This is a genomic window from Pectobacterium zantedeschiae, assembly GCF_004137795.1.
Taxonomy (GTDB): domain Bacteria; phylum Pseudomonadota; class Gammaproteobacteria; order Enterobacterales; family Enterobacteriaceae; genus Pectobacterium; species Pectobacterium zantedeschiae.
In genome coordinates this window covers 2,820,919-2,878,589 of record NZ_NWTM01000001.1, presented here as the reverse complement: position 1 = coordinate 2,878,589, position 57,671 = coordinate 2,820,919, and the positions used below count along the sequence as shown (strand labels likewise).

General features: G+C 48.6%; 44 protein-coding genes, 4 tRNA genes and 1 pseudogene (1 of these 49 running past the window's edge). 25 read left to right on the top strand and 24 right to left on the bottom strand.

Annotated features, from left to right (window positions below; translation table 11 throughout):
- Window positions 1–263: 263 nt before the first annotated feature.
- The 3 genes from CLR69_RS12980 to CLR69_RS12970 all read left to right on the top strand — a co-directional run bounded on the left by CLR69_RS12980 (window position 264) and on the right by CLR69_RS12970 (window position 4,402).
- Complete coding sequence (locus CLR69_RS12980; RefSeq protein ID WP_129712840.1) at window positions 264–1,733, top strand: GGDEF domain-containing protein; 1,470 nt, start codon at window positions 264–266, stop codon at window positions 1,731–1,733.
- 71 nt (window positions 1,734–1,804) lie between these two features.
- A complete protein-coding gene (copM, locus tag CLR69_RS12975) occupies window positions 1,805–2,167 on the top strand; it encodes a CopM family metallochaperone (protein ID WP_129702765.1) in 363 nt (120 codons plus the stop codon).
- A gap of 318 nt (window positions 2,168–2,485) precedes the next feature.
- Window positions 2,486–4,402 carry a beta-glucoside-specific PTS transporter subunit IIABC gene (locus CLR69_RS12970; protein WP_129712839.1) on the top strand — a complete coding sequence of 639 codons (1,917 nt, stop codon included), beginning with the start codon at window positions 2,486–2,488 and terminating at the stop codon, window positions 4,400–4,402.
- Window positions 4,403–4,457: 55 nt separating this feature from the next.
- Here the strand turns inward: CLR69_RS12970 and CLR69_RS12965 are convergent, their stop codons facing one another.
- Window positions 4,458–5,846 (bottom strand): glycoside hydrolase family 1 protein, encoded by a 1,389-nt coding sequence (locus CLR69_RS12965; RefSeq protein WP_129712838.1) that lies wholly within the window; start codon window positions 5,844–5,846, stop codon window positions 4,458–4,460.
- 385 nt (window positions 5,847–6,231) lie between these two features.
- On the opposite strand from CLR69_RS12965, the gene CLR69_RS12960 reads away from it, so the two are divergent.
- Window positions 6,232–6,735 carry a DUF1543 domain-containing protein gene (locus CLR69_RS12960; RefSeq protein WP_129712875.1) on the top strand — a complete coding sequence of 168 codons (504 nt, stop codon included), beginning with the start codon at window positions 6,232–6,234 and terminating at the stop codon, window positions 6,733–6,735.
- A gap of 422 nt (window positions 6,736–7,157) precedes the next feature.
- Window positions 7,158–11,381, top strand: coding sequence for a sulfite reductase subunit alpha (locus tag CLR69_RS12955; RefSeq protein ID WP_129712837.1), 4,224 nt, complete (start codon window positions 7,158–7,160; stop codon window positions 11,379–11,381).
- A 131-nt stretch (window positions 11,382–11,512) separates the two neighbouring features.
- On the opposite strand, the gene CLR69_RS22900 is transcribed toward CLR69_RS12955, so the two are convergent.
- From CLR69_RS22900 to CLR69_RS12940, 4 genes and pseudogenes are all read right to left on the bottom strand, one after another.
- Window positions 11,513–11,638 (bottom strand) — tRNA-OTHER (locus tag CLR69_RS22900).
- 41 nt (window positions 11,639–11,679) lie between these two features.
- A complete protein-coding gene (locus CLR69_RS12950; RefSeq protein WP_129712836.1) occupies window positions 11,680–13,044 on the bottom strand; it encodes a HEPN domain-containing protein in 1,365 nt (454 codons plus the stop codon).
- Window positions 13,044–13,457, bottom strand: a pseudogene (locus tag CLR69_RS12945) (tyrosine-type recombinase/integrase); the annotation flags it as partial. The pseudogene CLR69_RS12945 and the gene CLR69_RS12950, both read right to left, overlap by 1 nt.
- A 135-nt stretch (window positions 13,458–13,592) precedes the next feature.
- Window positions 13,593–13,668, bottom strand: a tRNA-Ile gene (locus tag CLR69_RS12940).
- Window positions 13,669–13,807: 139 nt separating this feature from the next.
- On the opposite strand from CLR69_RS12940, the gene mug reads away from it, so the two are divergent.
- A complete protein-coding gene (gene mug / locus CLR69_RS12935) occupies window positions 13,808–14,311 on the top strand; it encodes a G/U mismatch-specific DNA glycosylase (RefSeq protein ID WP_129712835.1) in 504 nt (167 codons plus the stop codon).
- Window positions 14,312–14,400: 89 nt separating this feature from the next.
- On the opposite strand, the gene rpoD is transcribed toward mug, so the two are convergent.
- The 3 genes from rpoD to rpsU form a co-directional block, all read right to left on the bottom strand.
- Window positions 14,401–16,236, bottom strand: a complete 1,836-nt coding sequence (gene rpoD / locus CLR69_RS12930; protein WP_129702771.1) for an RNA polymerase sigma factor RpoD — start codon at window positions 16,234–16,236, stop codon at window positions 14,401–14,403.
- A gap of 153 nt (window positions 16,237–16,389) precedes the next feature.
- Window positions 16,390–18,144: a DNA primase gene (dnaG, locus tag CLR69_RS12925; protein WP_129702772.1), complete on the bottom strand. Its 1,755-nt coding sequence runs from the start codon at window positions 18,142–18,144 to the stop codon at window positions 16,390–16,392.
- Window positions 18,145–18,297: 153 nt separating this feature from the next.
- A complete protein-coding gene (gene rpsU / locus CLR69_RS12920; protein ID WP_001144069.1) occupies window positions 18,298–18,513 on the bottom strand; it encodes a 30S ribosomal protein S21 in 216 nt (71 codons plus the stop codon).
- Window positions 18,514–18,740: 227 nt separating this feature from the next.
- On the opposite strand from rpsU, the gene tsaD reads away from it, so the two are divergent.
- On the top strand, window positions 18,741–19,754 hold the full coding sequence (tsaD, locus tag CLR69_RS12915; RefSeq protein ID WP_129712834.1) for a tRNA (adenosine(37)-N6)-threonylcarbamoyltransferase complex transferase subunit TsaD: 1,014 nt from the start codon (window positions 18,741–18,743) through the stop codon (window positions 19,752–19,754).
- A gap of 103 nt (window positions 19,755–19,857) precedes the next feature.
- Here the strand turns inward: tsaD and argR are convergent, their stop codons facing one another.
- Window positions 19,858–20,328 carry a transcriptional regulator ArgR gene (gene argR / locus CLR69_RS12910; protein ID WP_010283010.1) on the bottom strand — a complete coding sequence of 157 codons (471 nt, stop codon included), beginning with the start codon at window positions 20,326–20,328 and terminating at the stop codon, window positions 19,858–19,860.
- Window positions 20,329–20,796: 468 nt separating this feature from the next.
- Between argR and mdh the strand changes: the two genes are divergently transcribed.
- Window positions 20,797–21,732, top strand: a complete 936-nt coding sequence (mdh, locus tag CLR69_RS12905) for a malate dehydrogenase (RefSeq protein ID WP_129702774.1) — start codon at window positions 20,797–20,799, stop codon at window positions 21,730–21,732.
- A 265-nt stretch (window positions 21,733–21,997) separates the two neighbouring features.
- Here the strand turns inward: mdh and CLR69_RS12900 are convergent, their stop codons facing one another.
- Window positions 21,998–22,261 (bottom strand): helix-turn-helix domain-containing protein, encoded by a 264-nt coding sequence (locus CLR69_RS12900; protein WP_039303153.1) that lies wholly within the window; start codon window positions 22,259–22,261, stop codon window positions 21,998–22,000.
- A gap of 187 nt (window positions 22,262–22,448) precedes the next feature.
- Here CLR69_RS12900 and CLR69_RS12895 point away from each other — a divergent pair, with 187 nt between their 5' ends.
- Together CLR69_RS12895 and CLR69_RS12885 are read left to right on the top strand one after the other, a co-directional pair.
- A complete protein-coding gene (locus tag CLR69_RS12895; protein ID WP_129702775.1) occupies window positions 22,449–22,835 on the top strand; it encodes a DNA-binding protein in 387 nt (128 codons plus the stop codon).
- Between the two features lie 251 nt (window positions 22,836–23,086).
- Window positions 23,087–23,461, top strand: a complete 375-nt coding sequence (locus CLR69_RS12885; protein WP_129702777.1) for a DNA-binding protein — start codon at window positions 23,087–23,089, stop codon at window positions 23,459–23,461.
- A gap of 77 nt (window positions 23,462–23,538) precedes the next feature.
- On the opposite strand, the gene ispB is transcribed toward CLR69_RS12885, so the two are convergent.
- Window positions 23,539–24,510, bottom strand: coding sequence for an octaprenyl diphosphate synthase (ispB, locus tag CLR69_RS12880; RefSeq protein WP_129702778.1), 972 nt, complete (start codon window positions 24,508–24,510; stop codon window positions 23,539–23,541).
- 256 nt (window positions 24,511–24,766) lie between these two features.
- On the opposite strand from ispB, the gene rplU reads away from it, so the two are divergent.
- From rplU to cgtA, 4 genes are all read left to right on the top strand, one after another.
- On the top strand, window positions 24,767–25,078 hold the full coding sequence (gene rplU, locus CLR69_RS12875; RefSeq protein ID WP_010283026.1) for a 50S ribosomal protein L21: 312 nt from the start codon (window positions 24,767–24,769) through the stop codon (window positions 25,076–25,078).
- Between the two features lie 19 nt (window positions 25,079–25,097).
- Window positions 25,098–25,355, top strand: a complete 258-nt coding sequence (gene rpmA, locus CLR69_RS12870; protein WP_005971498.1) for a 50S ribosomal protein L27 — start codon at window positions 25,098–25,100, stop codon at window positions 25,353–25,355.
- Window positions 25,356–25,443: 88 nt separating this feature from the next.
- Window positions 25,444–26,406 carry a DMT family transporter gene (locus CLR69_RS12865; RefSeq protein WP_129702779.1) on the top strand — a complete coding sequence of 321 codons (963 nt, stop codon included), beginning with the start codon at window positions 25,444–25,446 and terminating at the stop codon, window positions 26,404–26,406.
- Between the two features lie 260 nt (window positions 26,407–26,666).
- The gene (gene cgtA / locus CLR69_RS12860) at window positions 26,667–27,839 is read left to right on the top strand and encodes an Obg family GTPase CgtA (RefSeq protein WP_129712833.1); all 1,173 of its coding nucleotides are present in this window, start codon (window positions 26,667–26,669) and stop codon (window positions 27,837–27,839) included.
- 70 nt (window positions 27,840–27,909) lie between these two features.
- Here cgtA and dacB read toward each other — a convergent pair whose 3' ends face one another.
- Entirely contained in the window at window positions 27,910–29,343 is a 1,434-nt protein-coding gene (gene dacB, locus CLR69_RS12855) for a serine-type D-Ala-D-Ala carboxypeptidase (RefSeq protein WP_129702781.1), read from the bottom strand.
- 268 nt (window positions 29,344–29,611) lie between these two features.
- Between dacB and greA the strand changes: the two genes are divergently transcribed.
- Complete coding sequence (gene greA / locus CLR69_RS12850; RefSeq protein ID WP_129702782.1) at window positions 29,612–30,091, top strand: transcription elongation factor GreA; 480 nt, start codon at window positions 29,612–29,614, stop codon at window positions 30,089–30,091.
- A 128-nt stretch (window positions 30,092–30,219) separates the two neighbouring features.
- Here the strand turns inward: greA and yhbY are convergent, their stop codons facing one another.
- Entirely contained in the window at window positions 30,220–30,513 is a 294-nt protein-coding gene (yhbY, locus tag CLR69_RS12845; protein WP_010283039.1) for a ribosome assembly RNA-binding protein YhbY, read from the bottom strand.
- Window positions 30,514–30,656: 143 nt separating this feature from the next.
- Between yhbY and rlmE the strand changes: the two genes are divergently transcribed.
- The 6 genes from rlmE to CLR69_RS12810 all read left to right on the top strand — a co-directional run bounded on the left by rlmE (window position 30,657) and on the right by CLR69_RS12810 (window position 36,272).
- Window positions 30,657–31,286 (top strand): 23S rRNA (uridine(2552)-2'-O)-methyltransferase RlmE, encoded by a 630-nt coding sequence (gene rlmE / locus CLR69_RS12840; RefSeq protein WP_005971510.1) that lies wholly within the window; start codon window positions 30,657–30,659, stop codon window positions 31,284–31,286.
- Window positions 31,287–31,333: 47 nt separating this feature from the next.
- Window positions 31,334–33,283, top strand: coding sequence for an ATP-dependent zinc metalloprotease FtsH (ftsH, locus tag CLR69_RS12835; RefSeq protein WP_165324926.1), 1,950 nt, complete (start codon window positions 31,334–31,336; stop codon window positions 33,281–33,283).
- A 117-nt stretch (window positions 33,284–33,400) separates the two neighbouring features.
- Complete coding sequence (gene folP, locus CLR69_RS12830; protein WP_129712832.1) at window positions 33,401–34,234, top strand: dihydropteroate synthase; 834 nt, start codon at window positions 33,401–33,403, stop codon at window positions 34,232–34,234.
- Window positions 34,235–34,241: 7 nt separating this feature from the next.
- Window positions 34,242–35,579 (top strand): phosphoglucosamine mutase, encoded by a 1,338-nt coding sequence (gene glmM, locus CLR69_RS12825; RefSeq protein WP_129702785.1) that lies wholly within the window; start codon window positions 34,242–34,244, stop codon window positions 35,577–35,579.
- Window positions 35,580–35,828: 249 nt separating this feature from the next.
- On the top strand, window positions 35,829–36,161 hold the full coding sequence (secG, locus tag CLR69_RS12815) for a preprotein translocase subunit SecG (protein WP_010279668.1): 333 nt from the start codon (window positions 35,829–35,831) through the stop codon (window positions 36,159–36,161).
- A 24-nt stretch (window positions 36,162–36,185) separates the two neighbouring features.
- A tRNA-Leu gene (locus CLR69_RS12810) sits at window positions 36,186–36,272 on the top strand.
- A 60-nt stretch (window positions 36,273–36,332) separates the two neighbouring features.
- Here the strand turns inward: CLR69_RS12810 and CLR69_RS12805 are convergent.
- The 8 genes from CLR69_RS12805 to CLR69_RS12770 form a co-directional block, all read right to left on the bottom strand.
- On the bottom strand, window positions 36,333–37,370 hold the full coding sequence (locus CLR69_RS12805) for an NADP-dependent oxidoreductase (protein WP_242451604.1): 1,038 nt from the start codon (window positions 37,368–37,370) through the stop codon (window positions 36,333–36,335).
- Between the two features lie 26 nt (window positions 37,371–37,396).
- Window positions 37,397–38,023: a hypothetical protein gene (locus CLR69_RS12800; RefSeq protein ID WP_129702789.1), complete on the bottom strand. Its 627-nt coding sequence runs from the start codon at window positions 38,021–38,023 to the stop codon at window positions 37,397–37,399.
- Window positions 38,024–38,076: 53 nt separating this feature from the next.
- The gene (locus tag CLR69_RS12795) at window positions 38,077–42,153 is read right to left on the bottom strand and encodes a non-ribosomal peptide synthetase (RefSeq protein ID WP_129712831.1); all 4,077 of its coding nucleotides are present in this window, start codon (window positions 42,151–42,153) and stop codon (window positions 38,077–38,079) included.
- 78 nt (window positions 42,154–42,231) lie between these two features.
- Window positions 42,232–47,733 (bottom strand): type I polyketide synthase, encoded by a 5,502-nt coding sequence (locus tag CLR69_RS12790; RefSeq protein WP_129712830.1) that lies wholly within the window; start codon window positions 47,731–47,733, stop codon window positions 42,232–42,234.
- A gap of 136 nt (window positions 47,734–47,869) precedes the next feature.
- Window positions 47,870–48,142 carry a hypothetical protein gene (locus CLR69_RS12785; protein WP_165324928.1) on the bottom strand — a complete coding sequence of 91 codons (273 nt, stop codon included), beginning with the start codon at window positions 48,140–48,142 and terminating at the stop codon, window positions 47,870–47,872.
- 98 nt (window positions 48,143–48,240) lie between these two features.
- Window positions 48,241–48,513, bottom strand: a complete 273-nt coding sequence (locus CLR69_RS12780) for a phosphopantetheine-binding protein (RefSeq protein ID WP_129712829.1) — start codon at window positions 48,511–48,513, stop codon at window positions 48,241–48,243.
- Window positions 48,514–48,523: 10 nt separating this feature from the next.
- Complete coding sequence (locus CLR69_RS12775) at window positions 48,524–50,029, bottom strand: amino acid adenylation domain-containing protein (RefSeq protein WP_129712828.1); 1,506 nt, start codon at window positions 50,027–50,029, stop codon at window positions 48,524–48,526.
- Between the two features lie 118 nt (window positions 50,030–50,147).
- The gene (locus tag CLR69_RS12770; RefSeq protein WP_129712827.1) at window positions 50,148–50,777 is read right to left on the bottom strand and encodes a DUF2589 domain-containing protein; all 630 of its coding nucleotides are present in this window, start codon (window positions 50,775–50,777) and stop codon (window positions 50,148–50,150) included.
- Window positions 50,778–51,100: 323 nt separating this feature from the next.
- Here CLR69_RS12770 and CLR69_RS12765 point away from each other — a divergent pair, with 323 nt between their 5' ends.
- Window positions 51,101–54,199: a non-ribosomal peptide synthetase gene (locus tag CLR69_RS12765; protein ID WP_242451602.1), complete on the top strand. Its 3,099-nt coding sequence runs from the start codon at window positions 51,101–51,103 to the stop codon at window positions 54,197–54,199.
- A 130-nt stretch (window positions 54,200–54,329) separates the two neighbouring features.
- Here the strand turns inward: CLR69_RS12765 and CLR69_RS12760 are convergent, their stop codons facing one another.
- The 3 genes from CLR69_RS12760 to CLR69_RS12750 are packed head-to-tail and all read right to left on the bottom strand — an operon-like array spanning window position 54,330 to window position 55,863.
- Entirely contained in the window at window positions 54,330–54,761 is a 432-nt protein-coding gene (locus tag CLR69_RS12760) for a hypothetical protein (protein WP_129702796.1), read from the bottom strand.
- A gap of 54 nt (window positions 54,762–54,815) precedes the next feature.
- Window positions 54,816–55,277 carry a lysozyme gene (locus CLR69_RS12755; RefSeq protein ID WP_129712826.1) on the bottom strand — a complete coding sequence of 154 codons (462 nt, stop codon included), beginning with the start codon at window positions 55,275–55,277 and terminating at the stop codon, window positions 54,816–54,818.
- Window positions 55,270–55,863 carry a DUF2589 domain-containing protein gene (locus CLR69_RS12750; protein ID WP_129712825.1) on the bottom strand — a complete coding sequence of 198 codons (594 nt, stop codon included), beginning with the start codon at window positions 55,861–55,863 and terminating at the stop codon, window positions 55,270–55,272. Before CLR69_RS12750 ends, CLR69_RS12755 begins: the two co-directional genes overlap by 8 nt.
- Before the next feature lie 427 nt (window positions 55,864–56,290).
- Here CLR69_RS12750 and CLR69_RS12745 point away from each other — a divergent pair, with 427 nt between their 5' ends.
- From CLR69_RS12745 to rimP, 3 genes are all read left to right on the top strand, one after another.
- A complete protein-coding gene (locus tag CLR69_RS12745; protein WP_129702799.1) occupies window positions 56,291–56,905 on the top strand; it encodes a response regulator transcription factor in 615 nt (204 codons plus the stop codon).
- A 316-nt stretch (window positions 56,906–57,221) separates the two neighbouring features.
- Window positions 57,222–57,298: transfer RNA gene (locus CLR69_RS12740), tRNA-Met, on the top strand.
- Between the two features lie 217 nt (window positions 57,299–57,515).
- Window positions 57,516–57,671: the 5' portion of a ribosome maturation factor RimP gene (gene rimP, locus CLR69_RS12735; protein ID WP_010279686.1), read on the top strand. Its footprint extends 297 nt past the window's final position; the window shows 156 of its 453 coding nt (coding positions 1–156); it begins with the start codon at window positions 57,516–57,518; the stop codon falls past the right edge of the window.

Genomic DNA, 57,671 nt, shown 5'->3' with positions numbered 1-57,671 from the left:
AGGCAGGTTTGAACGCTGCTTGCAGCGGCCCCTGCGGGGCAAGGTACACGTAAGTGTGCCGAGTAGCGCGGCCAACGCACATGCAACTTGAAGTATGACGAGTATAAGTCAGTAAGACCACCGGATTGACGTATTACCTCATAGGGAATGCATCAGTTCGGTGGTTTTTTTATTTATTTTCCCCTCAACCTTCACACTGTGAGTAGGGAAATGATTAATGTTATTCTCATGGAGGAAATCAGACAGCGGGCGGTAAAGGACAGATGAATAACGATTTGACGTTGAAAACTATAAAATTCATGCCGTTTCTGTTTCTGATCACCCTAATAGTGAGCTGTCTTGGATTTCGGTTTCGCGTGCTGGATGAACTATCTCTGTTTTGGCCGGCCAATATTCTGGTTTTCTGTCTCATGGTTAGTTTCAGAGCCAGAAAAGGGACGGTGAAAGGTAAAATACTCTCGATCGGTATGGGGTTTTTGGTGAGTTATGCGGCGATGCTGTCAGCTGCCTTACTGATGGATAATAATTCACCGTTAAAAACCAAGGTACTGTTATGTTTATGCAATATTATCTTTGTGGTGGCGGCCTGGTGTGCCTTTTGCCTGATGTGTCGGTTTACCAGCAAGTGGTCGACATTTGAAAAGTTCAGCAAATACTACGTCTATATTATTTTCGCTTCGACATTTGTTGGCGCGTTCTCATCCGGTATGGCATATGGGTTTTATGCGTATGTCTACGATGCAGGGAATCGCTATGACGAATTTATGGACTGGTTCAGTGAACAACTGGGAACTGGCATTATTCTCGCGTTCTTTTTTCTGCGGGCTAAAGATATTCTGAGAGTGTTACGGAATATTCCGATTTGTCCTAAGCACGTCAAAGAAAATATTTTCCCCTTTCTGGTCTTTATTATTTTCTTGTTGGTTAGCCTATTTTTTCTGGATGCCAGTTTGATTACGCTGTCCGTTATTCCACTCACGCTGTGTGCGTTTAATTACTCTTTCCCGGTCATGTCGTTGCTCTGTGCGATTACGGGCGTAATACTGAATTACCTCTATATTAATCAGGTTGGCATACTGATCGACTCCAATTCTGAAGCGTACATTAATTCGTTTCTCACCACCGCACGACTGAATATCGCGATGCTAATTATGGCGATGTTAAGTGTTTCCCATTTTGTTTCAATGAACCGGCGATTGATTAAAATCATCGAAAGCAACAGCCTGAAAGATGCGCTCACGAATACCTTCAATCGTCGCGCTTTCCTCAGTATGTTGAACGGGAGACAGAGCGGGCTGATGAATAAGAAAAAGCGTCAAATAACGCTGCTATTTCTGGATATCGATTATTTTAAGCAGGTCAACGATACCTACGGCCATGCCTGTGGTGATGAGTTGATCGCCAGTTTTGCCCGTATGCTGAGCGCCAATATTCGACCGAGTGACATTCTTTGTCGCTGGGGTGGGGAAGAGTTTGTGATTGCGGCTTACGACCTGACGGATGAGCAATCTGAAGCCATGGCTGAAGCGCTGCGGCGTCTTACGGAATCTACTCCACTTATGCTGCCTGATGGCCGGGAAATCTATTTTACTGTCAGCATCGGCGTTGCCATTGTTTCTCAGTATGAGGGGGGCAATATTTACGATCTAATCGGGCTGGCGGATGAGCAGCTCTATAAAGCGAAGGCGCAGGGGCGTAATTGCGTTTGCATACGCCTGACCGAGGGCATCTGAATCTTCTCTTGACCTTCCCCTTACTGGAACGTCTACCCTCAAAAAGTACCGTGACTGATTGAGAGGTTGTGATGAAGAAAGTCCATTTGTTATTAACGGCGGCCCTGCTGGTTCCGTTTCTCTCGTTTGCTGCCGACAGCGCACATAGTGGCCATGGTCCAGCGAACGACGTGTCGTCCTCCCAACAGGCATATATGAAAGGGATGGATTCGATGCATACCGATATGATGGATGGTATGAAGTCCAGCGACCCTGACATTGCTTTCGCCAAAGGGATGATTGCGCATCACCGCGGCGCGATTGATATGGCGAAGACAGAACTGCAATACGGCAAAGACCCAGAACTGCGCAAGCTGGCGGAAGAGATTATCAAAGCTCAACAGCCGGAGATCGACCAAATGGAAGCCTGGCTGAAGAAGCAAGGCAAGCAGTAAATTCGCCGATGGCGCTTCTTCTGAGAAGCGCCATTTTGTTTTTATCACGCCGTAAATTAGGTAACTTCATCTGATTGGAAAAAATTTAGTGACTGTTTTCACAGAATAAAACGTAAAGATAGCTTTCCCAGCGTTAACTTGTTAGAAAACAGGAAAGGACGTCACCAGAGTTTTCTGGGCGAGACCTGGATAAAGCAGCGTAGATAGCACGCTGCTTTATCCAGGTTTTTTTTTGCTTATTTTCCAACTGACCAGCGGATAACAAGCGAGATGACGTGTATTAGGCGGTTGCAGCCATTGACGAAACGGGAAGTCATTATGAATAGCAAAGTGCTTGCTGAAAATATTCTGGATTTAGTCGGAGGGGAAACCAATGTTTCTACTCTGGTGCATTGTGCCACACGCTTGCGCTTTAAGATTGTTGATCACGGTAAAGTCGATATCGCTGCGCTGGAGGCGCTAGAAGGCGTCATCACGGTTATCAATGCTTCCGGGCAGTTGCAGGTGGTTATAGGGAACCGAGTGCCGGAGGTTTACCGTGCCTTTGGCCCGATCTCCAAACTGCTGGAAGACGGTGACGGGAAACGCCAGGCGGCGGAAAGTGAGCAGTCGACGTCTGCAATGGGGCGATTGATCGATCTGGTTGCTGGGATCTTTACCCCCTTGCTAGGAGCAATGGCAGCAGCGGGTGTGCTGAAAGGGGCGCTGGCTATTGTGATTGCGCTTGGCTGGCTCAATACCAAAGAAAGTACCTATGTCATCCTGCATGCGGCGTCCGACAGCCTGTTCTACTTTTTGCCAATGCTGTTGGCGATAACTTCTGCGCGTAAATTCGAAACCAACATTTTTGTGGCGGTGTCGATTGCTGGTGCATTGGTTTACCCGACGATTCAGGGATTGTTTGATGCTGGCCAGCCTGTGACATTTTTTGGTCTGCCTGTCGTCATGATGAAATACACCTCTTCGGTGATTCCGATTATCTTCAGCGTATGGCTGATGTCGTATATCGAGCGTTTCCTGAATCGCCATATTCACGAAAGCGTCCGCAATATTCTGACGCCGTTCTTCCTGCTAGTGCTGATGGTGCCGCTAACGCTGATGACGATTGGGCCAATTGGTATCTCAGCCAGTAAGCTCATTGCGTCGGTGTTCGTCAGTATCTATAGCTTCAACCCGATTATTGCCGGGGCGCTGATTGCGGCTGCATGGCAGATCTTAGTGATCTTCGGCGTTCACTGGGGCTTCGTCACCGTCTTTATCAACGATCTCTCGGTTATGGGACACAGTTATCTCAAGGCTGCCTCCAGTCCGTCGGTTTTTGCCCAGTCAGGGGCGCTGTTGGGCGTGATGGTGCGAACCAAAGATAAAAAGCTTAAAGCGCTGGCGGGTAGTACTTTTATCGCATCGCTGTTTGGCATCACGGAACCCGGCGTTTACGGCGTCACGCTGAAGCTGAAAAAACCGTTTATCTGCGCTGTGATAGCTGCTGCGCTGGGGGGAGCCATCGTTGGTTATGCGAAAAGCTCGGCGATCTCGATGGGAATGCCCGGCTTGCTGACGCTGCCTATTTTCTACGGCGAAGGGTTTGTTGGGTTCCTCATCGGCTGTGCGATTGCTTTCGTGGCAAGTTTTGTACTGACGGTTATCGTTGGGTTTGACGAGCCTGCACCGCCAACTGAGAAAACGTCAACGCCAACGCGTTCGCCATCTACGACACCTGCTGCGCCAGTATCACGCCAGAACACAAATTCTCTGCCACTGAAAGAGGCTCCGGCGGCGGCTGAGCAACTGGGAGCGCCAGCAAAAGGTGAACTGATCTCGCTGGAAGAGGTAAATGACAAGGTATTCTCTTCCGGCGTTGTTGGGCAGGGTGTTGCCATTCTACCGCAGGAAGGCCGCATCTATTCGCCGGTGGACGGCATGATTGCCAGCACGTTTGCCAGCGGCCATGCCGTCGGCATTCTTTCGCAGAAGGGGGCGGAGATCTTGATCCATGTCGGTATCAATACGGTACAGCTGGAAGGTCAGCATTATCAGATGCACGTTGCAGAAGGCGACAAGGTGAAAAAAGGGCAACTGCTGCTGGAGTTCGATCTGGAGGCGATCCAGAAAGCGGGCTATGACACGGTGACGCCGATAGTGATCACAAACGCGGAAGAATATCGCGTATTCAGCCTTGGCTCCGCGCGTCAGCAGCAGGCAGGAGAGACGATCATCGCGCTGGCACACGTTTAATGAGCTAATAAACCAGACGGTGACGCGCTTGCACGCCGTCTGGTTTTCCGCATTGTTACAACGATTCCCCGTTGCTGTTAATCACATCCTGATACCAGTAGAAGCTGTCTTTACGCCTGCGTTCCAGCGTGCCTTTGCCTTCATCATCACGATCGACATGAATAAAGCCGTAGCGTTTTGACATCTGAGCCGTGCCCGCGCTGACCAGATCGATTGGTCCCCAACTGGTGTAGCCTAGCAGCTCGACGCCATCGTTGATGGCTTCACGGACTTGAATCAGATGACGACGCAGGTAATCAATGCGGTAGCTGTCGTGAATGCTACCATCCTCTTCGACTACGTCACGCGCGCCTAACCCGTTTTCTACGATGAACAGCGGCTTCTGATAGCGGTCATACAGCTCGTTTAGCAGGAAGCGCAGGCCTTCGGGGTCGATCTGCCAGCCCCATTCGGATGCCTCAAGGTGCGGGTTGGGAATCAGGCGGATGATGTTGCCGCGTGAAGACTGGTATTTTTCCGGCTCGAAGGTCGCACAGCCGCTCATGTAATAGCTGAATGAAACAAAGTCTACGGTGTGGCTCAAGTCGTCTTTGTCCTGCGCGGTAATGGTGAGTTCGACATCATTGTCCCGGAAATAACGCTGAATCCAGGCCGGATAGGTGCCACGTACCTGGACATCACCGAAGAACAGCCATTCACGGTTCTTGTTCTGCGCTTCCAGCACGTCTTTCGGGTGGCAGGTCATGGGGTAGCGCACTGCACCTAGCAGCATGTTGCCGATTTTGGCATCTGGGATGATGTCGTGGCAGGCTTTCACCGCGCGTGCGCTGGCCACTAACTGATGGTGGATGGCCTGATAAATATCCTGTTTTGACGGTTCGCCGCTCAGCCCGATGCCCGTAAAGGGTGAGTGCAGCGCCATGTTGATTTCATTGAACGTCAGCCAGTGCTTCACCTTATCTTTGTAGCGGCTAAAAACGGTACGGGCATATTTCTCAAAATGATCGATAACGGCGCGATTGCCCCAGCCTCCCAGCTTTTTCACCAGACCGTACGGCATTTCATAGTGTGACAGCGTAATCAGCGGCTGAATCTGATACTTCGCCATTTCATCAAACAGGCGATCGTAAAAGGCCAGACCTGCTTCGCAGGGTTCTGCTTCATCGCCTTCAGGATAAATGCGCGACCAGGCAATGGAAGTGCGCAACACCTTGAAGCCCATTTCGGCAAACAGCTGTATATCCTGCGGATATTGATGATAAAAATCGATTGCCTTATCTTTGATGCAGCCAATGCTCTCCTCTCGCTCTGTCGCCGGACCATGCACGCCCTTTAGCTGAAGATCGGAGGTCGATACGCCTTTACCGCCTTCATTCCATGCCCCTTCAACCTGGTTTGCTGCGACTGAACCACCCCATAAAAATCCTTCGGGGAATGCTTTCATGGTATTTCTCCTTATCGTTTTTTACATCATTACGCTGTGCCGGACAGTGGCTCTGCGCTGTCGCGCAGGGAATAGCCGGATAACAGGCAAAAAAAAACTTGGGCAGAAGAGAGTCGTGTGACTCACCTCTGCCCAAGTCTCGCCCGCCATTGGCGGTAACGTCTTGTTAGGACACTATACAACCCTGAATCTCTGCGGCAATGCCCCTGTCTGGTTATGTGACTCCAGTCACGACATCTCTGCTGGCGTTATTTGGCACAAGGCGAGATGCGATAGAAGAAAGGATAGGGGGTATTTTGGGGGATTTCGCTATGTATAAAAAAACATAGCGACTATGAGATAATGCAGTCCGATGTCTGACGCCATGTATGAGGAGAAAAATAACGTGCATCTGTATATGTTTTATCTGGGAGGGAACGCCGGGAAGTCCAATATCGAAGTTCATGATATTCAGTTTGTGGCAGCTGAGAAGCCAAAGGATGCATGGCCTGTACTTCGGGAAGCGTGGTTTGGCGATCCTGATAAAGTGCATATTGATGGCTATGCTCGGATCTCATGGGCTGATGGTTATACCGTTACCCTTTCTGAGACTCGGCCCCAGGACGGCAATCGGCTCTTTTTTGTCAACGCGGGCGCTTATCACCCGTCAACGTTGGCGGAGTTGCATGCGTTCGATTTATTTGTGGCGAAGAGTGCGCAGGAAGCGAAATCGAAAGGATTGGCATCACTGCTGAATGGTGCGCTACACCAGCATAAAGACAACCTCAAGGACGTGGATGACTGCCTGCTGCTTGAGAAGATCGGCGGTCTGTACATCCATCTGACCCCTTCTGCTGTGGGGACACCATTTACGCCGGAGTGGCAGGGCTATCAGCCCATCGGCCTCTGATTACGCATCTTGTTTATCTTTTCATGAAGCCGGTAGAACGCGCTGCAATGGCATACCGGCTTTTCCTCATTGAAGTGCATAACCTGAAAGAGCAGATGAACCAGAAATGCACGGTTGCCCTCTTACCCTGCACCATTGTGATGCAGTTATGCTGCGCGACATTGCATCGTTTCTCTCTCTACCGCGTTATATCTGGCTTTGCATAGCGATGGCACGCAACTTGCTTATCAAAGCTATAGCGATTCCGCAGATTTGCCTCAACGCAGAGCCAAACCTCGGGTAGGACAATGGCGTCCACACAATCACGCTTTTCGCATTATGGCGAGAGCGGGGTTATGTGGACGTTTTTTTATGCCTAAATTCGCCCGGTGCAGCTCTTCTTTCGCAGGGCTGTTGCAACATCAGCCCTACGGGAGTCAGCCATGGATGCCAAATCCTCAGCGTGTGTGAAGAGCGTTTGCCCTTACTGTGGGGTCGGTTGCGGTGTGGTGATGGAAGTAAAAGACAATCGCGTGATCAAGGTATCAGGTGACAAGACGCATCCCACTAACTTCGGGCGACTATGTACTAAGGGTAATACCTGTGGTCAGGCACTCGCTGAATCAGGGCGGCTGGAACATGCCTACCTGCGCGTGGATCGTCAGCACGAATCAGTCAGGGTTGATATACGAAAAGCCATCACGGAAACCGCGCGGCGACTGCGGGGGATTATTGATACCCATGGCCCTGATGCGGTGTCGCTTTACGTCTCTGGCCAGATGTCGCTGGAAGCCCAATACTTGGCGAATAAACTCACCAAAGGCTTTATCGGCACGAATAACATCGAGTCAAACTCCCGCCTGTGTATGGCTAGCGCGGGTAGCGGCTACAAACTCTCTCTGGGATCGGATGGGCCGCCGGGCTCCTATAAAGACTTTGACCATGCTGATGTCTTTTTCGTCATTGGTGCGAATATGGCCGACTGTCATCCTATTCTTTTCCTGCGAATGATGGATCGCGTCAAAGCCGGGGCTAAGCTCATCGTGGTTGACCCACGTCGTAATGCCACGGCGGACAAAGCTAATCTGTTCCTGCCAATCAAGCCTGGTACCGATCTGGCGTTGCTCAACGGCCTGCTTTATCTGCTTGTCCAGAATGGGCACACCGATCCCACATTTATCGCCGAGTTTACCGAAGGGTGGGAGGCAATGCCTGAGTTCCTTGAGGACTATCCCCCGGAGAAAGTGGCGGAGATCACTGGGCTGACAGAAGCCGATATCCGTAAAGCAGCAGAATGGATCGGCACCGCGTCGGAATGGATGAGCTGTTGGACGATGGGGCTTAACCAAAGCACGCATGGCACCTGGAATACCAATGCGATCTGTAACCTGCACTTAGCCACCGGTGCAATTTGCCGCACAGGAAGCGGCCCGTTTTCTCTGACGGGACAGCCCAATGCGATGGGTGGGCGTGAAATGGGCTATATGGGGATGGGATTACCGGGGCAGCGTTCGGTGCTGGTGGAGAAAGATCGTGCAGCCATTGAAGCGCTTTGGGATGTACCCGCCGGAACCTTACGCACCGATCTTGGCGGCGGCACCGTAGCCCTGTTTGAAGATATGATGGCGGGCAAGATCAAGGCATGTTGGATCATCTGTACAAATCCGGTTGCCACGGTTCCCAACCGTAAGAATGTGATAGCCGGGTTGCAAGCCGCCGAACTGGTTATTACACAAGATGCGTTTCTTGATACCGAGACTAACCGTTATGCCGATATCCTGCTGCCCGGCGCGCTGTGGGCTGAAGCGGAAGGCGTGATGATTAACTCCGAGCGGAATTTAACGCTGATGCAGAAAGCCGTTGATTCGCCCGGTGAGGCGATGGCGGATTGGCAAATTATTGCCAACGTCGCCTGCGAGATGGGTTATTCGCAGGGATTTAGCTACGGATCGGCATCTGAAGTGTTTGAAGAAATCAAACAGTTCTGGAACCCGAAGACGGGTTATGACATTCGGGGAGCCAGTTATACGCGTTTACGGCAATCTCCCTTGCAGTGGCCTTGTCCCCCTGAGGATAACCAAGACCGCCACCCGATTCGCTATCTCAACGACGGCGTGAGCCAGACGCGTAAAGATTTGCCGGACGGCACGCAGCCGCGCCTGGTGTTTGCAACTGAAAGCGGTAAAGGGATATTCCTTCCCCGACCGCATATGCCACCTGCAGAAATGCCGGATAGTGATTTCCAATTTGTGCTGAATACCGGTCGCTTGCAGCACCAGTGGCACACGATGACGAAAACCGGGAAGATTCCAACGCTCAACAAGCTCAACCCTGGGCCTTTTATCGAAGTGCATCCTGAAGACGCCAATGCGCTCGGTATTCAGGATAAAGATCGTGTGGAAGTCCGATCGCGTCGCGGACGAGCCGTACTCCCTGCCGTGGTGACCGATCGGGTTCGTCCCGGCAACTGTTTTGCTCCCTTTCACTGGAATGATGTTTTTGGTGACGATCTGGCGATTAACGCGGTCACCAGCGATGCCATTGATCCCATTTCTCAACAGCCTGAATTCAAGTTCTCTGCCGTAGCGCTGATGCGGATCGCTGAACCTGCGTCGCTCGTGCTTTCGAGTCAAGAGATCACATCGGCTGCTGTGCCCATACCGGAACAGGCCGAGGCGGGTACGCCAAACAACGACATCAAGGAACTCGACATGAAACACATCGATGCACTGGCTACGTTACTCGGCCTTGATGCTCCTCCTGCGATAACGCTGAGTGCGCACGAACAGCACTATCTGCAAGGTTATATCGCGGCCTTGCGTACTGACGCATCAAGATTGGCTGGCGGTGTACCCGTGCTGCCCGCCACGGCACCGCTGGAACCTACCCGACGCCTGATGCTCGACGGTATGCTGGCTGGGCTTTTTGCCCGCACCTGGTTGCCTGATGGCGGTGTTGCTTCTTTGCCTGTGCCTTCTCCTGCGGTTGTGACAGCACCATCACAGCCACCTATTTTGATTTTATGGGCATCATCAACCGGCAATGCGGAAAGTTTCGCTGCACAGTGCGCCGAACGTCTGAAGACGGAAGGGCATACCGTCACTCTGTCCGATATGGACAGCTTCAAAAGTGTAAATTTGCCTGCGACGCCGCGTGTGCTCTTCATTGCCAGCACGTTTGGTGACGGCGATCCTCCTGACAATGGCACAAATTTCTGGACGTCATTACAGGCTGATTCGGTTCCTCCGTTGCCTGAAATGGAATTCGCTGTGCTGGCATTCGGAGATTCAAACTATGACCAGTTTTGCGGTTTTGGTCGTCGGCTCGATGCGCGGCTTGAGGCGCTAGGGGCAAAGCGTCTGGTCGCGCGAACTGACTGTGAGCCCGACTATCAGGATGTGGCAAAAGTCTGGTTGGACAGCATGGTCAACGTGCTTGCGGGCGCCAACAGGCCAATCGTAAATAGCGTGGCTATGGCTGCAACGGTGACACTGGCTGACGAGGATGAAGTGTGCACTGCGGCACCCGTCGTGGCTTCGTCTTCTCTTTTCAGCAGAAATGCGCCGCTGTCCGCACGCCTTGTCATCAACCAACTGCTTAATGCGCCAGGAGCGGAAAAAGAGACCCGGCAATTCGCCTTTGATATTTCAGGTAGCGATATGCGCTACGAAGCAGGCGACGCGCTCGGCATCTGGCCAACTAACAGCCCTGAACTGGTGAACGAGATGCTTTCCGCCCTCAAACTCTCGCCGTCTACCGTGGTTGGCGTGAAGGATAAAGGTGACATGATGCTGGCCGAGGCGTTATCCCAGCATTTCGAGATTGCCCGCATCACACCGGAGGTCTTGCAGTTTGTCAGCGCTCGTTCAGGCCATAACGTGCTGGCTGAACTGTTGAAAGAGGAGCGTAAGGAGGAACTAAAAGAGTGGCTGTGGGGACGGCAGATTGTCGATTTGCTACAGGCATTTCCGGTTCAGGTTCAGGCCGAAGAGTGGTTGACCGTGCTTAAGCGCCTTCAGCCGCGCTTGTATTCTATTTCGTCCAGTCCGAAGGTTACACCGCATCAGATTCACCTGACTGTCTCGACGGTTCGCTATGGCATGGATAGCAAACTGCGTGGCGGCGTGTGCTCAACCTTTCTGGCTGACCGCGCGGCAGAGTCGGTGGCGGTGCCTATTTTCATTCAAAAGTCAGCGCATTTCCGCACGCCGAAAAATGCTGATACGCCAATCATCATGGTTGGCGCTGGCACTGGTATCGCGCCATTCCGGGCTTTTCTGCAAGAACGACGGGCGACAGAGGCGCAAGGTAAAAATTGGCTGTTCTTTGGTGAGCAGCGTGCGGCGACCGATTTCTACTATCGTGAGGAGTTAGAGATACTGCAACGTGATGGCTATTTGCATCGCTTTGATACGGCCTTTTCGCGTGATCAACGCGAGAAAATTTATGTCCAGCACCGCATGTGCGAGCAGGGCGCAGAACTATGGCGTTGGTTGGAGGAGGGGGCGCATTTCTACGTATGTGGTGATGCCAGCCGCATGGCTAAAGATGTCGACTCGGCGCTCCGGCAGGCTATACAGGTTCACGGGAATATGAGTAGCGAAGAGGCCGCGGCTTATGTTGCCAAAATGGCACAGGACAAACGCTATGTGCGAGATGTGTACTGAGTGTGCCAGCGATATAGGCTTGATTGCCTTACACATGAAACGTGGAATCTCTGATGATGCGGCGTTAGTCGCTTTACCTCTAAGCCCCATAGACAAAAAAGAGCTGCGCTATTAACGCAACTCTTTGAATCTGGTGGCCCCTGCTGGACTTGAACCAGCGACCAAGCGATTATGAGTTCCTGTAGGAACAAATGGGAATCAATGAGTTACATTATAAATTATGAAGATAAAGGGACATTGCTGACCAATTAGGGGCCAGTTTGGGCCACTTCTACCGCCATTTTATCGCCACTGCTTTTTATCTATGAGCCATTTTTACAAACGCGTTATGTGACCCATCACCGGAATAATTCATGAGGTTATGAGCTGATGCCATCAGAATAACTCTACACATTTTTGAGGCTTTCTTTCTTTCTTGTTCGAAAGGAATTAGTCTATCGATGTGATTACCATGAACAATCTGGGAACGTCCCTTATTATACAAATCTGAAATGAATTCTTTTAATACTGTTTTATGCGGTTTTTCGAAAATTACATGCTGGTCATCAAGTCCCAAGATGTTTTTTACCATTTCTAAAATACCTACCCATTCACCACCGCCAGATAAAACATCTAAGGAAATACCAATCTTAGCAAGAGCGATTGCATCATCTTGCTCTCTCTGGGCTTCGGCATACCAGTTTAATGATGTTGTCCATCGAATCGATAAATCTTTATTAGGATAGTTTTTTATGTTAATTACTGAATCTATTATATTTCCTGCCGAATCGATGAATTCTTTATTTTCATTAAGAAAAGTGCTAATGGTAGCACCATTATATACTGGCGTTCGTTCTGTCAATGTCATTCCGGGATAAACAAGCCTCCCCTTGTATGAGGCTAGGGTATTGAATGAAAATGGAAGAGTAGGGTGCTCATATAGATTCTGTTGTTTGAACATACCTTCATTGTTGAAAATCAAAGAGAAAGAATCAATTGTTGCTTGTGTGGCGATTTTTGCTAATTTTCTAGATAAATTAAATTCAAAATTTTTTATTTCAATTTCTAATATGGTATTTGATTTTTTTATTATACTATATATACGGTTTGCAATATGGTTCTCTGATTCATATCTTTCTAAAGGATCGGTTAATTTTATGAGTTCCTCTTTCCAATTTACTAAGTCTTCATCTGGTGCTAATGTTTGTTGTGTATAGTTATCATGCAGTTCTAATTTTTTAACCCATTGAAGATTAGGGTAGAAAGTCACAGGGCCAATACTAATTGCTTCTGAAAGAGGAAATAGACATGTATGTGCTGGAAAATGATGCGTTAGCGTTGTAAGGCTCATGTGAACTCTTTCTTCTATTTCTTTTTTTAGTTTTTTTATATGGCTTCTACTGTTATCTTCGATGCCTTCATGTAAAGTTTTTTCTGTATATAAATCGCAGATGGAATTGCGGCATATATCGTAAAGTGAATTATTTGAAATATTGTTTAAAGGATGTTTTAAATCCGCTTTTATAATATCTTTAAATAATTCAATTTTATATCTTACATCACTAATATAACTGATCTGTATTCCTGATCTTGTTGTTATTGTGTCAGGAAATCCCTTTTCACAACTAAAGTCTCGATTGTCAATTAGCCTAACTATATCTGAAATAATATCTTTAAGATTCATTATAGAACTCTACTATTTAAAGGGTTTAGTTTAACTGCATCTTCCAAATTCTCTGGAGCAAAATGCGCATATCGCATAGTCATTTTTATGTCGGTATGACCGAGCACACGTTGTAAGACCAGAATATTACCACCATTCATCATAAAGTGGCTGGCGAAGGTGTGGCGCAATACATGGGTAAGTTGTCCGGCAGGCAATTCAATGCCTGTTCTTTCAAGTGCTGACCTAAACGCCCCATAGCATTCACTAAAGAGCTGGCCTTTTTTATCATCTGGGAGCGAGTCATAAAGCTCTTTGCTAATAGGGACGGTGCGGTTTTTTCTTCCCTTTGTCTTAGTGTAAGCAATTTTATATTTAGTTAGTTGGCTTTTCTTTAGTCCCTCAGCCTCAGACCATCGAGCACCAGTGGAGAGTCATACTCTGACGACAACTCCACAGTTGCATTGTGTCGCAGTTCCCATAGCCATTTTATCGGCACTCCCAATTTCAAATACAAAAAAGCCACCTTGCGAAAGGTGGCTTAATTTCATGATTTTAAAACTAAAGTTTGGTGGCCCCTGCTGGACTTGAACCAGCGACCAAGCGATTATGAGTCGCCTGCTCTAACCACTGAGCTAAGGGGCCGAATGGGCGATGATTATACGGTAATGTGCAGGGGGAGGTCTATAGTCTATCTGCCGGGTGGTGGTTTTATACTCAAGATAGCTTGTTGTTATTCTTATCAGAATTTACGATGGCGTAGTCAACGGCAGTAGGGAAAGACATGATTACCGATATTCTGGCAATAAATCTTCAGGTTGTTTTCTGCGGTATTAACCCCGGGCTGTCGACGGCCCATCACGGTTACCACTTTGCTAATCCCAATAATCGCTTCTGGAAAGTGATTCATCAGGCGGGTTTTACCGAACGTTTGCTGACACCTGCAGAAGAACAACATCTGTTGGACACCGGATGCGGCATTACCATGCTGGTGGAGCGACCAACGGTTGAGGCGACCGAGCTAGGGCGAGATGAACTACTGCAAGGCGGGAATGCGATTGTTGAGAAGATGACGCGCTATCAACCGCGTGCGCTGGCCGTGCTAGGGAAACAGGCGTTCAGTCAGGCGTTTGGTATCAAAAAGGTTTCATGGGGGCGTCAGGAGCTGCGTATTGGCGAAACACAGGTTTGGGTGTTGCCAAATCCTAGTGGGCTGAATCGTGCGACGCTGGAGTCATTGGTGGCGTCGTATCAGGAACTGCATCAGGCATTGCAGGATAGAACGTAGGCTGAGCATTCTGACAGGTAAAAAATAACCCCGGTGGCCCGGGGTTATTTAGAAGAAAGCTATTTAGCGTGGATTAGCTGAGAGATGAATTAATCATCCAGGAAGCTACGCAGCACTTCGGAACGGCTTGGGTGACGCAGTTTACGCAGCGCTTTCGCTTCGATCTGACGAATACGCTCACGCGTAACGTCAAACTGTTTGCCCACTTCTTCCAGCGTATGGTCGGTGTTCATATCGATACCGAAACGCATGCGCAGGACTTTCGCTTCACGCGCAGTAAGGCCAGCCAGTACGTCGTGTGTCGCAGAACGCAGGCTTTCCGACGTTGCGGAATCCAGCGGCAGCTCCAGCGTCGTATCTTCGATGAAATCGCCCAAATGTGAATCTTCATCATCACCAATTGGGGTTTCCATTGAGATCGGCTCTTTCGCGATCTTCAGCACTTTACGGATCTTATCTTCCGGCATCAGCATACGTTCAGCCAGTTCTTCCGGCGTCGGCTCACGACCCATTTCCTGCAACATCTGACGAGAGATACGATTCAGTTTGTTGATCGTCTCAATCATGTGTACCGGAATACGGATAGTACGCGCCTGATCGGCGATAGAGCGGGTGATCGCCTGACGGATCCACCAGGTTGCATAGGTCGAGAATTTGTAACCACGGCGATATTCGAACTTATCTACCGCTTTCATCAGACCAATGTTGCCTTCCTGAATCAGGTCGAGGAACTGCAAACCACGGTTGGTGTATTTCTTCGCGATAGAAATAACCAGACGCAGGTTGGCTTCCACCATTTCTTTCTTGGCGCGGCGAGCTTTCGCTTCACCAATCGACATACGGCGGTTGATGTCCTTAACCTGCTCGATCGTCAGGCCGGTTTCTTCTTCGATCTGTTGCAGTTTTTGCAAGCTGCGGCTGACGTCTTCTTCAACATCATTCAGCTTTTCAGACCATGGTTTGCCCATTGCTACTGCTGCTGCAAACCAGCTGTTGTTGGTTTCATTGCCAGTGAACATCGTGACGAAGTTTTTCTTCGGCATTTTGCACTGCTCAACGCACAACTTAATGATCAAACGTTCCTGAGTACGGACGCGATCCATCATGGAACGCATGCTGTTAACCAGGAAATCAAACTGTTTCGGCACCAGGCGGAACTGTTTGAAGACTTCAGACAGGTTCAGGATTTCCTGTGCTGCCAGAGCATGGCTACGACCGTGGGCTTTGATCACCTGACGGGTCGTTTCATATTGTTCACGCAGTTCGGTGAACTTCTCACGCGCCAGCTCAGGATCGATGCTGTTGTCGTCTTCTTCTTCCTCGTCGTCTTCTTCCTCGTCATCATCGTCCATTTCTTCGCTCGAAAGCTCAGAACCAACGTGAGTCGCGGTAGGGGCAATGTCCTCTTCCGCATTAGGATCGACGAAGCCAGTGATCAGATCGGACAGGCGGCTTTCGCCCGCTTCGACGCGGTCGTACTGTTCCAACAGATAGGTAATGGCTTCAGGATACTCGGCAACAGAGCACTGAACCTGGTTGATACCGTCTTCAATACGCTTGGCGATATCGATCTCGCCTTCACGCGTCAACAGCTCAACGGTACCCATTTCACGCATGTACATGCGAACCGGATCGGTGGTGCGACCAATTTCCGATTCAACACTGGATAGAACCTGCGCAGCAGCCTCTGCCGCATCTTCATCGGCATCATTGGTGTTTTCGGCCAGCAACAGATCGTCAGCATCCGGTGCTTCTTCCATCACCTGGATGCCCATGTCGTTAATCATCTGGATGATATCTTCGATCTGATCCGAGTCGATGATATCTTCCGGCAGATGGTCATTGACCTCAGCATAGGTCAGGTAGCCTTGCTCCTTACCACGGGTGACAAGCAGCTTCAGCTGTGACTGCGGGTTTTGCTCCATAAGACGGTATCCACACTTCAGAGTATTTGGGTTGGTGTCGGTCAGCGTAGTTCGCTAACAATAGCATTAGGGGTATTTTTCTTATCGCCGCGCCCCTGTAGCGGCTCTTTGCAGGGCTCAACCCTGCTATTTATCGGCAATTAAGCCTCTGTATCAGTGTTTTCTGGTCAACGCCAGTTGCAACGACCAAAGCTCTTTTTTTTCTTTGGCGTTGAGCCCATGCGTTCTGTCACGGGCAATCAATGTTTCTTGTCGCTGTTTCAACAGCTGATCGTAGAGCTCTGCCAGACTGATTCTGAACTTCTCGTCGAGCTCTTCCTCTTCGATCATATGGTTCCATGAAGCCATGGTTTCAAGCTGTTTGCGGTACTTGCTGTCGCGATATTTTTCCAACAGCAAGCCCATATTCATGCCAGGGCTGGTATTACAGGTTTTCACCAAATCCTGAAACAGCGATAAACCAGCAACTTTGTCTTCTTCAATGCCTTCCAGCGCGAGGTCAGGAACCTCTGCCGCCAGTCTTGGGTTTTGTACTAAAAGTCCTACAAGTATACGCATAGTTGTGACTTTTAGTTGTGGCGGCTGGTAGGATTGAGACTGTTCTGCCACTTTGGGTAGCAGTCTATCCAACTGGCTGTCGTCCAAAATTCCCAGTTTGTTGCCGAGCTGCTGGCGCAAATACAGCCGCAGCGTTTCTCCCGGTACCTGGCCTATCAGCGGCAGTGCCAGCGTGCTGAGCTTGGTACGGCCGTCGGGTGAACTCATATCCACCTGTTGTTGCAAGGTCTCAAACAGAAACTGCGACAGCGGCAGCGCGTGTTCCATGCGCTGCTCAAACGCTTGCTTGCCTTCTTTTCGCACCAGTGTGTCGGGGTCTTCACCGTCTGGCAGGAACATAAAGCGTAGCTGACGACCATCGTTCAAATAGGGTAGCGCAGTTTCCAGCGCGCGCCATGCCGCTTCGCGTCCGGCACGGTCTCCGTCGTAACAACACACCACCAGGTCTGTGGCGCGAAATAGTAACTGAATGTGATCGGCTGTCGTGGAGGTACCCAGCGACGCGACCGCATAATCAATATCAAACTGTGCCAGCGCCACCACATCCATATAACCCTCAACAACTAACAATCGCTTGAGTTCTGGGTGGTTTTGCTGCGCTTCATACAGGCCGTACAGTTGGCGACCTTTATGAAAAATTTCTGTTTCCGGCGAGTTAAGGTACTTTGGGGTACCGTCGCCTAATACGCGTCCGCCGAAGGCGATCACTCGTCCCCGTTTGTCGCGGATGGGAAACATCACACGCTCGCGGAAGCGGTCATATGTTCGACCCTGATCGTTAGTCACCAGCATCCCAGCATCGTTCAATGTGCTGCGATCGTCATTATTGCGGCCAAAGCGCTTTAAAACGTTATCCCAGCCGGGCGGGGCGAAGCCAATCGCGAAATGGCTGATAACTTCTGCGCTTAAACCACGCTGTTGCAGATACTGCAACGCTGGTGTTCCAACTGATTGACTTAGGGCTTGCTGATAGAACCCGCTGAGCTGTCCCATCAGTTCGTACAGGCTTTGCCGTTGGTGACGCTCTAACTGGGTTGGGCCCGTTCCAGTTTCATAAGGCACTTCGAGGCCGTATTGGGTGGCCAGTTCTTCAATAGTTTCAACGAATTCGAGACGATCGTAATTCATCAAAAAATCAATGGCGTTGCCGTGTGCGCCACAGCCAAAACAGTGATAGAACTGTTTGTCACCGTTTACGGTGAATGAAGGGGTTTTTTCGTGATGGAACGGACAGCACGCATGGTAGTTTTTGCCCTGCTTTTTCAGTTTGACGCGCGCGTCAATGAGATCGACGATGTCGGTGCGAGCCAGCAGATCATTAATAAATACGCGTGGGATTCGTCCAGCCATAAGCCCCTGGTGTATACCTTTCTGCAACGTGGTTACATTGGATATAGCTTATAAACGACAACAAGCCGCGCTTCCTTACGGAAAGCACGGCCTTCGTATGCAACTGCTAAGTCTGCGGATTAATCACGCGTTGGAGGGAAACCCTCCAGAAAATTAATACAGACGAGTGCGGCGTGCGTTTTCTCGAGCCAATTTCTTCGCGTGACGTTTCACTGCAGAAGCTTTAGCGCGCTTACGTTCGGTCGTTGGTTTTTCATAAAACTCACGACGACGAACTTCAGCCAGAACGCCCGCTTTTTCACAGGAACGTTTGAAGCGACGCAGAGCTACGTCGAACGGCTCGTTTTCACGTACTTTAATTACCGGCATGTGCCTCTCACCTCAATAAATTCGGTTTGCCGCTGGCCTTGTGCCAGCCTTTTCAAAATGGTGCGGAATTCTACTGCAAACGTGACGCCTTTGTAAAGCATTGCGGTGATCATAAAACACCCAACCGCGGCCAGCGCAGAAATCAGGCCGCTTATGGTAGACTATCCGCAGTTTGAAGCAAGCAGCATTTAACGCGTGCTTGTATCGTCATTAAAGTAGGAACAGTAATGCGCGTATTGGGTATCGAAACATCCTGTGATGAAACCGGAGTGGCTATCTATGACACGGAAGCGGGTTTGCTCGCCAATCAGCTATACAGCCAGGTCAAATTACATGCTGATTACGGCGGCGTCGTGCCTGAGCTTGCCTCACGCGATCACGTGCGTAAAACGGTTCCTCTGATTCAGGCGGCGCTGCGTGAAGCCGGGTTACAGGCTGATGATATCGATGGTGTGGCGTATACCGCAGGCCCTGGTTTGGTTGGCGCGCTATTGGTGGGCGCGACGGTCGGCAGGTCGTTAGCGTTCGCCTGGGGCGTGCCTGCGGTTCCTGTGCATCACATGGAAGGGCACTTGTTGGCGCCGATGTTGGAAGATAATCCACCTGCGTTTCCGTTTGTGGCGCTGCTAGTTTCCGGTGGGCATACACAGCTCATCAGTGTGACAGGCATTGGCGAATATCGCTTACTGGGCGAGTCAGTAGATGATGCGGCGGGCGAAGCGTTTGATAAAACGGCGAAGTTGCTGGGGTTGGATTATCCCGGTGGTCCAATGCTGTCGAAAATGGCGCAAACAGGTGATTCGCAGCGCTTTACATTTCCTCGCCCGATGACCGACCGTCCTGGATTGGATTTCAGCTTTTCAGGGCTAAAAACGTTTGCTGCCAATACGATTCGTAGCAACGGTGATGACGATCAAACGCGTGCCGATATTGCGCGTGCCTTTGAGGATGCTGTCGTTGATACCCTTGCCATCAAGTGTCGTCGTGCATTGGATGACACGGGTTTCAAACGATTGGTCATGGCGGGTGGTGTGAGCGCAAACCGGACATTGCGCCAGCGCTTAGGTGAAGTGATGGCAAAACGCGGTGGTGAGGTGTTTTATGCGCGCCCTGAATTTTGTACGGATAATGGCGCGATGATTGCCTATGCGGGTAGTGTACGTCTACTTCATGGTGCGAGTCAGACGCTGGGTGTATCCGTTCGCCCACGTTGGCCGTTGGCTGAATTGCCGGCGGTGTAAGCATCCGAGTGATACTTGCTACGTGTAGTAGATCTACACGTAGCAAAGAAGATGAAGATGTAGCAAAAAACGAGTAACAAAAAACGGTAGCGGACGAGTGGAATTACAACTCTTGTTCGAAGAGCACCAGAATCGCTTCGTAAAGTTGTTTGACGCTGAATCCTCTTGCCGGGGTGGTGAAGATGGTGTCATCACCTGCGATGGTGCCAAGAATACCCTCTGACTTCCCTAGTGAGTCCAGCAGACGAGCAATGAGCTGTGCGGCACCTGGGCTGGTATGTATCACGACGACCGCGTCGTTGTAGTCCACGTCCAGCACTAAGTTCTTCAGCGGGCTGGATGTGGTTGGGACGCCGAGTTCAGCAGGGAGACAATACACCATTTCCATTTTTGCATTGCGTGTGCGTACCGCGCCAAATTTCGTTAGCATGCGAGACACCTTGGATTGGTTGATGTTTTCAAATCCTTCGTCTTGCAATGCCTGAACAATTTCACTTTGAGAGCTGAACTTCTCTTCCTTTAACAGCGCTTTGAACGCTTTAACGAGGTCTTCTTGTTTTGTCGAATTTCGCATTCTGCACCGGATTAATTGTTATGATTAATTGTCCCATTATGCAGTTGTGTGAATTTTTATGCAATTAAATCGCGTATAATTCCAGTCTATTTCCCCATATATGCGCTAGTCACTGTTTTCAAAAAAAATCAGCCTTCCAGGTAGTCCAAAAAATGCGTTCTGCGTCACATAAAAGTAAATCAAATGTTATCAGAATGATGTTGTTTGGACGCCATTGATCGGTGTAATGTAGCCCACTAGTTAAACGCACGTGAATGAACGCCACGTTATAGCTCAATAGCTTATTAACTTTACTTACCTTTCAAACGAATGGTTGTTTTTGGTTTATTATTAGAGACATAGCGGGTTTTTGTCTCTCATTCATTTGTAGGAAGATAAGTAGACTGATTTTATCCCCATTTTTATATTCTGTTTATAACCAAATGAATTCACGGCACTTTTTTATTTTACGATAATAAGGAGTTTAGGATGAAAGTTGCAGTTCTCGGAGCAGCAGGTGGTATCGGTCAGGCACTCGCACTCCTCCTTAAAACCCAGCTTCCTTCAGGTTCAGAACTATCTCTCTACGATATTGCTCCGGTAACGCCGGGTGTTGCCGTCGATCTGAGCCATATTCCTACAGCAGTGAAGATCAAAGGCTATAGCGGTGAAGATGCTAAACCAGCACTCGTTGGTGCAGATATCGTACTGATTTCTGCGGGGGTGGCACGTAAACCAGGCATGGATCGTTCCGATCTGTTCAATGTCAATGCTGGCATTGTGCGTAATCTGGTTGAGCAAATTGCGGTTACCTGCCCGAAAGCCTGTATCGGTATTATCACCAACCCAGTGAACACGACCGTCGCCATCGCCGCTGAAGTGCTGAAAAAAGCTGGCGTTTATGACAAGAACAAACTGTTCGGCGTAACAACACTGGATATCATCCGTTCCAACACGTTTGTTGCTGAGTTGAAAGGCAAACAGCCGCAGGATATTAACGTGCCGGTTATCGGCGGGCACTCTGGTGTGACGATTCTGCCTCTGCTGTCTCAGGTGCCAGGCATCAGCTTCAGCGAGCAGGAAGTGGCCGATCTGACCAAACGTATCCAGAATGCGGGCACCGAAGTTGTTGAAGCCAAAGCAGGTGGCGGATCGGCAACGCTGTCTATGGGGCAGGCTGCTGCGCGTTTTGGTCTGTCTCTGGTTCGTGCGCTGCAAGGCGAAAGCGGTGTGGTTGAGTGTGCATACGTTGAAAGCGATGGCAAACATGCGCGCTTCTTCGCTCAGCCAATCTTGTTAGGCAAAGATGGCGTCGCTGAGCGTAAAGATATCGGCACATTAAGTGCTTTTGAGCAAAATGCATTGAACAGCATGCTGGATACGCTGAAGCAGGATATTGAGCTAGGCGAGACGTTCATCAAGTAATTGATTACCCGTCATACTTCAAGCTGCATGTGCGTTGGTAATACTCGCCTTATTTCTAAGCCTCGCCCTGAAGGGCCGCCGCAAGCGGCGTTCAAATCGGCTTAGCCGATTTGTCCTCGCTCACCCCAGTTACTTACTTATGTAAGTGACTGGGGACTCTCTGCGTCAACACCTGCCTGCAACTCGAATTATTTAGGGTATTATTGAATGTTAATAATACGCAGAATAAAAAGCCGGAGATGTCGATCTCGGGCTTTTCTTTATTTTAATCGGGGCGTATGAGTTTTTTTCTGTCAATAAGCTCATTGGTTTCTGGATTGTAATACCGGCTGGGCCAAATCTCCGATGGGTGGATATTTAGCGCATCAGCAATAAGCCATTCCCCCTTGGGCCAAGGGCGAGAGAGTGCATTGGCTAACGTAGATGAGCTTAATCCGGCCGCTCGCGATACTGCTGCCAGCGTCGTATTTTTCTTGCGCAGTGCAGCAATGATATCAGCAGGATGCCAGTCTTGTTTCCTTAAAATCATAATCCTTCCCTTATTTGCTATAAGACGACTGTAGATTAGTGGTATAAATAACGGATGTTAGTTATATGCCGAGCTAACATGACATTATTATTTGGAAATAATATAGCATTAATTTTCCTTAAAATTCTCAATTAATTTCCAAATGATCGCGTTTTTGTTAGGGATGGCACTATCAGGATGAATGGCAATGAAAAAAGAGTGGTTTGCTACCAGCGAATTGGTTGGAGTCGGCGGCCTTCCGAAATCAAGACAAGGATTAAATAAGCGCGCCCGCGAGGATGGATGGGAGAAGCGTCGCCGTAAAGGCGTCCAGGGAAGAGGAGTCGAGTATTCAATTCACAGCTTACCGGATACGGTAAAAAAATCCCTACTGTTCGAAATCGAGCCTTCAGTTTACTCTGCAAAACAGCCTGCGGCATTGGCCGTATGGATGCAGATTTATCAGCAACTATCTGAAAAAGAAAGAGATGAGCTAATTGCTTATATTCTGCGAGTTGGGGTGTCTGCCACGCTGAGTCAGTTGGGCATCATACCGTCAGATGAGGAGCCTGTCTCATCGATGGTGATTGACTGATTCGCGCTGCTGGCGATCTTTTCGGGCATGAACCTCAGCGATGGAAAGGAACCTGTATTCTTTCTCGCTTTGTCGCATTTTTTCTGGCTGCGGTGTGTGGGCATCGCGCCGGATTTCATCATTTCTTCTATTACTTAGGTGTGTCGGTAACGTGTAAAAGTTAGCGGTTTAGGTAATTATAGTCTATTATATGGAAACTTTTGGGCGAGTTGACGTAATGCCTGTTCAAAACAAACAAGGGAGTGACGAGTATGGACAAAGAATGGTTTGCAACAAGTGAGCTAGTTGGCGTAGGTGGGTTGCCTAAATCGCCGCAAGGGCTGAACAAGCGGGCACGTGACGACGGTTGGGAAAAGCGCAGGCGAAAAGGGGTTCAAGGGCGTGGTGTCGAATACTCGATTCGCAGTTTGCCGAATGAGGTCAGAAATTCTCTATTAGTGAAAGAGAATTCGCCAACAGAATACTATTGTACTGATAATGAGCCGACTCTGTTGTCATCATGGGTGCATATCTTTCATCAGCTATCTGTTGATGAACGATCCCGGCTGATTAATTTCATCTTGCGTGAGGGAACAATAGCAATGTTGTCTCGGCTGGATGATGTCACAATCGATCAGACCGCCTAGTCTGTCGAGCGAGTAGCGCTGCAAGGCAGCGCTACTTATGAATCAATGTTCTTATCCGATAAGAAGCTTATACCACGTTAGAAATCGCGTTGTACGGCTAGATGGGCGAGTCCTTCAAGTGCTGTACGATATGGCGTTTCTGGCAGCAGCTGTAGTGCGCTGATCGCTTTATCCGCCTCTTCTTCGGCACGCTGGCGTGTATAATCGAGTGAACCACATTGATGCATCGCAGCAAGAACAGGCTCCAGCAGATGACGCCCGTTTCCTTCCTCAATTGCTTTGCGAATTAGCGAGCTCTGTTCTGTATTACCCTGACGCATCGCATGCAGCAGTGGTAACGTTGGTTTGCCTTCATTAAGGTCATCGCCCGTGTTTTTCCCCAGGGTTTTGCCGTCTGCGCTGTAGTCCAGCAGATCGTCAATTAACTGGAACGCCGTGCCCAGATAGCGTCCATAGTCCTGAAGTGCCTTTTCTTGCTCTGGCGTTGCACCTGCAAGGATGGATGAAGATTGCGCCGCTGCTTCAAATAGACGTGCTGTTTTGCTGTAAATGACGCGCATGTAACTTTCTTCTGTGATATCTGGGTCGTTGCAATTCATTAACTGCAAGACTTCCCCTTCAGCGATCACGTTTACCGCTTCTGACATCAGTGCCAGTACACGTAATGATTCGAGGCTGGTCATCATCTGGAAAGCGCGAGTATAAATGAAATCTCCAACCAGTACGCTCGCGGCGTTGCCAAAGGCAGCATTCGCTGTCGCTTTACCCCGCCGCATGTCAGATTCATCGACCACATCATCATGTAGTAGCGTTGCGGTATGGATAAATTCGATCAGTGCAGCGACGGTAACGTGTTTGTCACCCTCATAGGCGAGGGCTCTGGCCGCAAGCACAGCAATCATCGGGCGTATCCGTTTTCCACCGCCGCTGATGATATAATGGCCAAGTTGGTTGATCAAAACGACGTCGGAATTCAGTTGTTCAAGAATGACTTTATTAACAGCTGCCATATCCTGTGCAGTTAATGTTGTAATTTGTTCTAGATTCATGGTTTGTGCCAACGTATGTCTTCAACACTGCCGTAAGATTGCTGTTGCATATCGGCAAGACGAAACTGATTGAGCCGATTGTACTTGAAAAATGAGAGAGATAAACGGCAGTTGATACGTTGTATTCTTTTTCTTCACATCCGTTGATTATGCACTTGTCATCCTCAGTATTTTTGCGTAGAATTCGCGCCCTATTATGAATATTTATAGCGTGCTCTGAAACCTATTAACGGGTGCGCGGAAAGCGGAGTTTTATATGTACGCAGTTTTCCAAAGTGGTGGTAAACAACACCGAGTAAGCGAAGGTCAAACCGTTCGCTTGGAAAAGCTGGACATCGCAACTGGTGAAGCCGTTGAGTTTGACCAAGTTTTGATGGTTGCTAATGGTGAAGAAATCAAAATCGGCGTTCCTTTCGTCGATGGCGGTAAAATCAAAGCTGAAGTTGTTGCTCATGGTCGTGGCGAAAAAGTGAAGATCGTTAAGTTCCGTCGCCGTAAACACTACCGTAAGCAAGCAGGCCACCGTCAGTGGTTCACTGACGTGAAAATTACCGGCATCAGCGCTTAAGATTAGGAGAGCGGATTAAATGGCACACAAGAAAGCTGGCGGCTCAACCCGTAACGGTCGTGACTCTAACGCACAACGTCTGGGCGTAAAACGTTTTGGCGGCGAAAGTGTACTGGCTGGCAACATCATCGTTCGCCAACGTGGCACCAAATTCCACGCAGGAACTAACGTTGGCTGCGGGAAAGATCATACTCTGTTTGCTTTGACTGATGGTAAAGTTCAGTTTGAAGTTAAAGGCCCGAAGAACCGTAAATTTATCAGCATCGTTGCTGAATAATTTTTCGCGTTAGGTCTTACAGATTTAAGCCCCGCAATCTTTGCGGGGCTTTTTACATTCTGATTCTGAGTAAACCATCTGGATAAGTATGAATACTAAACAACAGACGGGTATCGGTCTTTGTCTGGCGCTTACCACCGCTGTTTGCTGGGGCGCGTTGCCGATAGCTATGAAACAGGTTCTGGTGGTTATGGAACCTTATACGGTTGTTTGGTATCGCTTTATTATCGCTTCGATTGGACTTGGCATTATTTTGTCATCCCGGAAGAAGCTACCGCCAATGCAAGTTTTCCGTCATCGGCGTTGGTGGGTTTTGCTGCTGATTGCTACGGCAGGCCTCTTAGGCAATTTTGTTTTTTTTAGCTCGTCTCTGCAATATCTGAGCCCGACGGCGTCTCAGGTTATTGGGCAGCTTTCCCCGGTTGGTATGATGTTCGCCAGCGTACTTATCCTGAAGGAAAAGATGCGCGGCACGCAGGTCATTGGAGCGATCATGCTGATCTGTGGCCTGATCCTGTTTTTTAATACCAGCCTGATTGAGATTTTTACCCGATTAACAGACTACACGCTGGGCGTACTGTTGGGTGTTTGCGCTTCGGCGGTATGGGTATCGTATGGTGTGGCGCAGAAAGTCCTGTTACGGCGTCTGACTTCGCAGCAGATTCTGTTTCTGCTGTATGTCTTGTGTGTCGTCTTTATCACACCTTTTGCCAAACCTGAGGTTATTTTCCAGCTTAGCGGATGGCAGCTTCTTTGCCTGCTATTCTGTGGCGCTAATACATTGATTGGGTATGGTGCACTAGCGGAGGCGATGGCTCGCTGGCAGGCCTCGCAGGTTAGCGCGGTCATTACGTTAACGCCGCTATTTACGCTGCTGTTTTCCGATTTATTGGCGTTAGGGTGGCCAACTTTTTTTGCTGCTCCAGTGTTGAATTGGGTTGGCTATGTAGGAGCCTTTGTCGTTGTTGCTGGTGCTATGTTTTCCGCTATCGGCCATCGCTTCTTCCCTGGAAAGAAAGAACCTGTACCATCATTGATGGTGAAAAAGTAACTTAAGATAAAGCATATTGCAGTGGTCACAGCCATCTTTTGATAGTCTGCATGTGTTGTTTATTTTTAATACAGATGAAATTATTGGAGCAGGCAGGTACAATCCTGCTCCTTTGCTGGAATGCGTTCTGGTGCGTCAGTTTTTTAATGGTGAGTAGAAATACGCTACATGCCGTAAAATCAAAAAGTTACGCCAAAGAGAACCAATAACAAGCCTAAAACACGTAGATATTCTCTATTGGTTTTTTGCGGAGAGAATCAATGAAGTTTGTAGATGAAGCCACAATTCTCGTTGTGGCGGGCGATGGCGGTAACGGTTGTGTCAGCTTTCGCCGTGAAAAATATATTCCTAACGGTGGCCCGGACGGTGGTGATGGCGGTGATGGCGGTGACGTTTACCTGCTGGCAGACGAAAACCTGAACACGCTGATCGACTACCGTTTTGAAAAATCCTTCCGCGCTGAGCGTGGACAAAATGGACAAAGCCGCGACTGTACTGGTAAACGCGGTAAAGATATTACGATTAAAGTCCCTGTTGGTACCCGCGTTCTTGATCAGGGTACCGGCGAGGTGCTGGGTGATATGACGCGCCATCAGCAGAATCTGATGGTAGCTAAAGGCGGTTGGCACGGTTTAGGTAACACGCGTTTTAAATCGTCCGTCAACCGTGCCCCTCGTCAGAAGACCAGCGGCACGAAAGGCGAAGAGCGTGAGCTGACGTTGGAACTGCTGTTGCTGGCTGACGTAGGAATGCTTGGCCTGCCTAACGCAGGTAAATCGACCTTTATCCGTGCAGTATCAGCGGCGAAGCCGAAAGTGGCCGATTATCCGTTTACCACGCTGGTACCGAGCTTGGGCGTAGTCCGTATGGATAGCGAGCAGAGCTTTGTCGTGGCGGATATCCCTGGATTGATCGAGGGGGCATCCGACGGTGCCGGGCTGGGGATTCGTTTCCTTAAGCACCTTGAACGTTGTCGTGTACTGCTGCATTTGGTTGATTTGGCACCGATCGATGAATCAGATCCGGTTGAAAATGCCAAAATCATTATCAACGAGTTAGAACAGTATGGCGCTGGCTTGGCAGAAAAGCCGCGTTGGCTGGTTTTCAACAAGGTTGATTTGATCGACAAGGCTGAAGCAGAAAAACGTGCTAAGGACATTGCAGCTGCGCTTGGCTGGGATGATAAATACTACCTGATTTCTGCGGCAAATCGTGAAGGTGTTACTCCACTTTGCTGGGATGTGATGAGCTTCCTGAAAGCCAATCCGAAAATGGCGGCGATTGCCGAAAGTGCGCCAGAAAAAGTTGAATTCATGTGGGATGATTATCACCGTGAACAACTGGCTGAAGTAGAAAAAGAAGCCGAAGAAGAGTGGGATGATGATTGGGACGATGAAGATGATGAAGGTGTTGAGATTATCTATCAAAAGTAATCCATTCTTCAGCTAGTCAATTCTCGCCTATCACGGCCTTATCCTGTCAGGGTAAGGCCGTATTTTTATGCTAGTTGCTCTGATAAATGTCTTTGTAGAGACGGCTTTCAAATCTCACCAGAGGGACACGACGTGCGCGCTGGTCTTCTGGCGGTACGGCATAGCCTGACAGGAACTGCACGAATGCCATACGCTGTCCGCTCGCGGTGGTAATGAAGCCTGCCAGGTTGTATACGCCCTGTAATGCTCCAGTTTTAGCCGAAACTTTGCCGTCAACACCAGCTTCATGCAGGCCCCCACGATAGCGTAGCGTGCCGTCATAGCCAGCAAGCGGAAGCATCGTGATGTAATTCAGCTCACTATCATGTTGCGCGATGTACTGTAATACCTGCATCATCGTTTCCGGTGAAATCAGGTTGTGTCGTGACAGGCCTGAGCCATCCACCACAATACTGTTTCCTAAATCTACACCCGCCTTCTGACGCAGGATCTGTCGTACTGCATCCGCACCTGCACGCCACGTTCCCGGTACGCTAAAGCGTTCATGCCCAATGGTGCGAAAAACGGTATCGGCAATCATATTGTCCGATTTTTTTAGCATGATAGTGAGCAGGTCGTGTAGCGGAGCCGATTGCGTCTGAGCCAGCACGCTTCCCGCAGGGCCTGGTTGTGTTTGGCGGCGTAGACTGCCTTTAATGCGAATATCTGCCTGCTGAAGTTCATCTTTAACGATAGCACCGGCATAGCTGGCTCCATCCTGAATCGCGAATGCCAGCGGAAGTGGCTCTGTGCGCTGAGTTAGGCAGCCTGTGAGCGTAAAGCGATTCAATTCTCCCGGGACGACATCCAGTTCGCAGTACTGGGCATCAGGGGATCCTTTAGCCAGCGTGCGCACTTCACTGAACATCTGCACCGGATAATAGGATGCAACGCGGATAAATGCGTTATCACCCGCTTTAGGCGCACTGTAAAGTGAGACGGAAAAGCAGTTACGATCGACAATTGCCGCGCCCGGCGGGGCGCTGAAGCACTGTGTCATGTCGTTCCAGGGCCAGCCTGGCGCTTTGTCGTGGCTGGCAAAAACGGAAGTATCGATCAGCACATCGCCTGATATTTCCTGTATTCCTCGTTTCCTTAATTCCTGAACCATATTCCGTATTTGTTGGCGCTTCAATGTTGGGTCGCCGCCAAACCGTACGATCAGGTTGCCGTTCAGAATACCGCTGGTTACGGGACCATGGCTCTCCATCGTGGTGATGAATCGATAATCTGGGCCCAATTGCAGTAATGCAGCTAATGCGGTTATCACCTTTTGCGTACTGGCAGGAAGCGCCATTTGCTGGCTATTGAAGGCCATGCTGGGTGTTGTTGCACCAACTTTTTGCACCAATAACGCCAAATTGGCGCCATCAGGCAAATATTGACGATGATCTTCAACAGAAGCTGCATTGGCATGCAGAACAAAAGCGCAGGCAAGTCCGGTAACAATCGATGAAAAACGCATAATCTCAGCTAAGAACGGGGTAACGTGTGGTCATACTACGGCGCAATAAGGTCTAAAGTAAACGATGACCCTCATTGAACTCTGGGGTAAAATACGTATCAAAATGCAAAATCGCTGCTAGCCTGGAAATTTTGTTCCGGGGCTGGTTGCTTTTGTTTTATGTCCAGTGAGGACTGGGACGTTGCAGAGACTCCGTCGCCTTTGATTTTTAGCGCGTCAGGATGACGATTATTTGAGTCTTACGGACTTTTTTAGAGGTATAGACAATATGAAACAATTTCCGATGACGTTGCGTGGCGCTGAAAAATTGCGCGAAGAGCTTGACCACCTGAAATCTGTACGCCGACCTGAAATTATTGCAGCGATTGCCGAAGCCCGTGAGCACGGCGATCTGAAAGAAAATGCAGAATATCATGCTGCACGCGAGCAGCAGGGGTTCTGTGAAGGGCGTATTCAAGACATTGAAGCAAAACTGTCTAACGCGCAGGTTATCGATGTCACAAAAATGGCCGCTAACAACGGGCGTGTCATTTTTGGTGCAACCGTGACAGTGATGAATCTGGATAACGAAGAAGAGCAAACTTACCGGATTGTTGGTGATGACGAAGCGGATTTTAAGCAGAATCTGATCTCTGTTAACTCTCCGATTGCTCGTGGCCTGATCGGCAAAGAACAAGATGACGTTGTGGTCATTCGTACACCGGGCGGCGACGTGGAATACGAAGTACTGAAGGTCGAATATCTATAATTTTTGCCGTATTGTTGATTAAAACAGCAAAAATTGTAAAGAAAAGAAAAAGGCCGCTTGCGGCCTTTTCTCTAACCGAGAGGCATGGCACCTTTCCGTTAAAACTGAGTATCCTGAAATAAAAAGTGTTATCGTGGTAACACAATTTTACGTTCTTTCGCAGGACGGTAGAGCACCAACGTATGGCCGATGACCTGGACGTTAGCTGCACCCGTTTCACGAACAATCGCTTCAACAATCAAGGCTTTGGTTTCGCGGTCTTCTGTCGCTACTTTTATCTTGATCAGCTCGTGATGTGCTAATGCTTGTTCGATCTCAGCCAGAACACCTTCGGTGAGACCGTTATTGCCCAGCATGACAACCGGTTTTAGCGGATGTGCCAAGCCTTTCAGGTGTTGTTTTTGTTTATTACTTAGGTTCATTGTCTTTTTTACTTAGGTTGGGATTGAAAACGGTTCATTCTACCGCCATCTCATGATTATAACCAATTTGACTGTTCTGATTGGTAATATGTGAGAAGTTTCTCCCCACCACGAGCGTGTTACTGAGAATAGTTGGAAAATCGATGGCGAATAAAAAGCGTTCTGCAAGCTCCAGTCGCTGGTTGCAGGAACACTTTAGCGATAAATATGTGCAGCAAGCCCAGAAAAAAGGGCTGCGATCACGCGCTTGGTTTAAACTTGATGAAATACAGCAGGGCGACAAACTGTTTAAACCCGGTATGACGGTTGTGGATTTAGGCGCTGCACCTGGCGGCTGGTCACAGTATGTGGTCACGCAAATTGGTGGAAATGGTCGAATTATCGCCTGTGATATTTTACCGATGGATCCGATTGTTGGCGTCGATTTCCTGCAAGGGGACTTTCGTGATGAACTGGTCCTCAAAGCCTTGCTCGAAAGGGTTGGCGATAGCAAAGTTCAGGTGGTGATGTCTGACATGGCCCCTAACATGAGTGGTACACCAGCCGTTGATATTCCGAAGTCGATGTATCTGGTTGAATTAGCACTTGGTATGTGTCGGGATGTATTAGCACCAGGCGGAAGTTTCCTGGTGAAAGTGTTTCAGGGAGAAGGCTTTGATGAATACCTGCGGGAAATTCGCTCCCTGTTTACGAAGGTGAAAATTCGTAAACCAGACGCCTCACGTGCCCGGTCTCGTGAAGTGTATATTGTAGCGACAGGGCGCAAACTGTAGTACCCTAACGCTGTTTTTTAACACAGTTGTAATATGAGGTTAATCCCTTGAGTGACATGGCGAAAAACCTAATTCTCTGGTTAGTCATCGCAGTTGTGCTGATGTCTGTTTTCCAGAGCTTTGGGCCCAGCGAGTCGAATGGCCGTAGGGTGGATTATTCAACCTTCTTGACTGAAGTGAATCAGGATCAGGTCCGTGAAGCACGTATTAACGGGCGTGAGATCAGTGTTATCAAAAAAGACAGCAACAGATACACGACTTACATTCCTGTCAATGACCCCAAGCTACTGGATAACCTGCTAACGAAGAATGTGAAAGTCGTTGGTGAGCCACCGGAAGAGCCGAGTCTGTTGGCTTCTATCTTTATTTCCTGGTTCCCAATGCTGTTACTGATTGGCGTCTGGATCTTCTTCATGCGTCAAATGCAAGGCGGCGGCGGTAAAGGTGCCATGTCCTTCGGCAAGAGCAAAGCGCGTATGTTGACTGAAGATCAGATCAAGACGACGTTTGCGGATGTAGCCGGTTGCGACGAAGCGAAGGAAGAGGTTAGCGAGCTGGTCGAATACCTGCGCGAACCTAGCCGTTTCCAGAAACTGGGCGGTAAAATTCCAAAAGGCATTCTGATGGTCGGCCCACCGGGAACCGGTAAAACGTTGCTGGCGAAAGCCATTGCCGGTGAAGCGAAAGTGCCTTTCTTTACGATCTCCGGTTCTGACTTCGTTGAAATGTTTGTCGGTGTCGGTGCTTCCCGTGTTCGTGACATGTTCGAACAAGCGAAGAAAGCTGCACCTTGTATCATCTTTATCGATGAAATCGACGCCGTTGGCCGTCAGCGTGGCGCAGGTTTAGGCGGTGGTCACGATGAACGTGAGCAAACGCTGAATCAAATGCTGGTTGAGATGGACGGCTTTGAAGGCAACGAAGGCATCATTGTTATTGCGGCGACTAACCGTCCCGATGTTCTTGACCCAGCGTTGCTGCGTCCAGGCCGTTTTGACCGTCAGGTTGTTGTTGGGCTGCCGGATGTTCGCGGTCGTGAACAGATTCTGAAAGTTCACATGCGCCGCGTTCCGTTGTCTCCAGATATTGATGCGTCAGTTATCGCTCGCGGTACACCTGGTTTCTCCGGTGCGGATTTGGCGAACCTGGTTAACGAAGCTGCATTGTTCTCCGCTCGCGGTAACAAGCGTGTAGTTTCGATGGTTGAGTTCGAGAAAGCTAAAGACAAAATCATGATGGGCGCAGAGCGTCGTTCCATGGTAATGACGGAAAAGCAGAAAGAATCGACGGCGTATCATGAAGCAGGGCACGCCATCATCGGTCGCCTCGTGCCAGAGCACGATCCGGTCCATAAAGTGACGATCATTCCACGTGGTCGCGCACTGGGTGTGACGTTCTTCCTGCCCGAAGGTGATGCGATCAGCGCGAGTCGTCAGAAGCTGGAAAGCCAGATCTCTACACTGTACGGTGGTCGACTGGCCGAAGAAATTATTTACGGCGTAGAACATGTCTCTACCGGTGCGTCGAATGACATCAAAGTTGCAACCTCGATCGCCCGTAACATGGTGACGCAGTGGGGCTTCTCTGAAAAACTGGGTCCATTGCTTTATGCGGAAGAGGACGGTGAAGTCTTCCTCGGTCGCTCTGTAGCAAAAGCCAAGCACATGTCAGACGAAACGGCGCGCATCATCGATCAGGAAGTGAAATCTCTGGTTGAGCGTAACTACCTGCGTGCTCGTGAACTGTTGATGGCAAATATGGACATTCTTCATTCAATGAAAGACGCGTTGATGAAGTATGAAACCATTGATGCACCACAGATCGATGATTTGATGGGGCGTAAGAAAGATGTACGTCCGCCTGCGGGTTGGGAAGAGTCTCGCTCTGACAACGATTCTGGTAATGGCGGCGGTACACCTAAAGCCCCTACACCAGTGGATGAGCCACAAACGCCTAATCCTGGTAATACAATGTCTGAGCAAGTGGACGACAAATAATTCGCTCGTGATAGACATCTGTAACATTACGAAACCCCAGCTCAGTCTGGGGTTTTTTACTGGTCATGTTCTTCAAATCATATTTCATGCTAACTACACCAGAAGCGGAGGTAAATCATGCAGCTGGTTGCCAGAGACTCAACGCTGGACCTTTCCTGCCCACATGTCATGGGTATTCTTAATGTTACACCGGACTCTTTTTCCGATGGCGGCAAACACAACAAGCTCGATGCTGCATTACTGCACGTTCAGGAGATGATTACCGCTGGTGCGACCCTGATTGATATTGGCGGCGAATCGACGCGTCCTGGGGCGAGTGATGTGAGCACGGAAGAAGAACTGGCTCGTGTGGTGCCCGTGGTTGAAGCAATTGCTAAACGCTTTGACGTATGGATCTCGGTCGATACCTCAAAGCCGGAAGTGATGACGGCGTCAGCGCAGGCAGGGGCGCACCTGATTAATGATATTCGCGCTTTGCAAGAGCCCGGTGCTCTGGAGGCGGCTGCGGCAACCGGTTTGCCAGTGTGTCTGATGCATATGCAGGGAATGCCACGAACCATGCAGCATAAACCGCATTATGATGATCTGATGCAGGACATTGGGAATTTTTTACAACAGCAGATTGAACGCTGTGTGAACGCCAATATTCCGAAAAGTAAGCTATTGCTGGATCCTGGGTTTGGATTCGGTAAGAATCTTGCCCATAATTACGCGCTTCTGGCTCGCCTGAGTGAGTTACATCGTTTTGAACTGCCTCTTCTGGTTGGTATGTCGAGGAAATCTATGATTGGACAGCTCCTCAATGTACCGCCTGCACAGCGTGTTCATGGCAGCGTCGCCTGTGCAGTCATCGCGGCAATGCAGGGAGCACAGATTATTCGTGTTCACGATGTTAAAGAAACGGCTGATGCCATGCGTATTGTTGAGGCCACCCTTTCTGCGAAGGAATAAAAACGAAATGAGTAACCGTAAATATTTTGGTACCGATGGCGTACGCGGCAAGGTTGGCGATACGCCGATTACACCTGACTTTGTGCTTAAACTGGGCTGGGCCGCAGGGAAAGTGCTAGCACGTCATGGTTCCCGTAAGATTATTATCGGCAAAGATACCCGTATTTCTGGCTATATGCTGGAGTCGGCGCTGGAAGCTGGGCTGGCCGCTGCCGGTTTGTCAGCTTCTTTTACCGGCCCGATGCCTACGCCCGCGGTTGCTTATCTTACCCGTACGTTCCGCGCAGAAGCGGGTATCGTTATTTCTGCTTCTCACAACCCGTATTACGACAACGGTATTAAGTTCTTCTCGATTGACGGCACCAAGCTGCCGGATGAAGTAGAAGAAGCGATAGAAGCTGAACTGGAAAAACCGCTGACGTGCGTTGAGTCTGCTGAATTAGGAAAGGCCAGCCGCATTGTTGATGCCGCCGGGCGTTATATCGAGTTTTGTAAGGGAACTTTCCCGAGCGAGTTGAGCCTCAATGGCTTAAAGATTGTCGTCGATTGCGCCAATGGTGCTACCTATCATATCGCTCCCAGCGTATTGCGCGAGCTTGGCGCTAAAGTCATTGCGATTGGCTGTGATCCGGACGGCATGAATATCAATGAAGAGTGTGGTGCGACGGATGTTAGACAGCTACAGGCTCGCGTGTTGGCTGAAAAAGCGGATGTTGGGCTAGCATTCGACGGTGATGGCGATCGCCTCATCATGGTCGACCACTTGGGTAACAAGGTCGATGGCGATCAGATTCTGTATATCATTGCCCGCGAAGGCCTACGCCAAGGGCAACTCCGCGGTGGTGCAGTGGGAACTCTGATGAGCAACATGGGGCTTGAGGTCGCGTTAAAGCAACTCGGTATCCCGTTTGCTCGTGCCAAGGTGGGTGACCGCTATGTGTTAGAAATGATGCAGGCAAAAGGGTGGCGTATCGGGGCGGAAAACTCCGGGCATGTCATCTTGTTAGATAAAACCACAACGGGCGACGGTGTGATTGCTGGTTTGCAAGTACTTACTGCGATAGTGAAAAATCATATGAGCCTGCATGATTTATGTAGCGGTATGAAGTTATTTCCACAGATCCTGGTTAACGTGCGATTTACGGGTGAAAACGATCCGCTGGAAGACGATAATGTGCAGCAGATTACGCAGGATGTAGAAAAAGAGTTGGCTGGACGCGGACGAGTATTACTGCGTAAATCGGGTACTGAGCCACTCATCCGTGTGATGGTTGAAGGTGAACATGAAGAGACGGTGATAGCGTTGGCGAATCGTATTGCTGATGCCGTGAAAGCTGTCAGTTGAGGTTTTTTGATTCGCCAATCAGGTAGATAAGGCTTTCAATGTGCACCTTGTGTCGAAAGCCGCTGTTTTTTTCTGCAATCAACCGGTGGCGACCAAATTACCCTTGCGTACATTACATCCTTTGGTTAGTATTCAGACCCGCTTGATAAGGGATGTACGCTACATCCTGCTTAGCGGAATGACACGCGGTTTACCGCCAGAATATAGCATCTCCATGAATCATGGGGAAAACGGTTAACGGGTACGACTATGTACGAAGCTCTATTAGTGATTTTCCTGTTAGTATCGATCGGGTTAGTTGCCTTGATCATGCTTCAGCAGGGTAAAGGTGCTGATATGGGAGCGTCGTTCGGAGCAGGTGCTTCTGCCACTTTGTTCGGTTCGAGCGGCTCTGGTAATTTCATGACCCGCATGACGGCGATACTGGCGACCCTGTTCTTCATTATCAGCCTTATTCTCGGCAACTTAAGTTCGCTGCAGAAAAGAGGCGGTGCATGGGATAACCTGAGCCAGCCAGAAAAAGTCGAGCAGACGACAACGCCTGCTGCGCCTTCAACGCCGGCGAGTGACATTCCGAAGTAAGCGTTTTAAAGCAGTAATTGTGATGCCGTGGTGGTGGAATTGGTAGACACGCTACCTTGAGGTGGTAGTGCCCGATTGGGCTTACGGGTTCAAGTCCCGTCCTCGGTACCAACATAAAAAATAGACGTCAATGGACGTCTATTTTTTTGTCTTTAATTTCTGGTATCAGTCTTACAAACGTACCAGTTGCTTGCCAAAGTGTTTACTGTCTAACAAATCGATAAAGGCTTGGGGCGCGTTCTCAATTCCCTCAATAATGTTCTCCCGATATTTCAATCGTCCTTTCTCTACGGCATCGAGTAGCCAAATGTCGGCTTCCGCATAGTCTTTGAACCATTCAGTTACGAGAAAAAAGCGACTCAGAGGTGCCTCGGGCAAAGAAGAGAAAAATGCCACTGGGCTTGAAGCATCAACATCACTCCCTTGATTATAGAGTGCCGCGCTGCCACAAACAGGAACTCTGGCGCCTTCGTTAAGCAATCTGGCAATAAAGAGCGAAACTCTACCACCAACATTTTCAAAATAGATATCTATCCCGTTAGGACAAGCGGCCCGCAAGGCCTGATTTAAATCATCTTCTTTATAATTAATGCAGGCATCAAAGCCTAATGTCTCAACGACATAGCGACATTTCTCTTCACTGCCCGCTAGGCCGACAACTCGGCATCCGGCCTGTTTACCTAACTGACCGACAGCGGATCCCACGCCTCCGGAGGCGGCGGATACCACCAGTGTTTCCCCCGCTTTGGGTTTGGCTATTTTATTCAGGCCAAAATAAGCGGAACGTCCCGGTGTGCCTGCAGCTCCCAAAAAAATAGAAGGCGATAAGGTCGTCGGTAATACGCGATGAGTAATAAAATCCTGAGGCGTACCGATATAGTATTTCTGCCAGCCAGAAAAGGTGAATACGCAGTCTCCAACCTGAAATTTTGGGTTTTTCGTTGCGATGATATTACCTATTGTTTCCCCTTGAATAACCTCTCCGGGCTTGATAGGGCTAACAAAGGCTGTATTTTTGCTGAGTCGAGCGCGTGTGTATTGGTCAATAGATAGCCACTTATTTTCAACTATGTATTCGCCGGGTTGTAACGCATCGATTTGGCGTTCATCAAGCCTGAAGTGTTCTAACTGGGCTGGGCCATCAGGATGGTGAGCGAGTACGATTAGTTTATTTGTTAACGGGTTCATAATATTCCCTATATTCATCATTCATTACGCATGGCTTGATGGCTGGTTCAGGCCGCGTTATCGCGCGCATGTGAAGACCAGCGATATTTTGGCCATTTGAAGCTGAAAATTACGAGCAACAATGTTAGAGGCCAGCCGCTGATCAGGACGAGGGTATCCATTGGTAATCCGGGTCGGTGTGAAAGGGTATAAATGACGATAGCTTTTATCAGATAGGCCAAAATCCACACCAATGAGACTTCGTTCCATATTTTGGTGTACCGTGGGGTGCCATAGTTAGGAAGTGTTTTTAGTCTTGGTGTAGCCTGTTCCGCTAGTGTCTGTATGACAGGACGTCCGAGCATGCTGTAAATGCTGAAGATAATCACGGTGGACATTGCGCCGCTGACGGATAAGAAGACGCTTTCCTGCTTGATATCAAACAGCATATACCCTTCCAAATAAAGATAATGGCTTAGCCCTGAGACCAAAATAAGGGCGATAATCGGCAGGTAGCCTTTCCAACGACTGATATATTGCAGGACACCAGAATAGATAGCTGTAATTAATAGCGCAGCGCCCGCCCCCCATTGCCAGAAAGCGATATTGTAAATAATAATCGGTAAGATAATGGTTAGGATGGCATCGCGTGATACCAGATATTGCCAAACGGTTAACGACGGTGTATCGCTCATTTGCTTCTCCTCGCTTATGTGATAAAGCCGCCGTTAGATATTTGGCGGATGTGTTACCGCAATACGTGCTTTAACTTCTCTGCTATGCGCGAAATATGCGGTGTATTCATCATGGAGATATGATCGCCAGAAGCTGTTAGTACAGTCAGATATCCTTCCGTCAGACGATGCCACCCTAACCCTGATTCGGGCAGGCGGGTACGACCCGGTAAAATATCTTCTGCTTCAACGACCAGTAAGTCCCCAGGGTAAGGTGCGCTGCGGTAGGTCTCCGCTGCGTAAATATGTGATTGTAAAATTTTGAGAAAATCTTGAAATTCTTGCGGTCCAATCTCATCAGGCACCAGCCCCACGCGCTTAAACTCTTCCAGAAAACGCGCTGTGCGCTGCTCATCACTCATGTTTGAAAGCGACTGTTCTGAAAGATTGAAAGATGCACCGGTAAATAAGGCCACTTTATGTGCAAAAAACGCCAGACGTTCAGCCTCATTCATGTTTGCCGAGTCGTCGATATTGATCTCTGGCGCAGGCTGATCCAGTACTAACACGGTGGGGGTTATACCTTTTTCCGCGAGTTGCTGTGCCATTTCAAAAGCGATGGTCGCACCGAGAGACCACCCTCCCAGAACCAGACGAGAGTGATGAATAACGTCACCGGCTTGTGACAGATAAAAAGCGGCAAGCGCTTTGATATCGGCGTTATAAGGCTGGTTAACGCTGAAATCGGGCACCTGAATACCGTAGACCGGATAGCTCTCGCCCAACTCACGCGCCAGTGCGGAATAGCACAGGACATTCCCCCCCGCAGGGTGGATCAGAAGCAAGGTGGGATTATCTTCAGGCTGGCCACGATTGATTGTTACCCTTGCAACTTGAGTCTGGGTTCCTTTTTCTTCAATCGCGCGTGCCAACTGAGCAATGCTGCTGTTTTCGAACAGTAGCCCCAAAGACAGAGAGGTTCCGAAGTGCTGATTAACGCTCAGGATGAGTTTTAATGCGCTGAGAGAGTTTCCGCCAAGCGTGAAAAAGCTCTCCTGCGTATCAATGGTATCGTTTTGTAAGATATCGCGATAAATCTCGTGCAGGTCGTGTTCGCACTGATTTTCCGGGGTATGAAGCGATATCCGTTTTTCCGCTGAGGGTAGGGGTAACGCGGCATAGTTTATCTTACCGCTGGCAGTTAATGGCATCGCTTCTAGCCACACCCAGCGTTCGGGATGCATATAGTCCGGCAATTTCTTTTGTAGTGCTGCCTTTACTGCGGCCTGATGGGGTTCGGTAATACCGCATACATAGGCGGTTAAGACGGCTTCGCCATGGGGCAGCGTGTTTTGTTTAATGGCAACGTGAGTCGCATTAGCGACCTGTTGTAATGCCTGTTCGATTTCTGTCAATTCAACACGGTAGCCGCGCACTTTAACCTGACGATCCAAACGCCCCATAAATTCCAGGTTGCCATCAGGCAAGAAGCGGCCTTTGTCACCGCTGCGATAAAGCCGCTCGCCCTCAAGGTAAGGATGGGGGATAAAGCGTGCCTGATTTTGCTCCGGCAGGCCGATGTATCCTTCTGCCACATGTGAACCACCCAGATAAATTTCGCCCGGTAACCCGGCAGGGACTAACTGGTGATAAGGATCGAGCAGCAGGACATGGCTATCGGACAGGGGCTTACCGATGGGCAGGTAGTCACCTGAAAGAGTGCTAAGGTCGTTCGGTACCGGATAGGTTGTGACGCCGACGGTACACTCAGTTGGGCCATAATGATTGAGAATACGGCAAGACGTTTGGAACTCACGTATGCGCTTGATGAGTGACAGAGGAACGCGTTCTCCGCCGATAACCAGCAACTGCCGAGGTAATAATGCTTCTGCCTGCGGTGAGGTCAGTAACGTCGCTAAATGGGACGGAGTGATCTTTATGCAATCTACGGGGTAGTGCGTCAGATAAGCAAATAGTTCCTGTGGTGAGCGGAGCAATTCCGTGCTGATCACATCTAGCTGGCCTTGATGGATTAGCGCGGGAAATAATACCGTGTGTGCCAAATCGGTTGTGAAGGATGAGAACATGCCGTAGTGGGCATTGGGCGGCAGGTTGAGCACTGGACGAATGGCCTGACAGTAGTGGCTTAGCTGTGAGTGTTTGACCTGAACGCCCTTAGGTTTGCCGGTACTGCCCGAGGTATAAATGATGTAGGCAGGGCCATCCGTAACTGTTTGTGGCTGCGATGGATTGCTTACCGGCATCACGTTGCGATTTTGTCTTACGTAGATGCTGGGGAGCATTTCTCCGGGCGTCTGTTCATCAATGATGACGCAACGGGCGTCAGCGTTTTGCAATATGAATTCAACCTGCTGTGTGGGAAGATCCATATCGATTGGTACATAGCATCCGCCTGCTTTTAACACAGCCAGAATCGCAACGACGTAATACTCGCTTTTAGGCATAAAGAGCGCGACACGTTCACCGTGCGCGAGCCCGTCTTGCTGTAGTTGATGAGCCAGCTGGTTTGCCCGTTCGTTGAGCTGGGCATAGGTGAATGAACGCCCTTCACAGCGAACCGCGATGGCATCAGGTCTTTGCCGTACTTGTTCTTCAAACTGCGTATGAATGGCTGATGGTGGGGTGTCAGCGGTCGGGTGGCATTGTGCGATTGCCGCACGGCGTTCTTCGTCGCTTAACAGTGAGATATCTCGAACGGCTAGCTGCGGTTGGGTAATTATTGTTTCGATGATAGTACGCAGATTGCTTAGCATGCGCTCGACGGTGGCTCCGGAGAATAATGCATTACTGTAGTTCATGGTAAACAGCAAACCGCCATTATCTCTATCTTCTTCTATCCATAAATTCAGGTCTACTTTGGCACTGCCATAATCGACTTTTAGCGGTTTATATTTTATTCCGCTGTTTCGATTGTGAAAATGAGGGAATACCTGATACGTCAATATTGCCTGAAATATGGGGTTTATTTGGGGGTTACGAGTATAGGTGATTTCATCCAGAATATAATTGAATGGCACATCCTGATACTTCATGGTTTCTTCACATTCGAGGCGAGCAACATCAATGAGATTGGTAATGCTAGTGTCGGAAATAATATCAAAGCGTAATGGTAGGGTGTTCATAAATAACCCCATCATATTTTGCGTGGTTGGTAAATTTCGATTAGCAAAAGGGACGCCAATGATAATTTCCTGCTGTCCGCTGTATTTATGTAGCAGGATTTTATAGGCCGTGAGAATGATATGAAATTGTGTTGCCCGATGCTGTGTTGCACAATCTTTTAAGCGCTGACAGAAAGCTTCGTCAAAATAATCAATGACGATCCCGCCAGTGGTGCTCATTTTGGCAGGGCGAGGGTAGTCTGTTGCCAAATCTAGTTGCCCTGATATGCCATCCAGCTTCTTAGCCCAATAGGCAAGCCCGGTCTGGTATTCACCTTGGGAATACCATCGATTTTCTGCCAGGGCGTAATCGGAAAACTGGAGCGTTTTTTCGATGTGCAGTGTATCTCCCTGCAACAGGCGGAAGTAGTTCTCTATTAACATTTTGATGAACAGATTTAGCGTCCATCCATCGGAAATAATGTGGTGAAATGTTAGAAATAAGACATAGTCGTACTGGCGTGTTTTGACCATATGGAGATAGACTAAAGGACCATTTTCCAGATCAAAAATAATCTTCCCTTGTTCTTTTGACATATTCGAGATGTATTTCTCAATATCTTCTTCGCTGAATGTGGAGATATCGTCAAAATGAAAAGGAAAGGACATTTCTTCAGCAATACATTGGCATACTTCATTGTCGACCAAACGGAATGTCGTTCGTAGAATGTCATGTTGCTTCATTATATAGTTAAGTGTTTGCTGGATGCGATGCGGCTCCATTTCATGTTCAATTCTACTCGCGAGAACATAGGGATTATTATAGACCTGATTATTGTCGAGATACTGAGAAAGCATCCAAATACTCTTCTGAGCACTGGTCATGGGGAAATGCACTCTGCCTGGCGAAGTCTGTGGGGAAATAGTTTTACCTGCTTGCGTACCACCCGCTTTCTTTTTTTCTTTTGCCAACTTTTTAAGTTCATCAATGCTAAGTGAAGTGAGTTTTCCGGTAGGATTCTGTGTCATTGTCGAGTCTCGTGTTGTGACTTTCTGTTTTCACAATGACGAAGACCTTCTACATGACTGTAGAAGGTCTTCGTGTGTTTAGTCTTGAAGTAAGGATTCCAGTTCAGTGAGAATCAGCATGGCTAACCCTTTCACTGTCTGGTTCTGGTAAAATAGATCAACGCGGATATCGATTTCAAAGATGCCCGAAACCGTAGAAACGACCTGCACTGCCAGCAGCGAGTTTCCGCCCAGCTCAGTAAAGCTATCGTTAACACCGATACCTGAGATCCCCAGAATGGACTGCCAGACTTTGATAATTTCCTTTTCAATGTCGTTTTCTGGCGCGACATAATCGACAGAGAGCGCAGGTCTGGAATATCCTTCCGTCGCTTCATTATCCTGCAAGATAGACTCAGGTGTTTCCTGTTCTGGAATCGTCTCATAAATGAGCTGTTCCAGATCGCTGGTGACGATCACGATTTGCTCAAATTCCAGGTGAGCAAACTGGCGCTTCATGGCGTCAATCCCTTCAGGCAACATAATGTCTTTATCTGCCAGATTGACTTTGACCGCTGCGGGGACCGACGTTGACACCTTCTCTGCGGTAACAACCTGATTGTCTGACGTAATTTTCAGCAGCGTATAGTTTTCCAGTATCAACAGTGGAGTACCTGTCGACGAAAGGAAAGTAATATCCATGACGATGGAATTGTCTTGCGGCTGATATGCCTGTTTGAGTTTGACGTGGGCGTAGCACTCTTTTTCCAATGGAGACAGGAAGACGAGTTTCCCATAGCTAATCGGTAAGTAATTATTCGTGGTAATCAGGATAATGCAGGATATCGCTGTTGAGTCGATGATCGCAGGATGGTACGGATAACGCGTCAAATCGTGCTGATATTCGTTCCCCAACACTTTGTGTATCAGCCACTCGTTATCCCCCTGGAAGATCTCACTATGATTATTCCAGCGTTGACTGAAAGAGAGGAAATTACCGCCAGTACTGGCATTTCCCAACTCGGTAACAAAAGGCGAATAGGGGAGTTTGGTCGTGCAGCGCTGTTTGATGGCATCGAGCGATGACGGCACGATGTGAGACACCTGAACGCTGTGACCTATTGCCCCTAATGCATGCTCTTGCCATGTCAGTTCAAGTAGACCCCGGCTCTTGAGGCTAAATTGATAGCCTTTTCCATCCTGCGTGACGAACAGTCTCATAAACCGAGGCCAGGCATCGGTATAGATAATTGGTTTGGTCATCATCAGGTTTTTGACCTGCAGATTTTCCTGAGGCTTGAAGCATGTCATGAACTCATGTAGCAGCGATAAGATCGTCGTTCCCACCAGTGAGGGCTGCTGAGAAAGGCGATGCTCATCGATAACCCAGTCGTTTACGGTGAGATTGACCTGATAGCTTTCCCGCATATTTTCACGTTCAACGAGCGTGAGTAAATCCCCTGTGACTACCTCAGCGACAGGCGCTTTGTTGTTTTTCTTCTCTTCTAACTGTTTGTTCCAACGGGCCGCCATGCCAACATCGCCCCATTGTCCCCAATTTATCGATACTGAACGTCCGCGCCGATGCTGGTTGCGATAATGGGCAAAAGCATCCATAAATGCGTTGCCAGAGCAGTAGTCAATGCGGGCTTCATCACCCACAATGGCGGTAATGGAGGAGAAAAGAATAAAGAAGTCAGGCTGCTTGTCTTGCAGAAGCTCATCCAGAATGAGCGAACCTGCGACCTTAGGATCAAGCACGCTGGCGCAATCGGCATCGCTTTTCAGAGGAATGATGCCACCGCCGGGCACGCCTGCGGTATGGAATACTCCATCGATCTGTGGGAATGCGGATAGCATGGTGCTCATTCCCTGATAGTCACAGACATCCACCTGTGCTAAATGCACCGGGTTGCCATGGGCTTCCAGACGTAAAATGCTTGCCAGCTTTTCACTGGTAGGATCATCGACAGAGTGCTGCTGGATCCAATTATGCCATTCCTCACGCGGCGGTAGAGCGGAACGATAAGTCAGAATTATCGTTGCATGGCTTGTTTCACACAGATGATTGGCGACCAGTATTCCCAGACCGCCAAGACCACCAGTAATGAGGTAAACGCCGTCATTTTTTATCTCAGCAGGCTCGCCTATCGCGTCATCTTCCAAATACACGGCCTGATAACTTTCTTCCCAGCGCTGATTTCCGCGGTAAGCCACCAGATTGCCGTGTGTTGTGATTTGGCTTTCCGCAATCAGACTGTGGGCAAGTTCATCAAGTTGTTCGGCGTTTTGTTTGAGATCGAGATCCACCAGATGGCACTGTACTTCGGGATATTCGTGATAGAACACACGAGAGGGCCCTACCAGCAGCGCATTTTCCGGTGAAGCAACGTACTCACCCATTACACTGAACGTGTTGCTGGTGGCGAAGATCACATGCAGATCGTCCAGCAAATTCTCGTTCACCAGTGCCTGCTGAAGATAGAGGGCTGGGTAGAACGTATTCAGCGGTGAGGAGAGATAGGTGTGCTTCAGCGGTAGTACCTGTTCTTCCGCCATCAGGTTCCATAAATACAGGATACGCGATGGGCGTAGCCCTTGTTCCGTCAGGCTTTTCAGTAATCGGACATAATCGGCGCGCGAGGAGGCGTTGAGGGTATACCGACCTTCGGAAGGCGATTCCTGATACTGTGCCCCTGGGGTGACGAAAAAGACGTTATGCCCCTCTTTTTCCAGTATTTGCTTCGCGCGTTCCGCGATGCCCTGTGGATCGGTCAGGATCAGCCAGCAGGTGTTCTCGGCTTCAACACGTTTGCCCGTCATGTATTTTGCCGGGATCGTTTTTTTCCAGGTTGGCATATAGAACCAGTCACCGATATCGGCCTGTTTCCGCTTTTTAGCCTTAACAGATAGTTCACTCTGCGCGTCATTACTGGCTGACGACAAGGCTGGCAGGGCGAAGCGTTTGCGTTCGAAAGGGTAGCCCGGCAGCGGGATGCGGCGACGGTGCTGCTCTGGATGATGCAGATGCCAGGGAACGTCTACGCCGCTAGCCCAAAGAGCGCCGAGTGTTGAGAGGAGATGCTCGCCGGATAAGGCAACGTCTTTTGCCGTGGGTAGTGAGGCATAAATTAAGGCGCCGTCTTCCGCGCTGAAATGCTGCTTGGCGGATGATTCCAGTGAGCGCCCCGGCCCGACTTCAAGGAACACGAAGTCGTGATGTTCTTCATCCATCAGCGTTTTGAAGGCATGAGAGAACAGCACCGGATTGCGTACGTGACGTACCCAGTAGTCGCTGTTTTTCGCCAGTTCTTCAGTGACCCATGCGCCGTTAACGGTAGAGACAAATGGGATCTGCGGCGCATGGAGCTTGATGCTGTCGATGACCTTTTTGAAGGCGGGCAGCATCGGTTCCATCATGTGTGAGTGGAAGGCGTGTGAGGTATCCAGATGTTTGCAGAAGATATTACTGTCTTCCAACTGCTGTTGGAAACGCGCGATATCGTTTGAAGCACCGGCGATGACGCATAATCCCGGGTAGTTCACCGCCGCAATTTCCAGTTTGCTACCGTGCAGTTTTGCCCTCAGACTTTCTTCATCAAGCAGAACAGCGAGCATATCTCCTGCGGGTAATGCCTGTACCATTTTGCCCCGCAGCGCCACGGCTTTCAGCGCATCTTCCAGTGAGAACACGCCGGACAGACAGGCTGCCACATATTCCCCTACGCTGTGGCCGATCATGACATCCGGCTGAATGCCCCACGACATCCACAGTTTTGCCAGACTGTATTCCACCACGAACAGGGACGGTTGGGTAAATTGGGTTTCATTGATGCGGGAAGCGGCGATATCGTCGCTGTCCTGAAAGATAATAGACGTCAGATTGACGTCCAAAATCGGTTCCAGATACTCACAGCATTGATCCATGCTCGCGCGGAAGACGTCGTAGGTATCGTACAGTTCACGCGCCATGTTGACATACTGGTTGCCCTGTCCTGGGAACATAAACACGACGGATTTTCGATTTTTTCCCTGTTGGCTCACCACGAACGAAGGTTGTTCCAGTTTGGCCAGCAGGGAATCACGATCTTTCCCGATGATGGCTGTGCTGTGTGAGAACTTTTGTCTTCCGACCTGTAGGGTGTAGGCGATATCCGCCAGATTAGCATCGTCATGTGCACTAAGGTAATCGCGCAGGCGGCGTTTCATATCGTCCAGCGCCGTACGACTTTTAGCGGAGAAAGGTAAAACCAGTAGGCTATCGTCATGGACATCACCCGCTTCTAACTGCGGAGCGGCTTCCAGAATGACGCAGGCATTGGTGCCGCCAACGCCGAAAGAGTTCACCAGCGCACGGTGCGGCGTCTCCGACGGTTCCAGCTCGCTGAGTTCGGTGTTCATGATGAACGGACTGGTTTCAAACTCAATGTTAGGGTTCGGCGATTCGAAATGAAGTGAGGCTGGCAGCTTGCCGGTTTCCAGTGCCATTGAGGCTTTGATGAGGCTGGCCATGCCTGATGCCGCGTCCGTATGGCCGATGTTAGTTTTCACCGAGCCCAGACGGCAATACTGGGTTTTATCCGTATATTCCTGAAACGTTTGGGTGAGCGAAGTGAATTCAATAGGATCGCCCAGCGCCGTCGCGGTACCGTGAGCTTCAACAAAATTGATTGTGGCGGGATCAAGCTCTGCATTAGCGATAGCCTGTTTGGCAACGGCGATTTGTCCGTGGATGCTCGGTGCGGTAAAACCGGCTTTCAAATTCCCGTCATTATTCACTGCGCCGCCTTTTAGCACGGCGTAAATATGGTCGCCGTCGCGTACGGCGTCATTCAGACGCTTCAGTAGCACCACGCCAGCACCACGGCTGAACACCGTACCGTTGGCGCGGGAGTCAAAGGCATAGCAGCGGCCATCTGCGGATTCCATGCCGCCTTGCATATAGGAGTAACCCCGACGTTCTGGCGTATCCACGGAAACACCGCCTGCGACGATCAGATCGCTTTCCCCGTTCAACAGGCTATTCATGCCCATGACGACGGCCACCATCGCCGTTGAGCAGGCAGTCTGTACGTTAACACTCGGCCCTTTGAGGTTGAGCTTGTAAGAAACCCGTGTCGTTACGTAATCTTTATCATTGTTGGTGACGACCGATGCGCCACTGGCATACTTCTGTACTTCAGGATGGGCATTCACTTTGCTCAAGTGCCAGGCGGTTCCCGTTCCGCCGAAGATGCCCACTTTTCCAGGGTAAGTAGCGGGTACGTAGCCTGCATCTTCAAAGGCATGCCAGCAGCACTCCAAAAAGACACGATGTTGTGGATCCATAATTTCGGCATCGCGGGGCGTAATATCAAAAAAATTAGCGTCAAAGTGTTGTGCGTTGCCTAAAATTCCCCGGCGACGAATATAGTTGGGTGAGGCGATCATCTCTTCTTCAATGCCTGACTCCCTCAGTTCTTCTTCACTGAATGTGCTGATTGTCTCCACGCCGTCCAACAGATTTTGCCAAAATATCGCGGTATCTTCCGCACCGGGAAAACGGGCTGACATTCCTACAATGGCAATATCCTTGTCGCGGAACTGTTCTTGCTCTTTCATTTAATTACCTCACCATGAATATATTCGCCTTCTGTCACGATAAATTGCATGAACCTTCCTTCTCTGAATAAAATCCAGAGAAGGAAGACGACGCATTTCGTCGTGAATATAGAAGGGACAGCTAAATTAGCGTGATTTAGTTTTTGCTAGCTGCAAGCTCTGCTTTTACCTGTTTAAGAATATCTTTCAGGTAAAGTGCAGAAGGGTGCTGATATAATGCCTTGATGTATGCAGGCATGGTTGGTGCCGGTTTTTTACCCCACTTTTTTAGCGCGTTTGGCAGAAGCGCTCGGCCAACACCATGGTAGTGAGTGGGTTTGGATGAGGCTTTATGGCTTTCTACAATATGAATAGCAGCAGCCACTTTTGATTTTGTTGCATAAATAGCACTTAATTGATTTGCAGACATGGTATTACCACCTATTATCAGTGAAATAAGGATGATGAAACATATTACCCATTATAGGGCGGTTATTCCCCTGGAGTATGAATACGCTTTTTGCGTAATTACTTCTTGCTACTTGATTTCCCAGCGTGTATTTCGCTAATGCGTTTGCTTAGCATCTGTACCGTTGGGTATTGGAATAAATCAACAATAGAGATAGGTGACTCTATTTTGTTTTTTATTTCTCGATAAACTTTGGACATCAGCAGGGAGTTCCCTCCTGCATCGAAAAAATTTTCTTGAATAGAAACTTTGGGATTATTAAGTACGCTCCGCCAGATAGAAATAATATTTTTCTCTATCTCTGAAGGTAATATTGCTTTGTCATTTGACATTTTTTCACCATTAGTTATTTACGCAGGAACACAGTTTGGATTTGTCAATTTTTCCATTAGGATGCGTTGGCATTTTTTCCAGCACAATGAAATGGGATGGCACCATAAAAAAAGGCAGAGCTTTGGCAAGGTGCGCTTTTATTTCCTGAATATCGATGCTCTTTTGATGCCGTAATACATAAAATGCCGATAGCGATGGCGTTGAGCTTTCTGAGCGTTTTTCGAGAATAACGGCGGCATGGTTAATTTGCGGCAGTGACTGTAAGTGAGTTTCTATTTCTGCTAACTCAATACGGTGTCCGCGCAATTTAACCTGGCTGTCTATTCGGCCAATGAACTCCAGAACGCCATCGGCGCGCTGCTTAACCCAGTCGCCGGTTTTATACATTTTCTGCCCGACCTGATGGCTAAAAGGGTCATCAACAAACCGCTCCTGCGTCAGTTTTTCCGCATGCAGATAGCCCTTTGCCAAAATATCCCCTGCCAGATAAAGTTCACCGCTTTCCCCCAATTCGACAGGCTGTTGTGCTTCATCTAATACATAAGCGGCGGCATGAGGGATTGGCTTGCCAATTGGAGCAATTTTTTCCTCTGCCCCCGGTTGGCAGAGCCAGTGACAGGCAAATATTGTTGCCTCGGTGGGGCCGTAGAGGTTGTGGATTTTTCCCAGATATTGTTGGGAAAGATCGTTGACCAGAGTTTGATCGAGCGCTTCACCACCGGAAAAGATATGGCATAGAGAGGGGCAACGAGATAGCACCTCCGCATCAGCAATGACGCGCAGCGCCGTTGGCACAAACTGTGCGACGGTGACCTGATGACGGTATATAAATTCTGCCAGCAGCAGCGGATCGTACTTGGCGTCCTCCGTGATGACGGCACAGCTTGCGCCAGCGATCAGCGGCCAGAAAATTTCCCACACTGACACGTCAAAACTGAATGTGGACTGGTTAAGGACAACGTCTTTGTGATGCAGGCCGAAGGCGCTTTGCATCCATGCCAAATAATTGACCACCGTCCGGTGGCTGACCATAACGCCCTTTGGCGTTCCGGTGGAGCCGGAGGTGTACATCACATAGCAAAGATGTTCTTCGCTAACCGTGGGAAGTGTTGGCGCTAGCTGAGAGGTCAAATCGACCTGGTTGATATCAACCATCTTACGACGGCCTAGCGTCAGCGCGTGTTCATCGTCAGTAATGACCAGACGCGCATCGGCATGATTGACCATATAATCCAGACGTTCATGTGGATAGTACGGATCAAGTGGTAAATAACAGGCACCGGTTTTCAAAACGCCGAGCAGGCTGACGATAAGATTCGGGCTTTTATTCAAATAAATACCGACAACATCCTGCGGCTTTACGCCCCGCTGCAACAGATCGTGCGCCATTGCATTTGCACGCAGATCCAATTGCCGGTAGGTCAACGTTTCTGTATCGCTTCTCAGAGCGATGGCGTCCGGCGTTTGATGCCGCTGCTGTTCAAATAGGGTATGGAGCACTCTTGCCGATGCCATGATCTGATCCTCTGGTGATGCCAGGAAATCACGCCAGGCATCCTTTTACGCGTTATGCAGATACGGCACGCATACACTATGCCGCTGAGTAATGTTGTCGCTGAATAGTGTTCTTTGATTATGATGATGTTTCTTGTTGCTCTGTAGACGCTGGTGGAGCGGCGCTTTCTGCTGTCTGCGGCGTACTTTCTTCAGCGGGAATACTGGGTCTGGTTGCCGCATCGGTCAGAAAATCGATGACGCGCATGAGCGCCTCAGGTGCGGGTTGGCGTTTTACCTGCGTGTGGATGCTGTATTTGGCTCGCGTGTCCGTAGTCCGGGTCTGCGCCGATTTGTGTGACACCCGGCCTGCCATTTTGACCTTGAAAGCGCCCCATCCCAGTGAAGCCGCCAAATTGCCGTCTTCTCCGATGTCATCGGATGAAGATTCACTCTGTGTCACTTCAAGCTCAAAATCGATTGTTCCTTCTTCAATAGAAATAATCGGATGGGTAATGGCGGCAATCAGCGGTATGCGCATCGTTTTTGTCACCGCGCCTTTTGCTACACCACTTTCGTCTATCAGTGTTTCGTCGTAATCGAATTGGATGGCGACGGCTTTATTATTCTGAATACATACGGATAATAGAAAATCCGTATAGGCCTTGCTGGCTTGAACCTGTGCGTTAATCATTGCCTGTAATGGCCCGCTAATCATATTTTCCAGCGGTAACGCATTAATAACCGAACCGATAAATTGTGAATCCATCGGGACCTCCAATTATCTGCGAATAGGGTGTGATGTACTGTCAATAAAAAATAGCAAAGGGAAGGAAAAAAAATACCCGTCAGGGTGCAGGTGGGCTTTCGCATTCTGGCATAGTCCTTTTGGTATATAGGCAATAATGTCTTTTATTTGTTAAACCCATACTCAGATATACGCGTTATTTCATGTTTCTTTCTGGTACTAACATGACGAGCTTATCGTTACATGCTCTCATTTCTACAGCATTAATTTTTCACCGCGTGAGATACCGGAAGTCGCGTTAGAACCATTCCCGAAAAAGCATCCTTTTACAATATGGAAGGAAAATGATGAAGAATAGAAAAGCTGTCTTTGAAATTATCTCTGAATGGTCATTGAAAAGTCCTAATAAGACTGCGGTGGAATTTAATGGCGATAGGTTGAGTTATCAACAACTAGAAACACGCTCACGCCTGTTGGCTGATTATCTGTTATCACGCTACCCGAATAATAAACGTGGCAGAATTGCTGTCTATCTGGAACCCGGTGTGATGATGCCCGTAGTCTTGCTAGCTATTTTAAAAGCAGGACATACTTATGTTCCTCTTTCGCATTTTCATCCGTCAGAAAGAATCATTCAGATTCTTGATGACTCTTCGGCATTTTTACTTATTTCCACACGTTCGATGTTAAATAAAACGGCTATCGATAAGGTTTTTTCCTCTACGCTCGTATTAGAGGATATCCATTATCCTGCTGAATCCGCTGCAACATTACCACCTGTTTCCGAAAACGATCTCGCTTATATTCTTTACACTTCCGGTTCTACAGGAAAGCCAAAAGGCGTGGCCATTGAGCATCGTAACCTGAGCTACTACCTGAATTGGTTTAACGAAGATGTGTGGCCGGAGACGTGTGCGACGCTTCCTCTGACATCGACACTCAGTTTTGCCGCCGCCGTGACACAGCTTTATGCGCCTTTATTACGCGGCGATACCCTATTTATTTTGCCTGCCGATAGTTTGAATGAACCCGAGGTTTTATTACGCTGGCATCAACAGCATCCAGAGGGGGCCATTTACTGCGTACCGACCGTTTGGGATGAGCTACTGCGCTACCAGAAATCGTCTTCTCACGCGTGGGCTTTGCCCAAAACGGTCTTTCTCTCTGGCGAGCCCGTCTCTTTTGATTTAAAAGAGCGCACATTCGAGCAGATCCCTAATGTCAGGCTTTTTAATCTCTATGGCCCGACGGAAACGACGGCCAACTGCTCGTTCGCTGAATTAAAACCAGGCAAAAGTGTGACGCTCGGTAAGGCACTGCGTGGCAGCGAAATTCTGATCGTAGATGAGAGTCTGCGCCCCGTGTCTGAAGGGGAAGAAGGGGAGATTTGCGCTATCGGTGAAGGCGTTGCCCGTGGTTACATTAACCGCGATGAACTCACTCAACAGCGTTTCTTTACCCACGTCAGCGGCGATAAACGCTATTGGGGACATCGCACCGGCGATCTGGGGAAAAGGACGCCGGAAGGGGAGATCGTATATCTGGGGCGTCTCGATCGGCAGATTAAGATTAATGGTATTCGAATTGAACCTGAAGAGGTTGAGATTGTTTTGCGTCAGCATGCTGATATCGATACGGCACTGGTGCGGCCGATTCAGGAAAACGGACGCCAGCGCCTGGTGGCCTATCTGGTGAGTCGCAATCCGTCGCTTGCTACGAACGACCTGCGCCGATTCTTGCAAGACAAGCTGCCGAGAGCGATGCATCCAGCCCATTTTATTATGCTGGAAACCTTGCCGAAATTGCCTAACGGAAAACTGGATGTTAGCCGACTTCCGGCGCCTTGCCCGCAGCGCCCTGAGCTAGGATATCCTGTTAAAACCGCAGGTAATGAGCTGGAGCAGGAACTGATCGATATCTGGCAGGAAGTGCTTGGTTTTCGTGAACTCGGAGCCAATGATAACTTTTTCGATCTGGGGGGAGATTCACTCCAGGCGATGAAGGCCAGGCTACTGATTCGCAAACGGCTGTTTAGTGAAATCGACTACCCGCTATTTTTCAACAACGCGACTCCCCACTTGCTTGCTTTCATCGTTCCTTACTATGTTAATGACGACGAGCCCACATTTGACGGGGGTAAAACGGATACCGAGGAATGTGCTCCATCATCACAGCAGCGCTATTTTCTGACGTTGGATCAGCTCAGCCCAGAACCTTCGGTTTATCAGTTGGCTTTTCGTTTGACGATAGATGGGACACTGGATGAGTCTGCTGTCGAGTGGAGTATCCGGCGTATTCTGGAAGGTAATCCGGTGCTGAGAACCCGCTTTGATCTGGACGGGATACTGTGTCTTGAAGGCGATTATCCTACCGAGGCTATTCAGATTGAACGGCTGACGGCGCTCCCTCCCGGTGGGTTTGCCAATACGCTAAGCGACCGACAATTGCTGGAACTGGTCAATACGCCAGAGATGGATATAGAACATTCACCGCTCATCTGTTTTCATCTGGTTTCGCTGACGACGCAACGGCATATTCTGCTGGTGCGTGTGCATCATACTGTATTCGATCATGATGCTATCGGATTGTTTTTTAGTCAATTTGTTGAGTATGTCCGTGCTTATAGCGCGGGTGACCGCAGCTATAAAATAGGCGATGGGGAGCGTCATCTGCGTTACCGGCAACAGCAATTGCGTATCAAAGATAAATGCTATCCGATAGAGCGCCAGTTCTGGTTGAACAAGATGGAGGATTATCTGACCGCGGGGGCTGATGCGACAGCATTTCCGCTAAGTGCAAGCCAGGATGGAGAAAACTATTGGTGCATTTTGTCTGATACGCTAACGCAGGCGATAAAACACTATGCCCAGCAGCATCGCACGACGCCGTTTGTCTGTATGCTGACTGCTTTTACTCTGTTGCTCAAAACAACAGACTATCGTCATGTTCCCATCGGTATTCCAGTATCGAACCGTATGTTGACGGACAACGCCACCACGATAGGCTGTTTCGTTAATATGGTGACTTACTATGATGATTCACCTGCTCAGGAATCTTTCAACACGCTCTTAGCTCGTAGTCAGAATAAGGTTCATGCCATTTTGGACAATCAGACGTTGCCCTATGATGTGTTAATGACTGATGTCCGGGCCAAAGGATGGTCTGATCGGCTACGTTTTCCAGTCAGCTTTAACTATCTGACGGCGATGCCGCCAGCTGTAAGGCTCAATGATGCTGAATATAGGATTGCGGACATTGCTAATCGCCAGGCACGGCTGGATTTAACGCTCTCTGTTTATGACGATGAGGCACTGACGCTGTGTTTTAATTATCAGCAAGCGGCGTTTAAAGCGGAAGATATCGCCGTGCTGTCGCATCAGTATCATCAAATTCTCATGGATATGGTGCAGCCAAATACCGTTCTCTTATGCAGTAACCTGTAGCTCATGCAAACGAGGCGTCCCATACTGAGACGCCTTCGTTGAGGATGGCTGGGCAAGTGGGAAAGGGGAAAACGAGGACAGGAAGGCTGTCATGCACCTTCCTGTCATATGGACTGTTGAATATAGGGCATCAGCTGTCTGATGCGTTTTTGTCATCGGACGTTTTTTCCCGAGCCTCATTGATCGAATGAACGCCCTTTGTCGCCTGTTTTATTTCCGATGCGACATCCAGAATATCGTTATTCTCTCGGTAGCTGAAGAAATTAGCCAACAGCGTAACGAGTCCTACGCTAATCGCACCAATCAGATAACCTAATCCTATTGCATTCTCCATTTTGTTGATATTAACGTGTAGTAATTCTGCGATAATACCTACCAGTGAGAATGCTGCTGAAATACTGATGATAATAATGATTAATGCACCGACAAATTTGTCATAATTGTTCAATTTCTGCGGTCTCCAAAAGAAAGAAATACTGAGTCCGCCGAATAGTCCTGAAATTGATGCAATCATATCGCTGAGCAAAATGCCATAGATGATAGGGGATGTTGAAAGATCCATAATATATCCGTGATGATGGTTTCTATGAGGTAGAGTTCTAGGCCTTTTTAAATGTTAGTTTGTTGCGATGGGTTTTAGGAACAGCGCTTTTTCTGCTTCCCTACGGTGTAGGAGTCCTTCCACGATTTGTTCACCATCTTTATCCCACCGTGGGAATTGATCGGCAGCGGCGTCATAGTCGCCCTGATTAAGCAGGCGTAATAATGTCGACTCCTCTAGATTTTCTACTCCCAGATTATAGGCAAATGAGGTTAACGCACCAAATTGATTTCCATTGAGATCAACTTTCACACAATGCTGAACCCCAGTTTCCGCCGTCTTTAAGTCTTGCCGTAATAGCAAGTCAGCTTCCTGTGTGGTAATGCCATTATTAAAGTTTTCATTTGATAGAATTAAGTGCCCATATCCAATGGTCCACCTACCAGCTGTATCAAGATACTTTGTTAATCTTAATCCTTCAAAACTCTTAATCAGATTAAGACCTGCGTCGTTGATCGTTTCTGGAATATTAGCCATTATTCTTTTCCTCTTGGATTATTCGGGGGATAACGAGATTGGTATATTCATCAATTAACCGCATGATGCTTTCTGGTGGTTCAATCGCCGTGAACTGCATTTCTATATCGATATGTTGACTATTTCTGCCGTTTTTGTTTTTTCCTGAAGGTGACATACTGACGTGAAAATTACTGATGTTATAACCGTCCAAAGACGAGGTGACTTCATCGTTGCTGACCGCATCGGTTCTCACTGTCATTTGCACTTTCATTTTTTCCAGCATCAATCCCCGTGGTGTAGAAAGGGCAACTAGCGGTAGTTCTATGTGGTGTCGAGAATCAAGCTGAATTGCAATAGTCTTTGGGGTTAACGCGCCATCAGCACTACGATCAAAAAAAGGATCGAGAGTTTGTTGATATTGATGAGCAATAAATTGGTTGGCGGCGGTAGCGGCGTGCTGCATGCCGCAAGCAATGTCTGCTAATGTCATTGCCTTTGATGTCGTGACGCGATCGTTTGACGTGGAGTGAGAGTTTTCTTCTTGGGTATTATTAGCATTATCTGTTTTTTTATTTTTCCCCGTTAGCCAATTCTTGAATGACATGCTCTCTCCTTATTTTATTTTCCAGTAGCTAAACGTAAATACTCTGGAGGAAATAAATGATAATTTGAGAAAACGTTAACAGATAATGAGTATGGAACGTATCAGTCATTGTGTTGGATATATCATGTAATGTGGCATAGGCCATTTATCCATAATTAAAAAACCAATTGTGCTAATTTTTATACATTTATGAAATCATTACACCATTAGGGTTTATTCTAAGGTGCTATTTCATTGATAATAGTATTTCTCTATGGTTTCTTATCTGAAAATATCATCTCAGTATGTGCGAATAAGCATAGCAGCGTCCATAAGGTAAACGGCATATGCCAAATGGCGTGATATCATTCTTTCAAGATAAGCTAAAACTTCTTAGAGGCATTTTTAAATGTGGCATTTTAAAATAAAGATAAATGGAGATTGCACAGTGAATGTTGTTATTATTGATAAATCCCCTGTTTTCATTCAAGGCTTATCTGTTGGACTGAATGATTTTATTCACGATGTCAATGTTGTTGGCGTAAAGGAAATTGACGATGTATGGTCCTGCCTTGAGGGGATGAATAACGCTTTTATTTTAATTAATTGTGATAAAGAAAATGGAGAGTACGGTTTTTTTCTTGAAACTCTGCATGATAAATATGTCGGTGTCAGTGTGATTATTATGGTTGATGTTATTGAAAAGAATGTTTTGAATAATTATCTGAAACACCATGTTATGGGTGTCATTCTTAAAACATCGCCTATCGACTCTATTGCGCAAGCATTAAAAACGGTCTCTATGGGAATGGTCTGCTTGCCAGATGATGGGGTGGTCTATGAAGGGTGGAGTGTCGATAACAGCGTAAAAGGTAAACTCAGTGAAAGACAGCATGAAGTTTTGCAACTGATTGCATCCGGCGCCTCTAATAAACAAATTAGTCGGACATTGAACATTAGTGCAGGAACTGTGAAATCACATTTGGAGTCGATTTTCAGACGACTTAATGTGCGTAACAGAACGCAGGCTGCGATCGTGCTGTTAGAAGAAGAACGAAGATAAATTTTATTTATTACATTATTTAGATTTAGTTATTGTTTGATTTAAGCATCAGGGAATCCTCATTATTGCGTCATCTCTTTTTGCCATCCTTGGGCTGCCGGGTCTTTCCTTAATGGCTGGCCTCTTTGCGGCTAGCGTGACAGTATAAGATCGACGCATAAAAAGTGGCATACCCAGTGTCGTGATTGCCGCCTCTTGGCAACCCGGGTTTGTTGACAAAGAAACGTATTCCGCGTATAAGAATCGCCTTCGTACCAATCCTATAGATGACTTGCATTTATGCAGTTGTCAGCGTAGTATTTGCCACGTTTTCGGACGCGGGGTGGAGCAGCTTGGTAGCTCGTCGGGCTCATAACCCGAAGGTCGTCGGTTCAAATCCGGCCCCCGCAACCACTTAACTTCCAGTAAAGTGTTTTTTCAAATACGTTCTTCACTCAATTTCTATCTCTTTTTGCAGTGATTTTTGAAAAAATCCTTCACCGAAAGTTATGCCGCGTGGTAAGCGGTATTAGGGTCCAGTTGCATAAAGCCCCGATTTATCGGGGTTTTTTGTTATTTGGCAACAAACAACTGGGCTATTAGGCCCTTTTTTTATGTCTTGGGGGTGGACTTGTCCACATTAGAGCAAAAATTAACAGAGATGATTTCAGCACCCGTTGCCGCATTAGGCTACGAATTGGTTGGAATTGAGTTCATCCGCAGCCGTCAATCGACGCTGCGTATCTATATTGATAGTGAAGATGGGATCACTGTTGATGATTGTGCT

Coding starts and splice junctions, on each gene's coding strand:
- CLR69_RS12980 (WP_129712840.1), top strand. CDS start 264: ATGAATAACGATTTGACGTTGAAAACTATAAAATTCATGCCGTTTCTG.
- copM (WP_129702765.1), top strand. CDS start 1,805: ATGAAGAAAGTCCATTTGTTATTAACGGCGGCCCTGCTGGTTCCGTTT.
- CLR69_RS12970 (WP_129712839.1), top strand. CDS start 2,486: ATGAATAGCAAAGTGCTTGCTGAAAATATTCTGGATTTAGTCGGAGGG.
- CLR69_RS12965 (WP_129712838.1), bottom strand. CDS start 5,846: ATGAAAGCATTCCCCGAAGGATTTTTATGGGGTGGTTCAGTCGCAGCA.
- CLR69_RS12955 (WP_129712837.1), top strand. CDS start 7,158: ATGGATGCCAAATCCTCAGCGTGTGTGAAGAGCGTTTGCCCTTACTGT.
- CLR69_RS12950 (WP_129712836.1), bottom strand. CDS start 13,044: ATGAATCTTAAAGATATTATTTCAGATATAGTTAGGCTAATTGACAAT.
- mug (WP_129712835.1), top strand. CDS start 13,808: ATGATTACCGATATTCTGGCAATAAATCTTCAGGTTGTTTTCTGCGGT.
- rpoD (WP_129702771.1), bottom strand. CDS start 16,236: ATGGAGCAAAACCCGCAGTCACAGCTGAAGCTGCTTGTCACCCGTGGT.
- dnaG (WP_129702772.1), bottom strand. CDS start 18,144: ATGGCTGGACGAATCCCACGCGTATTTATTAATGATCTGCTGGCTCGC.
- rpsU (WP_001144069.1), bottom strand. CDS start 18,513: ATGCCGGTAATTAAAGTACGTGAAAACGAGCCGTTCGACGTAGCTCTG.
- tsaD (WP_129712834.1), top strand. CDS start 18,741: ATGCGCGTATTGGGTATCGAAACATCCTGTGATGAAACCGGAGTGGCT.
- argR (WP_010283010.1), bottom strand. CDS start 20,328: ATGCGAAATTCGACAAAACAAGAAGACCTCGTTAAAGCGTTCAAAGCG.
- mdh (WP_129702774.1), top strand. CDS start 20,797: ATGAAAGTTGCAGTTCTCGGAGCAGCAGGTGGTATCGGTCAGGCACTC.
- CLR69_RS12900 (WP_039303153.1), bottom strand. CDS start 22,261: ATGATTTTAAGGAAACAAGACTGGCATCCTGCTGATATCATTGCTGCA.
- CLR69_RS12895 (WP_129702775.1), top strand. CDS start 22,449: ATGAAAAAAGAGTGGTTTGCTACCAGCGAATTGGTTGGAGTCGGCGGC.
- CLR69_RS12885 (WP_129702777.1), top strand. CDS start 23,087: ATGGACAAAGAATGGTTTGCAACAAGTGAGCTAGTTGGCGTAGGTGGG.
- ispB (WP_129702778.1), bottom strand. CDS start 24,510: ATGAATCTAGAACAAATTACAACATTAACTGCACAGGATATGGCAGCT.
- rplU (WP_010283026.1), top strand. CDS start 24,767: ATGTACGCAGTTTTCCAAAGTGGTGGTAAACAACACCGAGTAAGCGAA.
- rpmA (WP_005971498.1), top strand. CDS start 25,098: ATGGCACACAAGAAAGCTGGCGGCTCAACCCGTAACGGTCGTGACTCT.
- CLR69_RS12865 (WP_129702779.1), top strand. CDS start 25,444: ATGAATACTAAACAACAGACGGGTATCGGTCTTTGTCTGGCGCTTACC.
- cgtA (WP_129712833.1), top strand. CDS start 26,667: ATGAAGTTTGTAGATGAAGCCACAATTCTCGTTGTGGCGGGCGATGGC.
- dacB (WP_129702781.1), bottom strand. CDS start 29,343: ATGCGTTTTTCATCGATTGTTACCGGACTTGCCTGCGCTTTTGTTCTG.
- greA (WP_129702782.1), top strand. CDS start 29,612: ATGAAACAATTTCCGATGACGTTGCGTGGCGCTGAAAAATTGCGCGAA.
- yhbY (WP_010283039.1), bottom strand. CDS start 30,513: ATGAACCTAAGTAATAAACAAAAACAACACCTGAAAGGCTTGGCACAT.
- rlmE (WP_005971510.1), top strand. CDS start 30,657: ATGGCGAATAAAAAGCGTTCTGCAAGCTCCAGTCGCTGGTTGCAGGAA.
- folP (WP_129712832.1), top strand. CDS start 33,401: ATGCAGCTGGTTGCCAGAGACTCAACGCTGGACCTTTCCTGCCCACAT.
- glmM (WP_129702785.1), top strand. CDS start 34,242: ATGAGTAACCGTAAATATTTTGGTACCGATGGCGTACGCGGCAAGGTT.
- secG (WP_010279668.1), top strand. CDS start 35,829: ATGTACGAAGCTCTATTAGTGATTTTCCTGTTAGTATCGATCGGGTTA.
- CLR69_RS12805 (WP_242451604.1), bottom strand. CDS start 37,370: ATGATGAATATAGGGAATATTATGAACCCGTTAACAAATAAACTAATC.
- CLR69_RS12800 (WP_129702789.1), bottom strand. CDS start 38,023: ATGAGCGATACACCGTCGTTAACCGTTTGGCAATATCTGGTATCACGC.
- CLR69_RS12795 (WP_129712831.1), bottom strand. CDS start 42,153: ATGACACAGAATCCTACCGGAAAACTCACTTCACTTAGCATTGATGAA.
- CLR69_RS12790 (WP_129712830.1), bottom strand. CDS start 47,733: ATGAAAGAGCAAGAACAGTTCCGCGACAAGGATATTGCCATTGTAGGA.
- CLR69_RS12785 (WP_165324928.1), bottom strand. CDS start 48,142: ATGTCTGCAAATCAATTAAGTGCTATTTATGCAACAAAATCAAAAGTG.
- CLR69_RS12780 (WP_129712829.1), bottom strand. CDS start 48,513: ATGTCAAATGACAAAGCAATATTACCTTCAGAGATAGAGAAAAATATT.
- CLR69_RS12775 (WP_129712828.1), bottom strand. CDS start 50,029: ATGGCATCGGCAAGAGTGCTCCATACCCTATTTGAACAGCAGCGGCAT.
- CLR69_RS12770 (WP_129712827.1), bottom strand. CDS start 50,777: ATGGATTCACAATTTATCGGTTCGGTTATTAATGCGTTACCGCTGGAA.
- CLR69_RS12765 (WP_242451602.1), top strand. CDS start 51,101: ATGATGAAGAATAGAAAAGCTGTCTTTGAAATTATCTCTGAATGGTCA.
- CLR69_RS12760 (WP_129702796.1), bottom strand. CDS start 54,761: ATGGATCTTTCAACATCCCCTATCATCTATGGCATTTTGCTCAGCGAT.
- CLR69_RS12755 (WP_129712826.1), bottom strand. CDS start 55,277: ATGGCTAATATTCCAGAAACGATCAACGACGCAGGTCTTAATCTGATT.
- CLR69_RS12750 (WP_129712825.1), bottom strand. CDS start 55,863: ATGTCATTCAAGAATTGGCTAACGGGGAAAAATAAAAAAACAGATAAT.